The following is a 55,856-nucleotide window of genomic DNA, read 5'->3' on the forward strand; positions in this document are numbered from 1 at the left end:
CGGCCGTCGGGCAGGGGCGTGAAGCGTTCCACTTCCTCGCCGCCTTCGCCGGTGTTCGACTTGCCGCCAATGGCGTTCATCGCCAGCGCCAAGGTCTCATGCGCTTCGCGACTGATGGAGCCAAACGACATGGCGCCGGTTGAGAAGCGCTTCACGATGTCTTCGGCCGACTCTACCTCATCAAGTGCGATCGGTGTGGTGCCGATTTCGTCCGCGTTCTTGATGCGGAACTGGCCGCGCATAGTGAAGCGACCGTTTTCTTCGTTCACCTCGCGGGCGTATTCGGCCCACTTCTCCGGGACATTGCCGCGCACCGCATGCTGCATGGTCGCCACGATGTCGGGCGTCCACATGTGATCCTCGCCGCGCTGGCGGAACATGTACTCGCCGCCGACGGCCAGGTTTGTAGCGAGCACCGGATCGTTGGAGAAGGCGTCGGTATGGCGCTCCACCGTTTCACGCGCGATCTCCGGCAGGCCGACGCCACCAACCATCGAAGCGGTGCCGAAGAAGAACTCGTCGATGAAGGCCTGACCCAGGCCAACCGCGTCGAAAATCTGCGCGCCGCAATAGGACTGGTAGGTCGAGATGCCCATTTTGGACATCACCTTCAGAAGGCCCTTACCGATCGATTTGATGTAGCGCTCGACCACCTCGTACTTATCGACGACGTCGGGAAAGAGCTCTTTGGCGTGCATGTCGGCGAGCGTCTCGAAGGCTAAATAGGGGTTGATCGCTTCTGCGCCATAGCCTGCGAGGCAAGCAAAGTGATGCACTTCGCGCGCTTCGCCGGTTTCCACCACCAGACCGACCGAGGTGCGCAGGCCCTTGCGGATGAGATGGTTGTGGACGGCCGCTGTCGCCAGTAGGGCCGGCATCGGAATGCGATCGGGGCCGACCATCCGGTCGGACAGGATAATGATGTTGTAGCTGCCGCGCACCGCGGCCTCCGCGCGCTCACAGAGCATAGTCAGTGCTTCGCGCATGCCAGCCGCGCCGCGCGAAGCCTCATAGGTCATGTTGAGGGTCTTGGTTTCGAACCGGTCTTCGTACAGCGAGATGGAGCGGATCTTTTCCAAATCCTCATTGGTGAGGATCGGCTGGCGCACTTCCAACCGCTTGCGACGCGAGAGACCCTCCAAGTCGAACAGGTTCGGGCGTGGGCCGATAAAGGACACAAGGCTCATCACCAGCTCTTCGCGGATCGGATCGATCGGCGGGTTGGTGACCTGCGCGAAGTTCTGCTTGAAATAGGTGTAAAGCAGCTTGGATTTGTCAGACAGCGCCGACAGCGGCGTGTCGGTACCCATGGAGCCGAGCGCTTCCTGGCCGGTGATCGCCATCGGCGCGAGCAGGATTTTCAAGTCTTCCTGCGTGTAACCAAAGGCCTGTTGACGGTCGAGCAGCGACACGTCGGCGCGCGATGGACGCGCTTCCACGGGCTTCAGATCCTCCAGCACAACCTGCGATTTTTCCACCCAATCGGCATAGGGATTGGCGGTCGCGAGTTCATGCTTGATGTCTTCATCGGAAATGATGCGCTGGCCTTCCAGATCGACGAGCAGCATTTTGCCTGGCTGGAGCCGCCATTTCTCAACGATCTTCTCTTCGGGCACCTCAAGGGTACCGGCTTCGGACGCCATAAGGATGTCGCCATCATCGGTGACGAGATAGCGCGCCGGGCGCAGGCCGTTGCGGTCAAGCGTCGCGCCGATCATGCGGCCATCGGTAAAGGCAACCGCCGCCGGTCCGTCCCACGGCTCCATCAGCGCGGCATGGTACTCGTAGAACGCCTTGCGCTCCTCATCCATCACCTTGTTGCCGGACCAGGCCTCCGGCACCAGCATCATGACGGCGTGGTGCATCGGGTAGCCGCCCATGAAGAGGAATTCCAGCGCGTTGTCGAAGCAAGCAGTGTCCGACTGGCCCTCATAAGAGATCGGCCAGAGCTTGGAGATGTCGTTGCCGAAAAGCTCGGAGTCCACCGAGGCCTGGCGCGCCGCCATCCAATTGACGTTGCCACGCAGCGTGTTGATCTCACCATTGTGCGCCACCATCCGGTAGGGGTGGGCAAGCTTCCAGGACGGGAAGGTGTTGGTCGAGAAGCGCTGATGCACCAGAGCGAGCGACGAGGTGAAGCGCTCGTCGGTCAAATCGTTGAAATAGGCGCCCAGCTGATAGGCCAGGAACATGCCCTTGTAGACGATCGTGCGCGACGACAACGAAACGATGTAGAACTGCTCGCCGGACGCGATGCCGCCATAGATGGTGTTGGAAATCACCTTGCGCAGGATGAAAAGTCGGCGTTCAAAATCATCACCGTCCGGCGTGGTGTCGCCACGGCCGATGAAGACCTGACGGTGGACGGGCTCGGAGGCCTGGATTTCAGGCGCCTGGGATAGGGATGAGTTGTCGACAGGCACATCACGCCAGCCGAGCAGCACCTGGCCCTCTGCGGCGATGACCGATTCCACAACCTCTTCGCATCGGGCGCGCAGTTCATTATCCTGCGGCATGAAGAGGAAGCCGACGGCATAGTCTTCATTGGCTGGCAGTTCCACGCCCTGCGCGGTCATCTCTTCGCGGAAGAACGCGTCGGGCTTCTGCAACAGCATGCCGGCGCCATCGCCCATCAGCGGGTCCGCGCCAACGGCACCACGGTGGGTCAGGTTGACCAGAATTTGCAGGCCGTCGCGCACGATGCGGTGGGAGTTTTCGCCCTTCATGTTGGCAATGAAGCCAACGCCACAGGCATCTTTCTCGTGCGTTGGACGGTACAAGCCCAACTCAGACGCCTGCGCGCGCAACTCGGTTTTGGTGGCAGCGGTGGAGGTCGGTTTGGCGGCGCGCGTATCAATCAGTGTCCAGCTGTTGGACTGCGTCGCCGGGTTTGGCCCTTGATGGTTCGTCATGGGTCTCTTCCTTCCCTCTTCACGCCGTTAGACGCCGTGTGCTGCCATTCTGGCTCTCAAAAAGAGCAAAATGGCCAGAAGCGTAGGTCACAGGCCGGGTCGCACCAGTGTGCGGCTCGTTGGTCTGCGCCAACCGTGTGTTTGTTGTGCCACCACCGCTGGCCACGTTTCGGCCAAGGGCAGAAGGCTTTCATCGCTGCGATGGCGCAGGGCCATCTTCTTCAGGACCAGGGCGCCTGCCCTGGCGTAGCTCCGCCGTGACATGACCCGCCAAGCGGGCAGCGTCAAGCGCGGAGGGTCGCGGCCAACCTGGTCGCATGACCGGGGGTGCCGCGAGGTCCGATATGTCCAAAAATTAGGACAACATCGCTGACCTTTCCACGGCTGTTTGCCAGAAAGTGAACAGCCGCTCAACCCGCAAATTGGCGCATTCGCACGAAAAGGCGAGGTTTTGAGGGTGAAATTGAAAGGAAATTCCATTGGACTGAAATATTGTTTCAAAGACGCCTGTTCACGGCGGCGTGATCGAACATCACGCTCGCGCACCCCGGCGTGAGTTTCGGGTGCGTGAAACTTCCTTCCTTTGTCATTTCCTCTTTATCGGCTGGTCCGTCATCACTTGGGACGAGAAGCGAACATGTCTTCTCCCCCCAACTCTCACACCGGTGCCGCCCATGCTTCGCACCGCCCACATAAGTGTCTTGAAAGGACCTTCTCTATGAGCATTTCACGTCGCGCTGTGAACACCGCCGTCATCGCCGCTGCCGTTGCTGGTGTTGCTGCTTCTGTCACTGCTGTTGTCCCTGCCCACGCCCAGGGCCAGGAAAAATGCTATGGCATTTCGCTGGCCGGCGCCAACGACTGCGCCGCTGGCCCAGGCACCACATGCGCTGGCACTTCCACCGTTGACTACCAGGGCAATGCCTGGACCTTCGTCGACGCTGGCACCTGCGAACAGTACGGCTCGGCTTCCATGATGGACGACGACCTTTACCTGCCGGACGGCCGTATGGGTTCGCTTGAAGAACTGGACCGCGATCTGCCGGCCTAACGCTTAGGTCCCCAGATCGCCTACCGGATGGCGGCATATCGCCCGTATCCCGCCATCCGGACCAACACCCACACCCCAGGCTGACCCATGTCCCGCATTACGCTCGCCCCGCCCTCGCAACCGATGATCACTGATGCCCTTGCCGGTGTCGGGTTCAAGCATGAGCATGCCGAAGAGGTGTTCAGCGGCGATCACGACGTGGCGTGGTTCGAAGTTCACCCTGAAAACTACATGGGCGAGGGCGGCATGCCGCATCGCCTGCTGACTGATCTGCGCGAGCGCCTTGGCCTGTCGTTGCACGGCGTTGGCCTGTCCATTGGTGGTGAACGTGCGCTCGATAAAGAGCATCTGGCGCGGCTCGCTGCGCTCAACGAACGCTACGAACCGGACCTTTTCTCCGAACATCTGGCCTGGTCGAGCCATGATGAAGGCTATCTCAACGACCTTCTGCCCTTGCCCTACACCCAAGCGACGCTGGACCTTGTCTGCGATCATATCGACGAGGTGCAGGAGGCGCTGGGCCGCACCATCTTGCTTGAGAACCCCTCCACCTATGTGGTGTTTGAGGGTTCGCAGATGAGCGAGACTGATTTTCTCAAAGCGATCGCCAAGCGCACTGGCTGTGGTCTGCTGCTCGACGTCAACAATGTGTTTGTGTCGGCCACCAACCACCAAACCTCCGCTGAAGACTATCTGGCTGATTTTCCCGTCGGTCATGTCGGTGAAATCCACCTGGCGGGTCACGCGTCGGTCACTTTGAGCGATGGCGCGCAGTTGCTGATCGATGCGCATGACCGCGCCGTCTCCGATCCTGTCTGGGCGCTTTATGAACAACTGATCAAACGCATTGGGCCCCGGCCAACGCTCGTCGAGTGGGACAATGACGTGCCCGCTTTCAATGTGCTCGCCCATGAGGCAGCGCAGGCGCAGGCGATCCTTTGCAGGAACGACCCGATTCTGGGTTGCCGCCATGTTGCTTGAGATGAGTGCGCGCCAGCACCATCATGGTGATTTCGCCGCTGCGGTGCTCGATCCGGACAAGCCTGTTCCTGACGGTATTGGTCGTGCCAATGGCGCGGACCCTTTGGAAGCCTTCAACGTCTACCGCAACAATGTGGTGGCCAGTCTAGCCGACGCGCTGAAGGGTGCCTTTCCTGTCACGTCGCTATTGTTGGGCGAAGGGTTGCAGCGGGCTCTGATGGCCGATTTCGTGCGCGCCCACCCGCCAAAAACTGCTGTGCTCTCCAGCTATGGTGGCGATTTTCCGGGCTACCTCGCGCAACATCCCGCGACAAAGGCTCGGCCCTTTTTGGGCGATGTAGCGTTGCTCGAACGCCGCCGTATCGAGGCCTATCATGCCATTGATGCGCCGGTTTTTGATGGCGCAATACTTGGCGGTGTCGATCCGGAGATCCTGTCGGCCGGCACCTTGATGGTGCATCCAGCGGTGCGGCTCGTGTCCTCACGCTTTCCTATTGCCACGGTCTACGCCATCGAGAAGGCAACGCTGGATGGGGTCGCGCCGCCAGTGGATCGTTCAACGGTCGATATGCGTAAGGGCGAGGCGGTCTTAATCGCGCGTCCGGTCTACGACGTCTCCTCGCAGCCGATCGGCAAGGGCGATTTTGCTTTCATCAAGGCCTGCGCGCGCGGGGTCCCCTTTGGGGCGGCGGCCCAAGATGGGTTCCAAGCGGACCCAGCGTTCGATCTGCAAGCCAGCCTGGGGCTTTGTCTCACTGCCGGCGTGTTCACCGCCTTCCATTCGACACCCTCTTTTACTAAGACGCTGGAGTAGTTCCCGATGGCTTCCGTAGAACAGTCTGAAACCATGAGTGTACCTCCCGCTCCATCCGATTCTCCGACCCTGATTGGCAGTGTGCGTGCCGTCTGGAAAGACATTACCGACGCCATCGATTGGCTTACGGCGGCTTGGCTGCCTGGGCTTGTTGCGCGGTTTGTTTTTTTGGCGACCTTGTTCGGCTATTATTGGAACGCGGCGCTGACCAAAATCGATGGCAGCATCTTCGAGCTTTCCACCGGCGCCTATGCACAGATCATCCCTCCCATCATTGAAGCGGCAGGCTATGACAAAAGTGCTGTCGCTCTGCCTTGGACGGTGTTGGTCTATGCGGGCACCTATGCTGAGTTTGTTCTGCCGGTGCTGTTGGTGATCGGCCTGTTCGGCCGCCTTGCCGCCCTTGGCATGATCAGCTTCGTGATCGTTCAATCTTATGTCGATCTGACGTTCCATGGTGTGGATGCCGAAACAGCGGGCGCTTGGTTTGATCGTTTTCCCGACTCGATCATTTACGACCAGCGTCTGCTTTGGCTCTTCCCGCTGATCTATCTGGTGCTCAAAGGGCCAGGTCTTTTGTCGGTCGATGGACTGCTTGGCCGGATGTTCAAAAAAGCCTGATCCGGCTTGGTTCGGATTGGCCACGGTGATAGAGCCGTCGCCAACCGAACCACGGAGCAGCCATGTTTTTTGGAAGTGACAATTGGGCAGGGGTCTCGCCACTAGTGGCTGAGGCCCTTTCTGCTTGTGCGGGCGGGTTCGCCAGCGCCTATGGATCGGACGACCTGACGACCCAGACCCGCGACGCGCTCGGCACGTTCTTTGACCGCGATGTGGATGTGTTTTTCACCGCTACGGGCTCTGCCGCCAACATGCTTTCCTTAAGTGCGGTGGCTCGCCCTGGGGGCGTGGTGTTTGCCCACCGCGATTCGCACATTTTGGTCGATGAGGCTGCCGGGCCAGAATCGTTGGTCGGCATGAAGCTGCATGCCTTGCAGGGTCGCCTGGGCCGCATCAATGCCAAGGAGCTAACAGAAGCGCTTGCCACATATCCGCGCGAACATGTGCATCGCGGACGCGGCATCGCCGTCTCGATGACGCAGGGCACCGAGCTTGGTACCACCTATTGCGTGATGGATGTGGCTGCCATTGGCTCCATTGCACGCCGTAACAACCTCGTTTTGCACATGGATGGCGCGCGCTTTTCCAACGCGCTGGTGGCGCAGAATGTGACCCCGGCGGCGCTGACCCATGAATCCGGTGTCGATCTACTCTCGCTTGGCTTCACCAAGAACGGGGCCTGGGCCTCTGAGATGGTGGTGAGTTTCCGCGAAGACCTGCGTGACGATCTCACCTACCGTCAGAAAGCCATGGGGCAGGTGTTTTCGAAAAACCGCTTTGCCGCCGCGCAGGCGCTCGCCATGCTGACCGACGATCATTGGAAGGTGCTTGCCACTCACGCCAATGGGATGGCAAAAAAACTTTCAGACGGCGTGGCCGCGCTGGAAGGCTGCCGTCTTGCTGCGCCGACCGAGATCAACGAGGTTTTTGCGATCATTCCGCAGGCGATGGCCGACAAGCTGAAGGCTGCCAGTGCGATCTTTGCCGATTGGCCCAAGGACACCGCCGAGACCGATATTGCACCGGGTGAAGGCGAAGTCATGATCCGTCTGGTGGCAAGCTTTGCCACCACCGACGATCATGTCGATCAGTTCCTTGAGGCCGCGCAACGCGCCGAGGCCGCCTAAACTAGCTCAGCGTCCGTCATCACCTCAACTAGGGCCGGGCCATCCACGGCCAAGGCCTTTTCGAGCGCGGCTTCGACATCCTCACCCTTGGTGACCTTCGCGCCGTGTGCGCCGCAGAGCTTGGCGAAGGCGGCAAAAGATGGGTTGACCAGCGACGTCTCCCAAACCGGCCATTCGCCGGAACGCTGTTCCTTTGAAATTTTGCCCAGCTCATCATTGTGGAGCAGCACATGGGTGATATCCATGCCGTATTTCACTGCTGTTGTGAGTTCCATGGCGTACTGTCCAAACCCGCCATCGCCAGATATCGAGATCACCTTGCGGCCGCGAAATTCTTCGAAGTCTTGGGTGGCAGCCCAGGCGCCCATGGCGGCGGGCAACGCAAAACCAATTGACCCAAGATAACCCGACATCATGACGTGCTGACCCTTGGTCTCGAAATACCGACCAAAGGAATAGGTGTTGTTGCCAACATCAACGGCGATCAAAGCATCTTTCGGCGCAACGCGCGACAGGGCCTCGAAGATCGCCACCGAGTGCACGCCGTTTGAGCCTTCTTCGCGCAGGCGGTTGTTTTTCTCCTCGCGCCACATCTGCCAGCGGTCGGCAAGCTCGCCGATCTGGTCGTCGGCCTCGGGGTTGCTTGCTGCCTTGGCTGAAACCGCGCCACAGAAGGCGCCAATCTCGCCCCAGACCGGTAAGGTGACCGGGTGGAACTTGCCAAGCTGCATCCGTTCGAAATCCACCTGGATGGTCGGTTTGCTGCGTTCGATCCCGGTGTGGTTGGAGAAGGATGCGCCAAGAACGATCTGAAGGTCGCATTCGTTCATGAACCAGCTGGCGATCGGCGTGCCTGACCGTCCCAACACGCCGCCAGCGTTGGGGTGGTTGTCGGGGATGAGGCCTTTGCCCTTGAAGGTGGTGAGCACCGGGGCGCCGAGCGTTTCGGCAAGCGTGATTATGCCCTCGCGCGCGTCCCAAGCGCCGTGACCGATGATGATGAGTGGGCGTTTGGCTGACGCGATCATCGTCAAGGCTTCCTCGACATCCTCGTCGGCTGGTTTGACGACCGGGCCGCTCACCCTGCCTTTCGGCGAGGCAGCGGGTTTGTCGCTCGGCAGCGTTTGGACGTCATCGGGGAAGATCAGATGCGCCACGTCGCGTTCAATTAGCGCTGTCTTGATGGCCAATGACGCCAGCTCGGTGTGGTTGGACGTGGAAAGCACCGGCTGGGAGAATTTGCTGACGGCCTGGAAGGCCGATTTCAGATCGATGTCCTGAAAGGCGCCGGGCCCGAACACCTGGGTTTGCACTTGACCCGTCAGGGCGAGAACCGGAGCACGATCGACCTTCGCGTCCCACATGCCGGTCAGAAGGTTGGTCGCGCCTGGTCCGGCGATGGTGAGGCAGGCGGCAGGCTTGCCGGTGAGTTTGCCATAGGCGGACGCAGCAAAGCCGGCCGCGCCTTCGTGGCGGATGCCGATATAGGCCATGTCCCCGTCCGCCGTGCGACGGCGGATCGCGTCGGCCAGGCCAAGATTGGAGTGACCAACCATGCCGAACACGCGTTTGACGCCCCAATTGACCATGGTTTCGGCCATTGCGTCGGTGACCGTGCGCGTGTGGTCTGGTTCCGGCTCAAGCCCGACAAAGACTTCACCGTCGCGCACCTCGACCGGGTAGGTCTTTTGACCGCTATCTTCATGACCGCCAGGGGGCGCACCGGTCAGCGGGTCAAAATCCCAGCCGTGCCAGGGGCAGCGAATCCAGCATTTGTCATCGACGCCGCGCTCGATCGAGCCTTCGCCAAGCGGGCCGCCTTGGTGCGGACAATGATTGTCCATCGCGGCCCATTGCCCGTCGAAATGCGACAGGCAGAGGTAAAGGTTGCGGGCCGAAACGGTTTTCACCCGTCCCTCCGGCAGGTCGTCGACCTTGCCAACGCTGATCCAGTCCAAGTCGCTCATGCCACACCTCCATAGGCAACGCCCGATAGGGCGGCCATTTCCTTTTTCCAGGTGGTCAGATCCTCTTGATTGAACTCTGAGAGATGATTGTGACCGCACGCGCGCGCCATCACCTGCATGAGCTCGACCGAGGCTTCTAAAAAGTTGGTCAGTTGGCGCGCTGATTTTTCCACGATGAGGCGATTGACCAGATGCGGCTTTTGGGTCGCGATCCCAACCGGGCAATTGTTGGTGTGGCAGGCGCGCATGGCGATGCAGCCAATTGCCTGCATGGCCGAATTGGAAAGCGCCACCGCGTCGGCGCCGAGCGCCATGGCTTTGATGAAGTCAGCTGGCTTGCGCAGGCCACCGGTGATAACCAGCGTTACATCGCCTCGGTCCAAAAGGTCCAAGTGCCGCCGTGCCCGTGCCAAGGCCGGGATGGTCGGCACCGAAATGTTGTCGCGGAACAGGATGGGAGCTGCGCCCGTGCCGCCGCCGCGGCCATCGAGGATGATGTAGTCCACGCCGACCTCAAGCGCTGCGTCGATGTCCTTTTCGATGTGTTGGGCGGAGAGCTTGTAACCGATTGGGATGCCGCCGGTGCGGTCGCGGACCTGGTCGGCGAAAGCTTTGATTTGGGAGGGATCAGTCCACTCAGGAAAGCGCGGTGGCGAGATTGCATCTTCGCCCTCGGGGATGTCACGCACTTCGGCGATCTTGCCGGTATTCTTTGACCCGGGAAGATGGCCGCCGGTGCCGGTTTTTGCGCCCTGTCCGCCCTTGAAATGGAAGGCTTGGACTTTGGCGAGCTTGTCCCAGTCGAAACCGAAGCGAGAGGAGGCCAGTTCATAAAAGTAACGCGAATTGGCCGCCTGCTCCTCCGGCAGCATTCCGCCTTCGCCGGAGCAAATGCCCGTGCCGGCCAGCTCCGCGCCGCGCGCGAGGGCGATTTTTGCGGGCTCCGACAGAGCGCCAAACGACATGTCGGAGACGAAGAGCGGGATTTTAAGCGTTAGCGGTTTTTGCGCATTGGGGCCAATGACCACCTCCGTGCCAACAGGATCATCGTCCAGCAGCGGTGGCTTGTGCAATTGGGCGGTCAGCAGCTGGAGGTCATCCCAGCTGGGAAGCTCATCGCGCGGCACGCCCATAGCTTCGACCTTGCCATGGTGGCCGGTCTTGGAGAGACCATCACGGGCGTAGGTTTGGATGAGCCCTGTGAGCGGTTCCTCGTCGGTGCCGTGCGAGGTGTCGGCATAGAGCCCAAGATAGGCATCACGATTGAACGGTTGCGGGTTGTCCTTGGCCCAAGCGGAGATTTCATCGGCGTCCGCGCAAACCTCGTCACCTTCGATCCAGGATGAGAATTTCGGCAGCTTTTCATCATTGGCATATTCCGACACGCCGGTGTCGAGCCGGTAGTCCCAGTCATGGACCCCGCAGATGAGGTTCTGACCTCGGACGAACCCGTCGGCCATCAGCGCGCCACGGTGCAAACATCGCCCGTAGAAAACCGAGACGTCATCATCGAACCGAACCACGACAAGATCGACCTCGTCGACCAGAGCATAGGCAGGTTCGCGGTCGGCCAGTTCGCTTAAGCGTGCGACAACGGTTTTTTTCATCGTTGGTGTCCCCCGGATTGACCTACCACCTTCACGTGTGTGGCGCCGGGGTCAAGGCGAAGCTGGCAAGGCCATCTGCCGCTACGTTCCACGACCTCGGTTCGTCATGCTTTCCATGGGGAAAGCCCTTAAGTCTTCCGTATAGATACCGACCTACGTAGTAAGGGGTTGCACGGTCTAGTTGTGCGCATGACGCTCCGATTGCACACATTGCAAACAGGGAGGTGGGCATGCCCACAAAAATCATAATAGGCCTGGATGGCGCGGGTTCGGGGAGCAGAGCGCTTTCCTACGCCGAACGCCTGGCCACACTGATCGGCGACTGCGAATTGGTCGTCGTTTATGTGATCGAATGGTCGCCCTTCTCATTCCAAACGGCGGAAGAAAACGCCGAGCGCCACAAGCGCCGTGAAGAGGAACTGCAGATCGCCCATGAACGCGTGGTCGATCCAGCGGTGAAGACACTGACCGATGACGGTTTTAAAGCCAGCGGCATCGTACGCCATGGCGACGTTGCCGACACGCTCAACGCCATCGCCATGGAGCAAAAGGCCGACCAAATCGTTGTCGGGCGCTCCTCTGAAGGCGGCTTTGCAAAGCGCATTTTCGGTAGTTCAACAAGCAACCTTGTGATGCATGCAAGCATGCCCGTCACGGTCGTTGGCTAGGGATAGAGACCATGAAACCCACTTTCAAACCATGGCTCGCCGTCTGGCTTGCCACCTTGATGGCCGCGCTGACGGCCAGCCCTGCTTTCGCACAGGAAGCAGCAAGCATCGACCAACGTGTCAATGAAATTTTCGCGTCGGCAACAGGACCTTTTGTGAGCCTTATCTTTGCGCCGTTCCCAGGCACATCTTTTCCTTGGATCGTTATGTGGTTGGTGATCGCCGCAACCATTTTCACGCTCTATTTCGGCTTTGTGCAACTGCGCTTTTTCTCGCACTCCATCTCATTGGTGAAGGGCGATTATTCGGACCCCAACGACGCTGGCGAGGTCAGTCACTTCCAGGCTCTTGCAACAGCCCTTTCAGGCACTGTTGGCCTTGGCAACATTGCTGGTGTTGCGGTGGCTGTCGGCATCGGCGGACCGGGGGCAACGTTCTGGATGATCTTGGCGGGTCTTCTCGGCATGGCGTCAAAGTTTACCGAATGCACGCTCGGTGTGAAGTACCGCAACGAGTATGAAGATGGCACTGTGTCGGGCGGACCGATGTACTACATGTCCAAGGGCTTTAGCGAGCTTGGTTTGCCGGGCGGAAAAATTCTCGCCGTCCTGTTCTCGATCTTTTGTATCTTGGGCGCACTGGGTGGCGGCAACATGTTCCAAGCCAACCAAGCCCACGCTCAAATCTCCGGCATTGTCGGAGATTATCCAGGCTGGATCACAGGTTTGGTGTTTGCCACGGTTGTCTTCGCGGTGATCGTTGGCGGTATCAAATCGATCGCGCGGGTAACCGAGAAGGTCGTGCCGTTCATGGGCATCATGTATGTCGGTGCGGCGCTCATCATTCTGTTTGTCAATTACGACATGATCGGATGGGCATTCGCGCAGATCTTCGAAGGTGCGTTCACTGGTCTTGGTGTTGCTGGTGGGTTCGTCGGCGCGCTGATCCAAGGGTTCAAACGGGCGGCGTTTTCCAATGAGGCCGGTGTTGGCTCTGCGGCCATTGCCCACTCGGCGGTGCGTACCAAGGAGCCCATCACCGAAGGGTTCGTATCGCTGCTTGAGCCGTTGATTGACACTGTGATCATCTGCACGATGACCGCGTTGGTGATCATTATATCTCAACAGTTGATCACCGATCCTGAGACTGGCCTTTACGTTCTCAACGAGGCTGGAACAGCGGTAGCCACCGTGGACGGCAATTCAGGCGTGGCACTTACCTCAGCCGCTTTTGGCTCTGCGATAAGCTGGTTTCCGTTCGTGTTGGCGATAGCGGTAATCCTGTTTGCCTTTTCGACGATGATCTCCTGGTCCTATTACGGCCTGAAAGCTTGGACCTATCTGTTCGGTGAAGGCAAAACCACTGAGCTGATCTTCAAGCTCATCTTCTGCGTTTTCGTCGTCATTGGCGCAGCGGCGAGCCTTGGCCCGGTGATCGACTTCTCCGACGCAGCGATCTTCGCCATGGCGGTGGTCAATATCTTCGCGCTCTACTTCCTGATGAAGCTTGTGCGCAAAGAGCTTGCTTCTTACTCGGAGCGCTTGAAGTCCGGGGAGATCAAGAAGTTCAAGCACTAGCGATCAAGGCAGCGCCGGGGTCGTTGCTGACCTTGGCGCTGCCTGAAGACAAAACGACAAGAAGGCCCGGCATCATAGCTGGGCTTTCTTTTTGATCTGCGGCGTTTTTCGCAGCGAACGCTTTAGATCGTGGCCTCGATGAGAAATGGCCCGTTTGTGGTCGCCGCTTTGGCCAGCGCCGCTTCAAAGCCCTCTTCGGTCTCCACCTTTTCCCCCGGAACACCATGGCCAGCCGCCAGCGCGACCCAGTCGAGCAACGGATCTTCAATGTCAAACATGGCGCGGGCATTGCGACCAGGTTTCGGTGCGCCCTGCGCTTCGAGCTCGTGATGCAGGATCTGATAGCCGCGGTTGGCAACTATCACGAAGGTGATGTCCATGCGCTCGCGGGCTGCCGTCCACAAACACTGAAGTTGATACATGGCCGACCCATCGCCTGAGACGGCAAAGACCGGGCGATCGGGGCAGGCGACGGATGCGCCGATGGCATTCGGCAAACACTCGCCAATCGAACCACCGGTGTTGTTGATCCGGTCATGAGGTGCAGCCTTGTTGACCGATGGCCAGATATCAAAACCGGCGGTGACCGCCTCGTTCACCAGGATCGCGCCCTCAGGGATGGCGCGGGCGAGACCACGTCCGATACCTTCGGCCGTCAGTGTACCCTTCTGCGCGGAAGGAACGGTATGCTCGATGCGAGTAATGGTTTCGTTGCCATCAACGCCCACGGCATCGGCCAAGGCTTGCAGGGTCCACTCCACATCCCAATCGGGGAAGCATAGCCTTTGGATCGCGCATCCCGGTGGTTCAGGCGTTGAAGGTTTGCCGGGATAGGCAAAGAAATTCACGGGAGGATCAGCACCGACGAGAACAATGCCGGTCACATCCTGAAGCATCTCAGCGGTTGCATCGGCTGGATAGGGCAGAATCTCAAAGGCCACCGCCCCTGCGCCAAGCGCGATACGCGGCGCAAAGAAGGGTGCGAGCAAACGGCAGCCGGTCCGTGCCGCAATCTGTCCGACCAAGTCGGCGCTAGGGCCGAAAAGCGCAGGGCCGTTGGCCAGAAGCGCAGCACCTGGTTCGCTTAGCGCTTTGGCAGTTGCAGCGACGCGCGCCTCATCCGGCCGGTGTTTTTGTGCTGGTGGCTTGGCCTTCGTTGGCCCAGAAACGCTGTCACCCCAGGCTGCATCGGCCTGCAGGATGACGGTCGCGATCTGACCATTGCGGGCAACGCGAACCGCGTCAGCGCCAAGTTCGGCCACCATCGATCCATCTGTGGCGCGCCGCACCCAATGGGAAACAGAGCTCGCAACACCATCCAAATCGGAGGTCAGGGGCGCGTCATGCTTCAGATGATAGCCTGCATGATCGCCGACAATGTTGACGATGCCGGAGTGACCTTTGCGTGCATTGTGCAAATTGGCCCAGCTGTTGCCAAAGCCTGGCCCAAGATGGAGCAAGGTCCCGGCCACATTGCCGCTCATCCGCGCATAACCATCCGCTGCGCCGGTCACCCCACCTTCAAAAAGGCAGAGAATGCAGTGCATGTCCGGGTGGGTGTCCAAGGCCGCCACGAAGTGCATCTCCGACGTGCCGGGATTGGCGAAACAGACCGTGACATCCGAGGCCAGCAACGTTTCGACCAAAGCTTCAGCACCATTCATGACGACCCCCTTTTTGACTGGCCGCACTTTTCACCAGATGATGCCGAAGGTCCATTACGACTTGCCCAGGGGCTAGACATCTTCCCTGCAAGGCCCGCGTTCGCGACTGGATGACAAAAAAAGCCCGGCGTTTCCGCCGGGCTTTCGCGTTTGAGCCCTAGGGAGTTGGCTCATCGCTTGGATTGTTTATGCCTTTTGGGCGTCCACTTCGATGGCGGCGGTGTCGCCTTTGCCATTGGTGGTGCCGTTGGAAATCGAGATCTTGCGCGGCTTCATCGCTTCGGGCAGCTCACGCTTCAGCTCGATGTGAAGCAGACCGTTTTCCATCGAGGCGCCAGCCACCTCGACATAATCGGCAAGCTGGAAACGACGCTCGAAATTGCGGGCTGCAATGCCGCGATAGAGGATTTCGCGGGTGTCGCTGGCAACGTCCGCCCCTTTTTCACCGCGCACATGCAGCGTGTGGTTTTTGGTTTCCACATGCAGCTCATCGGGGCCGAAGCCGGCTACCGCCATGGAAATGCGGTAGGCGTTCTCGCCGGTGCGCTCAATGTTGTAGGGCGGATAAGAATTTGTCTCGTTGGAGACCTGCTGGTCGAGCATGGAAAAAAGCCGATCAAAACCAACGGTCGAACGATAAAGGGGCGAATAATCAACACGCATGAGTGTTCTCCATAAGAAGCAACAAGTTGAGGTTGGGCGCCTGCGGCAATGCCGTTGAAACAGCGTCGCGATCCCACTTGGCCATCGCATCTGCCACCTGCGCAGAAGGCCCGTTTGGCGCCTTCGATCCTATAGCTGCGTATTGTCCGACGCGATTTCAAGGGGTGTCGATTGCAAGGTTTTGCAGTCTGTTTATACCCGCCTTTTTTCCCTGAACCGAATATGAACGCGCGCTTCCAAATGGGTTCAGGGGCCGGTCGCTAGTTTCTGATCATCGCTGAGGCAAGCACCACCTGCTTCCACCCTTGGTTGCCCAGCACAGATGGTTTGAGGAGACGATGATGACCAACCGCAAAACCCTGATCAAAACCGCAATCGCCGGTGTGCTGGCTCTTGGTACGCTGACCGGTGGCGCTAACATGGCCCAGGCGAACAACTTCTCGTTCAGCTGGTCGACGCCGCAAGGCACCTTCACCCTTGGGCCGAACGGTCACCACTTTCAGCCCCGCTACCACCAACCGCGTTACCACCAACCACGCCATTATCAGCGCGAACAGCTTCGCCCTCGTCAGGCGCGCCGCATTCTGCGCCAGGCTGGGTTCCGGGACATCTCGTTCCTGCGTGAGCGCAACCGGGTCTACGTGTTCGAAGCTCGCGGCCAGCGTGGCTACCGCCGGATCGCCGTCAACAAATTCAACGGCAACATCATTTGGCGCTGGGGTCGCCGCTAAGACGGCCTTCGCTCCCCCAGCGCTAACGCAATGGACTTAGACGGTCGCCGATCCGCCCTCCTGGTGGCTTTCTAGGGCCGAGGCTGGTGTCCCCCTTGTGGGACGCCAGCCTTTTTTGTGTGTGGCAAAAACGCCGCTCGGTCTTCACGCGCTCGTTGGTTGCATGGGTTTGAAGAGTGAGGCAAAGAGCGTCGATGGCTGTTGTCCTGCCCAAAATGAGCGACGATGTCGAACGCCCCGAATCCGTTGTCGGAGAAGATGGGGCGTTTCTTTATTGGGTCGACGGTATGCCGATGCAGCGCCTGCAGCGGGTGTTTTATCTCTCGGTGGGTCTGCGTCGAAACGCGCGGGTGCGCGTGGCGCATTTTCGCCCGCTCGGCACGTCCATCGGCACACTGGTGCTGATGCATGGACGCGCCGAATACATTGAGAAATATGCCCACGTTATCGCCCATTATGTGAAGCTCGGCTTCACGGTGGTGACCTTCGATTGGCGCGGGCAGGGGCTTTCCAGCCGGGTCCTGCGGGATGAACCGCGCAAGGGGCATATTCACGATTTCGATGCCTATGTGCGCGATCTGCAGATTGTTATCGAAAAAGGCGTGTTGCCTGACTGTCCACTGCCGCTGATGGGCCTTGCCCATTCGATGGGCGGTTTGATTGCGCTGCATATGCTGGTGCGCAAGCCGCTCTGGTTCGATCGCATGGTGCTGTCGGTGCCGCTGCTGCGTTACAATGTGTCGACCGCTTCGCATGAAACGATCGCGCGCGGCTCAAAATGGGCAACGCGGCTTGGCTTGGGTCAGGCCTTCCCACCAACCGTTGGCGAAACCTTGGCGGGGACCGGCCCGTTCAAAGACAATGCGGTGACGTCGGATCCCAAGCGCTATCGGGAGACGACAGGCATCCTCGCCGACCATCCCGATCTGGGTTTGGGTGGACCGACCTTCGGTTGGCTGCACCGCGTGGCGCGCGGCATGGCGCGGGTGTGGGACCAGGATTTTCTGGACCGGATCAAGACGCCTTGCATGTTCGTTCAGGCCGGCCATGACACGATTGTATCACCGGATGCAATCGAGCGTCTGGCTGCTGCGATCCCCACCGCGACACTGCTTCGCCTGCCACGTTCCAAGCATGAACCGATGTTCGAGCGCGATTCCATCCGCGATTTGTTTCTTGCCGCGACCGAGGCGTTCTATTCAATTCCCGAACTGCGCGACCGCAATCTGAAGCGCTCGCTGGAAAATTTCGACGTCACGCTGCTGTAAAAGCCGTTAGCGCGCTGCGGATGCCAGGATGTTTGTCGCTTCATCCAGCAGCGACCGATCACCAACGGCGAGCACTTGGCCGGACGAGGCTGTGTTGACGTCAGTCAGCGGTGCGCCGCGCCAGTCGGTCACCGCGCCGCCTGCCGCTTCAATAATCGGCACCAGCGGTAGGATGTCATAAGGGCTTAGGCCGCTTTCAACGACAATGTCGGCAGTGCCGCAGGCGATCAGGGCATAGCCGTACCAATCGGTGCCGTAGCGCACATTGCGCGCCTTAGCCTCCAGCCGGTCATAGGCGATGCGTTCTTCGGCATTGAACAGGGCTGGCGTTGTGGTCATCAGCGCTGCTGATGCCAAGCTGTCGGCCTTGCGGGTCGCCATGGGCCGGCTGTCCCCGGCCTTGCTCCAGGTTGCACTGCCGTTGCCCACAGCGCTGAACGCTTCGTCAATAAAGGGTTGGTGGGCGATGCCTGCGACGGGCGAGCCCTCATGCATGAGGCCGACAAGCATGCCCCAGAGCGGAACGCCGGCGACAAAGGCGCGGGTGCCATCAATGGGGTCGATGACCCAAATAAACGGCGCATCGAGACGCACCGAGCCGTATTCCTCGCCGAATATCCCATCCTCGGGAAAGTGTTCTTCGATCAAGCGCCGCAAGGCCGCTTCGCAGCCGCGATCGGCCTCGGTGACCGGGTCGTATCCCCCCTGGTCAGCCTGCTTGTTATCGATGGTGAGCACCGAACGAAAGAAGGGCAGCGTTTCGCGCCGGGCAATCGCCTGCATTTGTGAAAACAAGGCGCTGCGGGCCGCGATGGCGTTTTGCCGCGGATCAATCATGAGGCCAGACCATTGTGATTGGTGATGGTTTGCGCATGCCATGGATTGCGGTGGCGGGCAAATTGAGACGCGCATTTTTGTGGCAGGCTCGTTGATTTACCAGTCCGGTAATTTGGGCATGCGATTGCGATTGGTCAGTTGGGCCTGTGGAAGAAATGCATAGGTATTCGACCTGTTTGGCTAAACATATGTCGATCGTGCGCAACTTTTGTTCGCAGGTGTTGTCCTGACGCGACAATTTTGAGCATTCGGTCAAAAAGCGACGGAATGTTCTTGACTTGCTGCGGTGCACACATCATTTTTGCAGTGCGTCATGGCCCTCCCGGCGTGACGTAATGCCCTCCTTGGGCGTTTCCTCCCTAGACTTGAGCCGTTTGACCTTCGGGTCGAACGGCTTTTTTTTGCGCAGGTGAAGGGTTATTCGGCGGCGGCGCGGTCGATCGGTGCAAACCGCACTACATCCAGCATAAACAGCGCGTCCATCATCTCGCTCAGGGCATCCATCACGGCGTTGAAGCCGGCATTGGGCACAAGCGTGCGCTCATTCATGTAGAGCCCGCGATTGATCTCCAGCTGGACGGCGTGAATGCCTTTATCAGGGCGGCCATAATGCTCGGTGATAAACCCACCGGCATAGGGCTTGTTGCGGGCAACCGTGAAGCCGAGGTCGCGCAGCGTTTCGACAATCGTTTCAGAGATTTCCGGCGCGCAGCTTGCGCCAAAGCGATCTCCGACCACGAAGTCGGTGCTCAAGGTGCCGCTCGCCGTGCGGATGATCGACGGCATGGAATGACAATCGATCAGGGCCGACGCACCGAACCGCACATGGGTCTGAGCCAGCGCGCGGCGAACTGCTGAATGGTAGGGTTTGTAGAGCTTTTCCACCCGCTCCATGGCGTCGGCAATGGGCAGTTTGCGTCGATAAATTGGCTGCCGGTCGCCGACGACGCGCGGCACGGTGCCCAGACCGCCTGCGACGCGTAAGGAGGCGGTGTTGGCAAAGGCTGGAACCGCATCGGAAAACATGCGCGGATCGAGCTCATAAGGCTCGCGATTCACATCGCAATAGCAGCGCGGGAACCGGGCCGCGATCATCGGCGCGCCTTTTTGCACCGCAGGCGTGATCAAACGGTCGACATAAGTGTCTTCGGATCGCCGGAGATCGAGGGTGGAAAGCTGCGAAGCTTCCAGAAAAGCGCGCGGATAGCTGGTGCCGGAATGCGGTGAACCGAAGACGAACGGCACCGTCTGGGTGATCGGCACGAGCAGATCATAAGGCGGTGCGCTGTCGAACGATTCAACGGTGTCCATAAAGGCCCTTTGCTTGAACTTACGGTGGCGAGGTTCGGTCTGCTTGCGGCAGATTTCTTGCCAAACGCATCGAAATTCAGGATCGCAGGTTCGCCCGGCGAAGTCCACTGGGTGCGGTGGTTGCGAATCGGAGCGATTTATCAACCAATTGCATGTTTTGGTGGGGACATTATCGCCCCAATGACGTCCCTTTGCCTTCCCAAGCTCCAGGGAGCGCCGTATGTAGGCGCCAGCGGGCTGATTTCGAATCAAGGGCCCTGGCCTTACAAAGGCCTGCCTCTTTTGGACCTTTGCCGATGAGCGATGAGATTGCAGATATGACGCGGATACTTTTGGCCGAAGACGACAATGACATGCGCCGCTTTTTGGCCAAGGCGCTGGAAAATGCCGGTTATGACGTCGTCTCCTTCGACAATGGGCAGAGCGCCTTCGACCGGCTCAACCAAGAGCCGTTCACGCTGCTCCTGACCGACATTGTGATGCCGGAAATGGACGGCATCGAGCTAGCCCGAAAAGCGACAGCGCTCGACCCGGAAATCAAAGTGATGTTCATCACCGGCTTTGCCGCAGTGGCGCTTAATCCGGATGCCAACACGCCCAAAGACGCCAAAGTTCTGTCCAAACCGTTCCATCTGAAAGACTTGGTGGACGAGGTGGAAAAGCTTCTTGCCGCTTAACCGACCCGCGCCGTCAAAGGCGCTTGCATCGGCCAAACTTACCCGATAAGACCTCGCCACCGTTGAGGGCGCGTAGCTCAGCGGGAGAGCACTTCGTTGACATCGAAGGGGTCGGCAGTTCGATCCTGCCCGCGCCCACCATTCCTGACCCGCTCCGTGCCGGCGTGCTTGGCTACACGTCCTTTGGCTTTGTGCTCGGCTTCGCCTCACACAACCGCGGGTGCCGCTTGACTTTCGCCAGCTGCCTTGGCATGGACTGGCCAAGCTTTTGTGAGGCGCGCAGAGATGCGCGCCCTTTTGTTTGTGGCACCGCCCGATCGTGTGCCGATCTGATGTGAAGGTCCGTTGTTATGAAGATCAAGAACTCGCTGAAATCGCTGATGAAGCGTCACCGCGACAACCGCATGGTGCGTCGCCGCGGCCGCGTCTACATCATCAACAAAACCCAGGGTCGCTTCAAAGCGCGCCAGGGCTAAACGCACGCCTCTTTCGCCATGGGCTTTTGCTCACGGCTTGGTGATTTTGACGAACCGCATGACCTGATGCACACTTCAGGCCATGCGGTTTTTCTATGCCCGAAGCCTGCCTGATTCGCTTGTGGCTCCAGCACTGTGGCTCGCCGCACTGCTTACCTTAGGTCTGCTTGCCCTTCCGGCGCAGGCGTCGGAAAATACAGCCGCCGCATCGACCGGTGGCGAAGAGACGATCCTCACCGATCCCGGATCGCTGGATGGCGAAGACGAACCGATCCAAAGCGTCGGCTCACTGCTTGATGCCTTGGCGCTGAGTGAAGATGGCGAAGCGGCCGACGAACTCTCGCAGCAAATCCAAAATCTCTGGAACCAGTCTGGAAGCGAAACGGTTGATCTTTTGATGCGCCGGGCGAGCGTTGCAATTCGCGTGCGCAACTACACGATGGCGCTTGATCTGCTCGACACCATCATCGCGCTTGAACCGGACTATGCCGAAGGCTGGAACCGCCGCGCGACGGTGCATTTCCTCCGCCAGGATTACGCCCTGTCTATCGCCGATGTTGAACAGGTTTTGCGCTTGGAGCCGCGCCATTACGGCGCACTCAGCGGTATTGGGTTCATTTTGGAGGAGCTCGGTCAGGACCGGCAGGCGCAGCTTTTCCTTTCAGAAGCTTTGCGCGTGCATCCCCATATGAGCCGCACGCGCGAAGTGCTGGGCGCCATTGAGCGACGATTGCGCGGCGCACCCATTTGATCTGGACACTTGTCGTGATATCCGCCGGCGCGGTCGCCCTCTACACGCTGACGCATGTCGGTGCGGCGCGGGTGAATGCGCGCTATCCGCATACGGGCACGCATGTCGATGTGGAGGGCGTCACGCTGCATTGCGTGGCGCGCGGCACGCCATCGGAAACCCGTCCAAGCCTGGTATTCGTTCATGGCGCCAGTTCCAACCACCGCGAGTTTCTAATCGCGGTCGGCGACCATCTTGATCGGCATTTTGGCCAGGATCAGCACGTCATCTTTGTGGACCGCCCCGGGCAAGGCGGTAGCGCGCGGCGACCAGGGGATCATTCACCACGCGCGCAGGCCGACCGCATTCTGGCTGCCGCGCAGAAACTGGGCGCTCCATCGATCATCGCCATCGGCCACAGTTGGGGCGGCGCGGTCGTCGCGCAAATGGCTGTTCATGGCGAAAGCGTGGAGGGTGCGGTGTTCGCCGCGCCGGCAACGCACCCATGGCCGGGTGACCGTTTTCAGGGGGTCGACTGGTATTATGCCTTGGCCGATGCGCCGGTTATCGGTTGGCTCTTCACGCGGTTGATCACGCTTCCCGTCGCTTGGGGCCAGATCGATGATGGGGTGGAGAATGTGTTCGCCCCCGAACCGCCCAAGCCGGGTTACGCTAAGGCGCTCGGTGCCCGCTTGGTCTTGCGGCCGTCCGCCTTCAAAGCCAATGCGGAAGATGTCTATCGACTGCTCCAGTTCGTGATCGAGCACACCCCGAGCTACCGTGAGATCACCATCCCGGTGCGGGTCATTACCGGCGACGAGGATGCCGTTGTCTGGCCGCACTTGCATGCCGATGGTTTGGAACGGGACATTGAGAGCGCCGAGAAGATCGTCATTAAGGGTGGCGGGCACATGCCACACCAGACGCATCCCGAGCTTTTGCTTGAAACGATTGCTGAGGTGATGGAGGCCGCTAGTCAGGCGTCCAAGACTGCAGAATTTGAGCGAAGCGAGTCGGCTTAGCTTTATCCGTGGCTCTGGTCTTCGCGCACAAAGGCGATGCGCAACATGTTGGTTGCCCCGGGGGTCCCAAATGGCACGCCTGCTGTGATGATGATGCGATTGCCGGGGCTTGCAAAGCCCTGGTTCATGGCCACCGCGCAAGCCCGTTCCACCATATCATCAATGTCGGTGGCATCATCGGTCGCGACCGGATGAATACCCCAGATGAGCGCCAAACGGCGCGCGGTACGCACGCGCGGGGTGATGGCGATGATCGGCGTCTGCGGGCGTTCGCGCGCCGCGCGCAGGCCTGTCGCGCCGGAGGAGGTGTAGCAAACCAATGCCGACAGATGCAGCGTTTCGGCAATCTGACGGGCGGCTGCTGAAATCGCGTCGGCTCCGGTGGCTTCAGGTTCGGTGCGCTGGGCGTTGATGATGGAGCGGTAGAGCGGATCATTCTCGGTTTCGATGGCAATCGTGTTCATCATCGAGACCGCTTCATGGGGATAGTCACCGGCTGCTGATTCTGCCGACAGCATGATGGCATCAGCGCCCTCATAGACGGCGGTGGCCACGTCGGAGACTTCAGCGCGTGTTGGCACAGGCGAGTTGATCATCGATTCCAGCATCTGCGTTGCCACAACCACCGGCTTTCCGGCGCGGCGTGCAGCGCGGGTGATGCGCTTTTGCGTTCCGGGCAAGGAGGCAAGTGGCATCTCCACGCCCAGGTCGCCACGGGCGACCATGATCGCGTCGGACAGCTCGATGATCTCCTCAATCTTTTCCACCGCCTGGGGTTTTTCGATTTTCGAGAGAATGCCGGACCGACCGCGAGCGATCTTGCGCACTTCGGCCACGTCCTCGGGGCGCTGGATAAAGGAAAGCGCAATCCAGTCAGCTTCGGCTTCCAGCGCGGCGGCCAGGTCGCGACGATCTTTCTCTGTCAGCGCGCCGCCGGAAATGGTGGTGTCAGGCAGACTGACGCCCTTGCGGCTGGAAAGTTTGCCGCCGACGATCACCTTGGTATCGATGTAGCTCTTCTTGTCGGTGCCGGTGCACTCAAGGCGCAGCTTGCCATCGTCCAGGATAAGCGTGTGGCCGACATCCATGCCGTCGAAAATTTCCGGATGCGGCAGGCGCACGCGCTCCACGGTGCCTGGCTCGTCTTTGGTATCGAGCCGAAATGAGGCTCCGTTTTCCAGCATCACCGCATCATCGGCGAACATTCCAACGCGCAGTTTCGGGCCTTGAATATCGACCAAAATGCCGATGGTGCTGCCGACATCGGCCTCCACTTCACGGATTTTGGCCATCATCGCCCGCATCTTTTCCGGGTCGCCATGGCTCATATTGATGCGGAAGACATCGGCACCGGCAAGGTGCAGCTCTTTGATTTGCTCGACTTCGGAACTGGCCGGCCCGAGGGTGGCGAGGATCTTGACGCTGCGGTTGCGCTTGTGCATGGGCGGCCTGTCGCTACTGGAGGGAGTCTTCGGTCAACTGCACGGTCCAACTGGCCTGCCCGGCGGTGTCCACTTCAAAGAAGCCGGTCGTCTCAAGCCCGCGTTGTGCGCAATCTTCGAATCCCCGAATGGTGAAGATACGTGCGTGTGTACACATATAGTGGCGGCCTTTCCACTCCCCGCCCCGGTCATAGTCAATCGCGTAGACGTAATAGTAGCGCGACACGAGGGTGCCGGAGCGGAGCGTTTCGCACGTGTCGGTCGGCAAGTTCCACCAACCTTCGGAAATCCAGCCTTGGCGGGAATCGTAGCCAAGCGCGACGCCGATCGTGCTGGACGTCTCGTTGCAGACGCGAAAACCGGTCGGGCCGACACCAAGTCCGCTTGGCGCGGCGCTTGCCTCTTCCATGGCGTCGGTGCCTTCAACCAGACGACCCTCGATACCCTCGCTGCCAGCCGTTTCGACCGCCTGGGTGCGGTTGTAGAGCACGTAGCCGCCGACCACCAAAGCCGCGACGGCAAAGGCGGTGACAACAAAGGCAAAGGTCAGGCCCGGCTTGCGGGCGCGTCCTGCGGTGGGATTGAGAAGCCTCATATCGGTCTTATTATCGTTCTCTCATTCAGGTGCAAGCGTCTGCTGGCGCTAAGCGCGGCGCGATTGTTTTCACCCGGCAACGGCACGGCTGAAGCGCAAATCAAGGCGCTGTCCTTGGCCTGCGCCCAAGTCGAAATTGCGGCAGCGCGGCCATTTCTTGATCGCCGGTCCGTTGGCCGGCAGGTGGGCCTGCCTTTGCGCCATTTGATAGAAAGTCGCGGGCCCTGACACTTGCAAGCGGCGCATCATCGGCGCTACCTGATGCAGGCGGTCGTGCCGCATAGGCAGACCCGCCCAGCCATTTCGCTCGCGGAAAGCACAAGCCATGGATCAGCCGGTCGATCGACAGGCACAGATAACGCGTGACGCGCTGCCCTATGAGGTGCGCCTGCGCGACAACGATCATGGGCTTATCATTCTGTGCGATCACGCTGAAAACACCCTGCCGCCAGAGTATGGCACGCTTGGCGTTGACCCCAGCCAGTTGGAGCGACACATCGGCTACGATATCGGCGCCAAGGCGCTGTGTGAAAAGCTTGCCGATGCGCTTGATGCGACGCTGGTAATGACGCGGTTTTCACGTCTTCTGATCGATCCCAATCGCGGCATCGATGATCCGACGCTCATCATGCGGCTCTCAGATGGTGCGGTGGTGCCTGGCAATGCCCATCATGATGAAGCTGAGCGCGCCCATCGCATCGCGACCTACTACAAGCCCTATGATGATGCGGTTTCGGACACGATCGGCCATGTCCACCGGGTGACATCGCGTGCGCCGGTGCTGTTCTCGGTGCATTCCTTCACGCCGATTTGGCGCGGCCATCCACGGCCCTGGCACGCCGGAGTTTTGTGGCACAAGGATCCGCGTCTGGCGGTGCCGTTGATCGAGGCCCTAGGCGCCGAGGGTGATTTGATCGTTGGCGACAATGAGCCCTATCGCGGGGAACTTCCCGGCGACACCATGCATCGCCACGGCACCTGCAAGGGCCTGCCGCACGCTCTGTTGGAAGTGCGACAAGACCTCATCCATGACGATGCGGGCGTTGACGCTTGGGCCGATCGCCTGATTCCGATGCTGACCAAACTTGTGGAACTGCCGACCCTGCGCCACATCCTGCCTGTCGACCAACGCTAGAAAAGGACCCACCGATGGACGAGAACACCCAGCGCGATCTTGAAGCGGCGGCGTTCCGCCGTCTGGTGGCGCACTTTCAAAAGCGCACCGATGTTCAGAACATCGATCTGATGGCGCAGGCCGGGTTCTGCCGCAACTGCCTGTCGAATTGGCTTGTGGATGCCGCCGAAGAGGCCGGCGTCGATCTCGATAAGGCCGGCGCGCGGCAGATGGTCTACGGCATGCCCTACGAAGACTGGAAGGCCAAGCATCAGCCTGCGGCGACGCCGGAGCAATTGGCCGCTTTCCAAAAGGCGCAGGCCGAGCACACCGACTGAGCTCAAAACACAGCTTGTCCCCAGCCTTTTGGCGGCCATCCACGGCATTGCTCCTTGGCGCGGTTGACCGGTCGCCAGGCCTTTGGTTGATCAGACATCCCAGACGTGGAGAGATTTGATGGCGGATAGCAGCGTTGCAGCTGGCCAATTACGCAGCCTGATCGAGCGGATCGAGCGGCTTGAAGAAGAGAAGAAGGCCATCGCCGACGACATCAAGGACGTTTACGGCGAAGCGAAAGCCAATGGCTTCGACACCAAGGTGTTGCGTCAAGTGGTTCGCATCCGCAAGCAGGATCAGGCCGAGCGCCAAGAGCAAGAAGCGCTGCTGGATCTTTACCTGGCAGCCTTGGGCGGACCAGCCTCATCCTCGCCGACTGACGTGGACGGCTAGACTATTCTGACAAGTGACGTGCGTTAGCTGCCGGACCGGCCGAAGCCGTCGGTGCGCAGCTGGAACGTGTTCGACGGAACGAAGCCGTTCGATCGCACGAGCGATGGTGACAGGCTGACGGTGCCGGTCGGCGCGACGAGCGCGGCATGCTGGGCGCCACGGATCGATTGTTTGGCAAGCGCGGGCGTCAGATCATCGGCAATCGGATAAAGCCGACCGGTGATGCCGGTGCCGGCTGGCATGTCGGTTGAGCCGGTCAAGATGTCGATGGCCGATTGGGCTGGTGTACGCGCTGCATCCTCGGCGGCAAAGGCAGCGGCAATCAATGCGTTGTCCTGAGCGGATGATGGTGTCGGCGTTGGCGCAGCGGCCACCAGTGTCGGTGAGGGCGCTGGTACAGGCGGGATAAAGCGCGGCGCGACCGGTTCAGCGGCTTGCGCGGCGGCGGCCAACTGGCCGGTTTCGCTAAGCACATTGCCTGGCGTCAGCGGTGATTGCGTTGGCTGGGCAAAGGCGAGCAGTGACTCGTTCGGATCGGGTGTTGCTGCGGCTGTGGCCGGTTGTGCCGCCGTTGTTGGTCGTGCGGGCACGGCGCCCAGCGCCTGCGCAACCTGTCCTGTCAGACTTGCCTGTGCTGCGCGCTGCTCGGCAAAGCGGGCCTCAATGATGGCGGCGATCTGGCCGGGTGCAGGCACGGATTGGGCGATTTGTTGCGCACGGTTGATGGCAGGCAATGCCGCTGGCGTTTGCGTTGCCGGTTGAGCCGCAGATGTTGCAGCCGCCAAGGCCGGCTCAGCAGTGACCGGTGGCGCCAGGGGCGTTGTTGCCGGGGCGGACTGGGCAAGGGCAAACGCGTTGTCGAGCGCAACGGCGCCAGGCGCGGCGGGCGCTGGCCGTGTGCCGAGCGCGGCGAGCTGAATATCGTCGATGGTCGGCGCCGGTGTCGGCGACGGCACGGTTAGCCCTGCGACCGTCGAGGGTGCGGCCCAGGTGCCATCGGGGCTGGCATAGGGCGGAAGCACCGGTGATGGCGCGGCGTAGCGATCGCGCGGTGCGCTAGCCACTTCGGTTTCGGCCGCGGCTGGTTGCTCGGGCAGGCTTGCGACGACTGTCCGCGACGGGGCGGAGGGAACTTCGGCTTCCGGTTCGGGCGTGTTGCCGCCAAAGAGCGCTTGCAGGAAACCGCCGCCGCTTTCGCCGGGCAGTACGATATCGCCATCGCCGTCATTTTGATCTGACGATGCACTGGCGCTGGCAAAAACTGTGCGACCGCCGCCACGTTGCAGGTCGCGTTGCGCCTGTTCGAAGCCCGGCATTGGCTGCCCATCGGCGGGAATGTGGATGGTGCGCCCGTTGGGGAACACGCGCGACAATTGGGAGCGCGTCATGCGCGGCCACATGCGCACCGAGCCTGTGTCCAGATGGACGAATGGCGTTGCTGAGCGCGGATAGAAGCCAACGCCGCCTTGCTGCAGGCGAAGACCTGCTGCGCGGATTTCAGCGGCCGAGACACCGGGGATGAAGAAGTCCATCGCCCGGCCTTGGGTATGTTGCGAGTTGCGGGCAACACCAGAAGATCGACGGCGCAGCATGTTGTTGGTGGCCGGTGAGCGATAGGCCGATACAACATGAATAGGTTCGCTCGCACCGACTTCGCGGTAAACCGTCCAGACGATATCGAAAAGGTCCGGATCGATGCGCGTGACCTCATCGCGGCGCCAATCGCGCAGGAAACGATTGAGCTGATTGAGCCCAGCCTGCACGAAGCGGCCGTTACGCTTGTAGGTAACGGTCAGGCGTTCATGCGTATGGGTGTTGTAAAGCGAAAGGGTGCGATCCTGCGCCGAGGCAAATCCAGTTCCGGTGGCAAAGAAGGTGAGCGCCGTCAGAAGAACAAGAAGGGCAAAAGGTTTGGCGAACGAGGTTTGGGAAAGGAAGGGAAAGGAGGACTCACCCGACAGACGTTTCGCGCCTGCTCGCGCTTCGACCTTTGAGGCCGCCTCAACTCGCGCCGTCCCGTGTCCCAAATTGCCCTCGCTTGCGTTGCAAGTCCCTGCAGGTTTGGCGAGATGCTTGGTGTTAGCACCGAGCCTTTTGCCTGCCTGCCACCCGAAGGCGGCGCTTGCGTATGCCCAACCGACTGTACCCAACATCGGTAAAACTTGGTCAAATCATGGCGCCGCGCCTTGAGCAAGCGCAAGTGGATTAGGCTTCCATGATTAGGGTTAAGCCTTGGTTACGAAAGCGAAACCGCTTTCCCTGATTTCAGACCAGATCGGTCAGCTGCCGGTGAAACCGAGGGCGGCCAAAACCCGGCCATGATGGCCATAGATGTCGCGCGCCATGATCAAGCGACCGTCCTCGTTCACCCGGGCCGTAAAATAGGTCAGGTGAACGGGTATGTGGTTGTCCAAGATCAGATTGCGTTCGCGTGATCCTTGCAGCGAGCGAGCGCGGGCAAGGTCCCAATCGGGCTCATTGGTCAACAGAGCTTCGGCAAACGCCCAGGGATCAAGCACACGCACGCAGCCATGGCTGAAGGCGCGCTGATCGCGCCCGAACAGACCACGCGAGGGTGTGTCGTGGAAATAGATCGCGTGTTGATTAGGGAACATGAATTTGATTTCGCCGAGCGCATTGCGGGCGCCCGGGCGCTGGCGGATGCGCGGCATGCCCTGCTCGGCGGCGGCCTGCCAGTTGACGGCGAACGGATCGATGGTCTGGCCGTTATAGAGGATCTCATAATTGCCCCGGTTGGCGTAGCCAGGATCTTGCAGCAGGCGCGGCAGGATTTCATTGCGCGCAATCGAGGAGGGCACGTTCCAATAGGGGTTTACCGCCATGTACTCCATCTCATCGGAGAAGATGGCTGTGCGGTGGCGGTTCTGGCCGACGACGGTGCGGGTGGTGAAGATGCTCTCTCCTTCGCGCATCACCCAGAGGCGGTATTCTGGCACGTTGGCGATGACGTGGAAGTCGCCAAGTTCGCGCGGCATCCAGCGCCAACGCTCCATATTGGCGATGATGTCAGGCACAAGATCGCCGGCTTTTTCGTTCAGTGCCGCAAAGGTCGCCGGACCGACAATGCCGTCGGCTGTCAGATTGTGCTCGGCCTGAAAGGTTTTGACGGCGGCGTCGAGCGCTTCGTCAAACAGATTAGGGTCAGGCTGGGTCGGGTCGGGGTCTTCATCGGTCTGGGTGCTGACGAGCTGAACTTCGGCTTCGTCAATGCTGGCCGTCATCATCGGATCAGGCAGGCCAAGCCGGTCGCGCAATTGCGGCACGCGTGGGTCCACGTCGCCAAGACGGATGGTGCCACCTTCGGCGATCGGCTCTAGGATCTCGGTTTCGGACCGCTCGCGCAGATTGGCTAACTCTTCGCGCAGGGCGTGGAACTGATCATGCTGCGGATGGTAGGCGAGCAGCGCCTCAGCCAGATCATCGGACGCAAGCAGCGCCGGCATGACAGTTGCCGGGTCAACGAAGTTGCGCTCCAGTGTGATGTCGCGGCCGATGCTGGCCGGATTGACGCGACCCGTCATGGCGTGGCGCGCATAGCGCAGCGCCCACAGGGTCATGCCGATATCGGCGCGCGCAGCGGCCATGGCGTCCGACGCCTCGGCCTCATCGTCGATGAAGGCTGTATTCTCAAAATCGACAGGGTTCAGACCGTAGATGTCCGCGGTCTGGAAAAGATTGAGCAGCGTTTCGCCGCGCGCATTGAGACCACCTGCTGTCAGGAATAGGGGCGCATGGTCGCGCTCGGCGTAAAAAGCTTCAACAGCCTGGCGTTCCTGACTGGTGGTTTCGCCGTCATTCTCCAACCCGCCGCTGATGATGGCAGCGATGGATTGGGTGGTCAGCGTTTCGATCATGCGCGCATCGCGCGCAGCAATGGCCGTCTCGTCGATGACGGGCGCCGGTGCGGCGGCTGGCGGGACCGTGCGGGTGATGACCGTGTTGGGACGATCAGGAACCGCTTGTGGGACGATCGTGAGGGGCTTGGCCAATTCTAGGCGTGGATCGATCGGGAAAGGCGCGGCCTCTGCCAATGCGTCAAAGTCTGCATTGATGATGATTGCGCGCGCGATCGCGTCTTCAACGCAAACCGGATCCACTTCGCATTCCAGGTCCAGCGCATGGCGCTCAGTGGCGTGACCAAGGCTGGTCAGGGCGGTGGTCAAAACTGCGGCCAAGAGCCAGGTGCGTTTCGTCAAAACGTTCATCTCCTCGTCGCTGCCACAGGTCCCTGCTGCCGACAGTCCTTACCCCGAAACGTGCCCCATCGACGGAGCGAATCACCTGCTGGGCAAGGACCGCGCCGATGATAGAGGCGTGACAGACTGACCCAGGGCTCGCAAGCGCAGGCAGGCCACGCCCCGGTCAATTCCGCGTGAAACTAGGCCGTCAACCTTGAGGGTTGCTCTTGTGCAACAGACTTGCCGTCCTCCGCCGCCCCATCGGGATTGGAGGCATCGATCTGGTAGTCGGTCAGTTTGCGGTAAAGCGTCGAGCGGCCGATCCCAAGTGAGCGGGCAACTTCGCTCATATGGCCGCCAAGATGGCCAATGGCAAAGCGGATTGCCTGTTCTTCCAACGCTGCAAGCGAACGCGGCGATCCGGCGCCGTCGGTCAGATCGGCCATGCCATAGCGCGAGGCCGCGTCGATCATCGCAGGCTGGACTGCGCTTTCGCCGAGCATGGAGGCGTTTGCAGAAGAGGATGTGACGGGTTGGCTGCCGGCGGATTTCGCCTTTTCAAGCGGCACCACCATGCCTTCGCGGGCGGCGATTTGCGGGAATTCGGCTGGCGTTAGCTGGTCGCCGTCGCAGAGCACCACCGCGCGGAAAACGGCGTTTTCCAATTGACGGATATTGCCGGGCCAGTCGTACCCGCTGACCAACTCCAGCGCCGGGGCGGAGATGCCGCGAATGTGGCGTTTGCCCTCTTCGGCAGCAAATCGCACCAGAAAGTGCTCGATCAAATGCGGGATGTCATCCATGCGCTCACGAAGCGGCGGCACCCAGATCGGGAACACGTTGAGGCGGTAATACAGGTCTTCACGGAACAGCCCATCGCGGGTGAGGTCGATTAACGGGCGGTTGGTTGCCGAGATCAGGCGGAAGTCGGCGCGGGTCGGTGCCTTGGCGCCGATGGGATCAATTTCACCATTTTGCAGTGCACGAAGCAGCTTAACCTGAACGTCGAGCGGCAGCTCGCCGATCTCGTCGAGAAACAGCGTGCCGCCATGGGCCTCGGCGAATTTGCCGACATGTTTGTCGTTGGCGCCGGTGAAAGCACCTTTTTCGTGGCCGAACAGAACCGATTCAACGAGTTTTTCGGGGATCGCGCCGCAATTGACGGTGACCAGCGGTTTGTTCTTGCGCGGGCTGGAGCCTTTGATCGCGCGGGCAATCATTTCCTTGCCGACGCCGGACTCGCCCTCGATCAGAATCGGGATTTGCGATTTAGCGGCGCGTTCGGCGAGCTGCACGACGCGTGCCATGGCCGGTGAACGGGTGATGATGTCGGTGACCGTCAGGCGACCCTCAGCAGAACGCTTGATCTGGCTCACGGTGTCTTCCAGCGCGCTCATTTTCAGCGCATTGGCCAGACAGACTCGCAGGCGTTCTGGTGAAACCGGCTTCACAACAAAATCGCTGGCTCCGTGTTTCATTGCCGAGACGACCGTGTCGATGGAGCCTTGCGAGGTCTGCACGATGACCGGAACGGCGTTGCCGTCGGCCTTTAGCGCGGAAAGAACGCCCATGCCGTCAAGGTCCGGCATGATGAGGTCGAGTAGAACGGCGCGTACGGACTTGCCGTCAGGCCCGCGCAGGAAGTTCAATGCTTCCTGGCCGCTTTCCATACAGATCGGGCTATGGCCAAGCCGTGTGAGGGCTGCTTCGAGCAGCCGCCGTTGTACAGGATCATCGTCTACGACCAGAACTGAGGAACGCAAGGGCACGCACTTCTCCACGCAACGCTTTGACAGGCCAAGACAATCGGCTTGTTTCGAACGGGGACAGCATGCAGCCATAGGGTAAACGGGCGATTAAGCATAAGAACCGTTTGCCCGCTTTCTTCGTAACAAGAGATTATGGCCGCACGCACATCGGGGCTTGCGTGGGTGCGGGACGGCGCGTACCGCTGCGCTTCGTCGACATCTAAGATCGGGATTGAGCTACGCATGGCTGCGCAAAATGCTGCACTAAAAAACCTTCCAGAATGGGATTTGTCCGCGCTTTACGACGGTATCGGGAGCGCCAAAGTCAACGCTGATTTGGCGAAAGCTCTGGAGGATTCCAAAGGCTTCGAGGCGCACACCAAGGGTAAATTGGCCGAGCTTTTGGCCGCTGGCGGCGACAAGCTGGCGGCGGCGATCGCCGAGTATGAGGCGATCGATGAGTTGATGGGGCGACTCTATTCGTTCGCCGGACTGGTCTATTCGGAGAACACCACTGATCCGCAGCGCGCAAAGTTTTTCGGCGATGTGCAAGAGAAGCTGACAACTGCCTCCTCGCATCTTATCTTCTTCACGCTTGAATTGACGAAGCTGGACGATGCGGCCCTCACGGCGGGCTATGGTGATGAAGCGCTTGCTCATTACAAGCCGTGGATCGACGACACGCTGCGCGAGAAGCCCTACCAACTGGACGACAAGTTGGAGCAGTTGCTGCACGAGAAGTCCGTGACCGGGCGGGCGGCATGGAACCGGCTTTTCGATGAAACGATTGCCAGCCTGCGCTTCGATGTCGATGGGCAGGAGTTGTCGCTTGAGCCGACGCTTTCGCTGCTCCAGGACAATGATGGCGCTAAGCGCAAAGCGGCGGCCAAGGCGCTGAGCACCACGCTTGGCGGCGAGCTGCGCACCTTCACGCTCATCACCAATGTTCTGGCCAAAGACAAAGAAATATCCGATCGCTGGCGCGGTTTTGCCGATGTCGCCGACAGCCGGCACCTGGCAAACCGCGTGGAAGGGGAGGTGGTTGATGCCTTGGTCTCCTCGGTGCGTTCGAGCTTCCCCCAACTGTCGCACCGTTACTATGCGTTGAAGGCCAAATGGATGGGCCAGGAGGCGCTCGATTATTGGGATCGTAACGCGCCGCTGCCCAATGCCGACAAGAAATTGATCGGCTGGAATGACGCCAAGGGCATCGTGCTCGACGCCTATGAGCGCTTCTCGCCGGAGATGGCGACCATCGGCCAACGATTTTTCGATGAGAATTGGATCGATGCGCCATCGCGCGAGGGTAAGTCTCCAGGCGCGTTTTCGCACCCGACGGTGCCGAGCGCGCATCCTTACATCCTGCTCAATTATCAAGGTCGCACCCGCGATGTGATGACGCTCGCCCACGAGCTTGGCCATGGCGTGCACCAGGTGTTGGCCGGCAAGCAGGGCGCGCTGATGGCGCCGACGCCGCTGACGCTTGCCGAGACAGCAAGCGTATTTGGCGAGATGCTGACCTTCCGCTCGGTGCTCTCGCAAACCGATGATGTGGCGCAGCGCAAGAGCCTGCTCGCCGGCAAAGTTGAAGACATGATCAACACGGTGGTGCGCCAAATCGCGTTCTACACGTTTGAACGCAAGGTTCATGAGGCCCGCAAGCAAGGCGAACTCACCTCAGAGCAGCTGTGTGATCTTTGGATTTCGGTGCAGCATGAGAGCCTGGGCGACGCGGTGCGGTTCGACGATGGCTACAGGCCCTATTGGACTTATATCGGCCACTTCATCCACTCGCCGTTTTACGTCTATGCCTATGCGTTCGGCGACTGCTTGGTAAACGCGCTCTATGCCCGCTACGAAAACGCCCATGAGGGCTTCACCGAGCACTATTTGGACTTGCTGCGCGCTGGCGGCTCAAAGCCCTACAATGAGCTGCTTGAGCCGTTCGGCTTGGATGCCCGTGGCCCTGATTTCTGGCAGGCAGGTCTCGATGTGATTTCCGGGTTCATCGATGAGCTTGAGGCATTGGATCAATAACGATGTCGTCCGGGTACCGCGCAGAGTGTCCGGGATCGACAAACACTCATCGTGCGCGATCCTGGACAGCCCTCTGGGCTTCCGGGATGACACCATTGGGTTTGTCGTCACCTCTGTGACAAGCACAGGAATGACAGTCTGACGCCTAGTGGCAATCCTTTCACGCCCTATATGCGTAACAAAGCGTCCCCCTCGCATGTGAAAGACCCCAATGGCCGAAGAGCGCAACGATTCTGAACGTAACCGCCTTACCGGACGGCTTGGCCGCTATGCACGGGTCAGCACGTCTGTCGGTGGTGTTGCCGCGACCATGGCGCGGCGTCGTTTGTTTGGTGGCGCTAAGGTCAACCCAGCCGACGCCGAAGCACTGGCCGAGGCGCTGGGTGGGCTGAAAGGCCCGCTGATGAAGGTCGCGCAGCTGATCTCCACCATTCCCGATGCGGTGCCGGCGGAATATGCCGCCGAGTTGCAAAAGCTTCAAAGCGAGGCGCCGCCGATGGGCTGGGCCTTCGTGAAGCGGCGCATGCGGGCTGAACTGGGCGCCGGTTGGCAAGACAAGTTCGATACGTTCGAGCACGCACCGACGGCAGCGGCCTCGCTGGGTCAGGTGCACAAGGCGCGTTCGTTGGACGGGCATGATCTGGCAGTAAAACTGCAATATCCCGACATGGCCTCGGCGGTGGCAGCTGATCTCCAACAACTAGATTTCATCTTCTCGCTGTTCCGGAGGATGGATGCGGCGATCGATCCTTCAGAGATGAAGCAGGAGATCGCCGAGCGGCTGCGCGAAGAATTAGATTACGAGCTCGAAGCAGCGCACGCCAAGCTCTATCGGAACTTCTTTGGCACCGAGGATGCGCTGGTCAGGGTGCCGGACGTGGTCGATGAGCTATCGACCGGGCGCCTGCTGACGCTTGGCTGGCTCGACGGCGAAAAAATTCTGGATTTCAAGGAAGAGAGCCAAGAGGTGCGCAACCGGCTTTCGACCGCGATTTTCCACGCCTGGTGGCGGCCCTTTGCCCATATCGGCGTGATCCATGGCGACCCGCATTTGGGCAATTATCAGGTGTTCAAACGCGACGGTGCCCCAGAAGGCATCAACCTTCTTGACTATGGCTGCATCCGCAAGTTTCCCGCGCGTTTTGTCGATGGCGTGCTTCAGCTCAATGAAGGGCTGATGAAGGATGACGAAGATCAGATCATCCACGCCTATGAGTTGTGGGGCTTTGAGAACCTCACCAAGGACTTGCGCGATGTGCTCAACATCTGGGCGCGGTTCATCAATGGGCCGTTGCTTGAAGATAAAGTCCGAGCGGTAGCGGACGGCGTGAACGCCACCGAATATGGCCGCGAGCAGGCCATCATGGTGCGCAAAGAGTTGCAGCGCCTTGGGCCGGTAAAAATTCCTCGCGAGTTCGTTTTCATGGATCGGGCCGCAATTGGTCTTGGCGGCGTGTTCCTGCATCTGCGCGCCGAGCTCAATTTCTATCAGCTGTTCCAGAAAGAGATCGAAAACTTCGATCCTGTGACGTTGGTGGAAAAGCAGACCAAAGCCATGAGGGAAGCCGGATTGGAGCCGATCGGTGCCGAGGATCATGGTCTCGACGGCGTTCCATCGGCCGTTGCGGCACAATAACCACCCGCTCTTGGCCCAACTGGATTGTCAGCGCTTGCCTTGCTGGTGTAAGCGCTTGGTCGATCCCTGTCCCTTCGGTTTTTAGGAGAGCGCCCATGTCCGACGCTGCCGAGCGCACCACGCCCGTTGCCAATGATTACAATGAGCACAACCGCACCTTTGAAATTTTCATCGCATTGATCAAATGGGGCACCGTGTCGACCGTGGTGATCCTGATCTTGATGGCGATTTTCTTGCTCTAAGCGGCTTCCGGCCTATCTGGCGGCGTTGCCCTGCCCAAAAGTGCGGTTGCACTGCTGTAACCACAATGCTTGGTTGCGGCTTCAATTGTTTCTAAGGCCCGCGTTCGTGGGCCCGCGTGTCAAGGACACTGTTCATGGTCAAAATAGCGGTTCCGGCAGAAACCGATCCCAATGAGGGTCGGGTTGCCATCACGCCCGATACGGTCAAGCGCTTTAAGGCGCTCGGCGCCGACATCGTGGTGCAATCTGGCGCCGGCGAGCAGTCTCGCTTGCCCGATAGCGCCTATACCGAAGAAGGCGCAGAGATCGCCAAAGATGCTAAGGCGACGGTTGCCGGCGCCGACGTGATATTGCGCGTTCGTCGCCCATCCAAAGACGAGATGAAAGCCTATCCGAAGGGCGCCATGGTCGTCGCGCAGATGGACCCTTACGGCCATGAGGACGATGTCGAGGCGATGGCCAAGGCGGGCCTCACCGGTGTTGCGATGGAGTTCATGCCACGCATCACCCGCGCCCAGGTGATGGACGTTTTGTCCTCTCAGGCGAACCTTGCCGGTTATCAAGCGGTCATCGATGCCGCTGACGTTTATGATCGCGCGATGCCGATGATGATGACAGCTGCCGGCACGGTGCCGGCCGCACGGGTGTTCGTCATGGGCGCCGGCGTTGCCGGCCTGCAGGCCATCGCGACCGCCCGCCGCCTTGGCGCCGTGGTGTCGGCGACCGATGTGCGCCCTGCCGCCAAGGAACAGGTTGAGTCGCTCGGCGCGAAGTTCGTTGCGGTCGAGAATGATGAGTTCAAGCAGGCTGAGACCGCTGGCGGCTACGCCAAAGAGATGTCGGACGATTACAAGAAGCAGCAGGCTGAGCTTGTCGCCTCGCACATCGCCAAGCAGGACATCGTCATCACCACGGCGTTGATCCCCGGCCGCCCAGCGCCGCGCTTGGTGAGCAAAGACATGATCAATGCCATGAAGCCCGGGTCGATCCTGGTCGATCTTGCGGTGGAACGAGGCGGCAATGTTGAAGGCGCCGTTGCCGGAGAGATTGCCAATGTTGGCCCAGCCAAAGTGGTCGGTTATCTGAACGTCCCAGGCCGGATCGCGGCGACGGCCTCGCTGCTCTACGCGAAGAACCTTTACGCGTTTGTTGAAACGCTGATCGACAAGGAATCCAAGGCACTGGCCGTCAATTGGGATGATGAGCTGGTTAAGGCCACCGTGCTGACCCGTGATGGTGCTGTCGTTCACCCAAACTTCGCCCCGAAATCGGATGCGCCCGAACCTGAGGCTGCAAAGCCCGACGCCAAACCGTCTGACGCCCCTGAAGAGGAGGCACGCAAATGAGTGATGCATTGACCAACGCCGTCGAAGCCGCGCAGGAGGCTGCACAGGCCGCCGCGGATGCTGCGGCGGAAGCTGCACGGATCGCCGCTGAGATGGCCGCCAGTGGCGGTGCCGATGCGGTTGCTGCTGCTGCCAGCGGCGCATCTGGCGGCGCGATCGATCCTTTTGTCTTCCGGCTTTCCATTTTCGTGCTGGCGATTTTCGTTGGCTACTACGTGGTGTGGTCGGTGACACCTGCCCTCCACACGCCGCTCATGTCGGTGACCAACGCGATCTCCTCGGTGATCGTGGTTGGCGCGCTGCTTGCGGTGGGCGTTGATCTGATGAGCGCGGAAGGGGCCGGGCTCGCCCGCGCATTCGGGTTCGTGGCGTTGATCCTTGCTTCGGTGAACATTTTCGGTGGCTTCCTCGTCACCCAGAGAATGCTCGCCATGTACAAGAAAAAAGAGCGATAGGGCGGGACTGACGATATGAGTGCTAATTTTGCAGCCCTGTTCTATCTGGTCGCGGGCGTCCTGTTCATCATGAGTTTGCGGGGCCTTTCGAGCCCTGAGTCCTCCCGCCAAGGCAATATGTACGGCATGATCGGGATGGCCATTGCGGTCGTCACGACACTGTTCCTGACCAACCTCACCATGGGGTCGATCCTGCTCATTCTTTTGGGCATCGGCATCGGAGGTGGCATTGGCGCGGTCATTGCCAAGCGCATCCCGATGACGGCGATGCCGCAGCTTGTGGCCGCTTTCCACTCATTGGTGGGTCTTGCCGCCGTGCTCGTGGCCGCCGCTGCACTTTACGCGCCGCAGGCTTTTGGTATCGGTGAAATCGGATCGCTGAAGGCTGTTGCCCTGATCGAAATGGCGCTGGGTGCGGCGATCGGTGCGATCACCTTCACCGGCTCGATCATCGCCTTTGCCAAGCTGGATGGCCGTATGTCGGGCAAGCCGATCATGCTGCCGGCGCGACACATGATCAATATCGGTTTGGCGGTCGCGCTTGTCGTGCTCTGCACGGCCTTGGTGATGACCGAGAGCCATGTGGTGTTCTGGCTGATCGTCATCGCCGCGCTGGTGCTCGGCGTCCTGATCATCATCCCGATCGGCGGCGCGGATATGCCGGTGGTCGTCTCGATGCTCAACTCCTATTCCGGTTGGGCAGCAGCAGGCATCGGTTTCACGCTCGGCAACACGGCGCTGATTATCACCGGTGCGCTGGTCGGCTCGTCCGGTGCGATCCTTTCCTACATCATGTGTAAGGGCATGAACCGCTCGTTCATTTCGGTGATCCTGGGTGGCTTTGGTGGCGAGGATGCGGCCGCTGGCGGCGGGGAAGAAGAAACGCGTCCGGTCAAACAGGGCTCGGCTGACGATGCAGCGTTCATGATGAAGAACGCTTCGAAAGTCATCATCGTGCCTGGCTACGGCATGGCTGTGGCGCAGGCGCAGCATGCTCTGCGCGAAATGGCTGACACGCTGAAAGAAGAAGGTGTGGAGGTCAAATACGCCATTCACCCGGTGGCTGGTCGTATGCCGGGGCATATGAATGTGCTGCTCGCCGAAGCGAACGTGCCTTACGACGAAGTGTTCGAGCTTGAAGACATCAACTCGGAGTTCTCGACCTCCGATGTTGCCTTCGTGATCGGCGCCAACGATGTGACCAATCCGGCGGCGAAAACCGATCCACAGTCAGCCATCTACGGCATGCCGATCTTGAACGTTGCCGATTCCGGAACCGTGCTCTTCGTCAAGCGCGGCATGGCCTCTGGTTATGCCGGCGTGCAGAACGAGCTGTTCTTCCGTGACAACACGATGATGCTGTTTTCGGACGCGAAGAAGATGGTCGAGGACATCGTCAAGGCGCTCTAGGCTGGCCGTCGTGACTGAGATTTTGACGCAATCACAAACCCGCTCCGGTTCGCCTGGGCGGGTTTGTTCGTTCCGGGCCAATCTTTTGGCGCGCGCGTTTGACTATCCTTACGCTCTGCCAACCGCGCCAATTACATTCGACGAGGGCAGGGTCGGTCGGTTCTTGACGCGAAAGGTGCTGCCCGAAGGCCGCATGGTGGCTGTAGAAGGTGTCGGTCTCTGTGTGGCCATACTGGCCGTTGGTTCAAACGCCGCCGTGTCGGTGTTGCGCCGCAAGTTCGGCAGCAAGCCCGTCAATTTGGTGCAGGGGCCGGTGCGCCTAAACGGTCACGCCAAGGTGCATTCAGCTCATATCGCGCGGTATGGATCGATGCCAGCGACGCTGATGGAGCAAACTGACCAGCACGCGACCACGCATCTGCAATTGGTGCCGGTCGATCACCTTGCGCAGCTCGATGCCAGCGAAGCGGTCGGAACCAATTATGACCGTGTTTGGCTGGACCAGGCTCTCCATGTGCCCTGGTTGAGGCGACGCCTGCCGGGCGTTTGGACCTATCGCTCGCGCCACGGTCCGGCAATGCGCGATGGCACGCCGATGGTGCTTGGTTCCCAGCGACAGGCACTGGCGCATGCAGCCGAGCGCGCCGCATGGGCGCTTGATCTGCCCGCGTTCGTTTACCTGTTGGTGCGTGATATGGGCTTTCGCTCTGCCGTTACGCAGGCGTTGAAGACTTAGCCCTCAACCGGCCGGTCAGTTGACGCGGCCAAGGCCCTGCATCGCGACGCGGCTGTTTTCGTTGATCGTCAGCGCGCGCTGGTAAGAGACGCGGGCATTTTCCAGATCGCCGGCAGCTTCATAGGCGATGCCGCGATTGATCCAGGCGTCGATGTTGCGCGAATCGCGGCCGAGAACAGCGTCGAAATCTTCGATCGCCGCGCCCCAATCTCGCAAGGACAGGTAGCTCAGGCCACGCGCCATATAGGGCTCGGTGGCGTTCGGGTTGAAGCCGATGGCGGTGGTGAAATCCTCGATCGCCAGAACATGGTTGTTTTGCGATTGGAAGATTAGCGCGCGGTTGTAGTAGGCCCGTGCATCGGATGAGTTGAGCAGGATGGCCCGCTCATAATCCGCCAGAGCCTCGGGAAAGCGTCCGGCCTCGCGATAAATGTTGCCGCGCCCAACATAGGCCGCGTCATAGGCCGGATTGACGGCAATAGCGGCGGAATAGTCGGCCAGCGCCTGCGCATCGTTGCCAAGTTCACGGTGAACCAGCGCACGGTTGGCGAGTGCCTGGTAAAAGCTCGGGTTCAGCGCAAGCGCCTGATTGAAATCGGCTAGGGCATCAGTGTGGCGGCCTTCGCGACCATAGGCCGTGCCGCGCATATTGTAAGCGCCAGGATCTTGCGGGTTGGACGAGATGACTTCGGTGAGCGAGGCGATGTTCACCGCCTGGCTGGCCGCCAAGGTGCCGGTCGCCTGGTTAAGTCCAGCGGTTTGGCAAGCGGCAAGGAAAAGCGCGGCGCTAGCAATCAGTCCAAAACGCGATGCCAAGCGAAAAGAGGTCGCGCGCACCAATTGATGACCATCGGTGCTTGGCTGGCTGTCAATCTGTCTTGAAACGCGAACCATAAGAACCCTCAGCGCAAGCCCGGTCTAACCCCGGATTGGAACGCTCTGTTTATAGCGCGCCTTGTTAGCCAATCGATGATGCGCGTCATGCGCATCGATCCAGCTCTGGTGAGGGGCTATTCTGGCAGAATAGGGGCTAGGCGCCAGTTGCCGCCAGGACCTAGCGGCGGCCCTTGCCCGGAAGCAGGCCTTCGCGCTGCGCGCGTTTACGTGCCAACTTGCGTGCACGGCGGATGGCTTCAGCCTTCTCGCGTGCTTTCTTTTCCGACGGCTTTTCATAATGGCCGCGGAGCTTCATTTCACGGAAGATGCCTTCGCGTTGCATCTTCTTTTTCAGCGCCTTGAGCGCCTGATCAACATTGTTATCCCGAACGAGTACCTGCACGTGTCATCCTGTCGTTGCCGCCATGGCCGGTTTTTCCAGTCCAGAGGGCGAAAAGGTCAATTGGCTTATCGCGCTTTGCAGTGTGGACGATGCGGTGCCTTGAGCGCTCAAAACACCGCGTTCGAACGCCGTTCGCAACACCCAGACCTGCGCCCGGGGGCGTTCCTCATCCAACCTGCAATGCGGAATGAGGTGGGCGGATACCAGATCGCACGGGGTTTGTCCACAAAGCGCAGCGTGTTTTGGCCCGCAAAGACCAGACAGTTAAGCACGTGGCGCGATCTGCGTGATGTGCCCCATTTTCCGGCCCTTTCGGGCCTCTGCCTTGCCGTAAAGATGAAGCTGGGTGTCGCTTGAGCGCACATAGTCCTCAAGGTCTACGACGTCCTCGCCGATGAGATTCGTCATCAGCGCGTCGCTGTGGCGTGCCGGTGAGCCGAGCGGCCAGCCGGCAACCGCGCGAATGTGGTTGTCGAACTGATCATTGAGGCACGCATCCATGGTCCAATGGCCGGAATTGTGCACCCGAGGGGCGATCTCATTGACCAGCAGGACGTCGCGGTCAGTGAGGAAGAACTCCACGGCCAGCACACCGACATGATCGAGTGCTTCGGCGACCTTGATCGCGGCAGCCTGGGCTTCGGCCACATGTGCCGGCCCGATATCGATGGATGCGAACTGCCCAATAGCAGAAGTGTCTAGGATGCCGTCCTTGTGGGTGTTGACCGGTAGGTCGTAGGCGACGGTCGCGCTGTCTGCGCCACGGGCGATGATGGCCGAAACCTCGGCGACAAAGGCGATGCGTGCTTCCAGCACTGCCGGGGCTCTGCCAATAGCTGTCCAGCTTGCGCCTTCATCGATAGTTGGCGTTTTGAGCCGAGCTTGGCCCTTGCCGTCATAGCCGAGGCGGCGGGTTTTCAGGATTGTGTCGCCGCCCAGCGCGGTGTGCGCGCTTTGCATCGTCTCTGGCCCGTCTACGGCTGTGTAGGGCGCGACCTGCAGGCCGATCCCTTCCAAAAACTGCTTCTCGATAAGCCGGTCTTGGCTGGTTTCCAGCGAGGCCAGCCCCGGTCGCAGGGTCACAGCGCCCGCCAGATGATCAAGGCTTGCCTTTGGGATGTTTTCAAACTCGAAGGTGACCACCTGGCAGGCTCTCGCGAAGGCCGATAGTGCGTCTGTGTCGGTGTAGGGCGCGCAAGTATGGACGGCAGCAACATCGGCGGCTGGCGCATCGGGTGCAGGATCGAAAATGTGTGCTTTCAGACCATAGCGGGCGGCCGAAATGGCCAACATACGGCCAAGCTGACCGCCACCCAAGATGCCGATTGTATCGCCCGGTTTCAGACGTCGGTTTTCGGCCAACATTAGGCTGGGTCGTCAACCGGAACGTCGGCGACGCCGTCGGTGCGCGCCTGGCGCCAGGCTTTCAAGCGTTCGGACAAATCAGGGTCCGAAAGGGCCAAAATGCTGGCTGCCATCAGTCCGGCATTGGCGGCGCCCGCCTTGCCGATGGCTAGCGTCCCAACCGGCACGCCGGCGGGCATTTGAACAATCGAGAGCAGGCTGTCCTGGCCCTGAAGCGCCGTCACGCCGACCGGCACGCCGAGAACCGGCAGTGTCGTCATGGCGGCGACCATACCGGGCAGGTGCGCTGCGCCGCCGGCGCCGGCGATAATCACCTTGTGACCGGCCTCTTCGGCACCCTTGGCAAAGGCCACCATCCGGTCGGGGGTGCGGTGCGCGGAGACAATCTTGGCGTCGTAGTCGACACCCAGATCATCAAGCCTTTCGGCGGCAAGCCGCATCGTTGGCCAGTCGGATTGGCTGCCCATGATGATGGCGATCGGTGCGGCGGATGAGGACATGAAGGATCGTCTTCTAAGCGATGATGTCGGGCAGCAACTGGTCTTCGAGCACATTGATGCGGTCTTTCAAGACCAGCTTGCGCTTTTTCAACCGTTGGATCTGCAGATGATCGGCCCGGCCGGTCTCGTAGAGCGCCTCAATGGCTGCATCCAGGTCGCGATGTTCCTGCCGGAGGCGGGCCAACTCCTGCCGTGCATCCTGATCATCATTGGAAGGAATGGGGGTCATGAACGAGCAACTCGACGCAATGAACTGTCCACACAACGGGCTTGCGAACGCGCAGCGTTATCATGCTCTGCTGCACTGCGCCACTGGCCGGCGAATCCCAACCGGTTTTTCATGCACTGCAACGAAAGTTGTTGGGAATTTACCGCCCGAACAGTCTGAATATTCAAAAAGTCAATCTGTACGACCAATATTCCCTATGGCAGCCTCGACTGGTTTGAACAAAGGAGGACTGCATGACGGTTGAATCTCATCTCGCCGAATTGGAGCGGCGGCACCTCGCGATTGATAGCAAGATTTCTGATGAAGAGCGGCGACCGGCCAAGGACGGCTTGGAAATTGCGGCGCTAAAAAAGCAGAAACTCAGTTTGAAGGATGAGATTGAGCGTTTGCGTAAAGGGACTGGCAGCGCGCGGCCCAATTAGCCAGCACGACCAGTCAATGAATCATCAAACCGTCTGGCCTTGTGCCAGGCGGTTTTTTCTTGCCCGATTGCAAGGTGCGGTTTGACCCATCGCATCTCCTTTTGCCCAGCTTGCACGCTAAAAGCGGATTGGGCACACCTGTCGACAGGACCTGATTGCAGGTGCGAACAAAGAACAAGTCCAAGAACGGATGTGTGGGAAGGGAAATGCCATGAGCGCCAACGGCCAGAATTACCATCAGACCTATCAGTCCTGGCAGGAGGATCCGCTGGCCTTCTGGGCGCATGCGGCGCAAAGCGTAGACTGGATGAAACCGTTCGAGCGCGTGTTCGATCCGGGCGCAGGCGTCTATGGCCGCTGGTTTCCGGGCGGGGTTTGCAACACCGCCTACAACTGTCTCGACCGGCATGTGGAACGCGGGCGCAAAGGCCAGGCGGCGCTAATCTATGATAGCCCGATCACCGGAGCCAAGAAGACCTATTCCTATGAAGATTTGCGCGATGAAGTGAGCGCTTTTGGCGCGGTCTTGAAGAACCTTGGCGTGGCCAAAGGCGACCGCGTCGTCGTCTACATGCCGATGATCCCCGAAGCGGCGATCGCGATGCTCGCCTGCGCCCGCATCGGGGCGGTCCACTCGGTCGTTTTCGGCGGGTTTGCCGCCAGCGAACTTGCCACCCGTATCGACGATGCCCGTCCCAAAGCAATCATCTCTGCCTCCTGCGGCATCGAGCCCAACCGGGTGATCGCCTACAAGCCGCTGCTCGATGAGGCGATTGAACTTTCCACCCACAAGCCTGATCTGACCGTCATCAAACAGCGTGAGCAGAAGCCTTGCGATCTGATTGAGGGGCGCGACCATGATTACGATGCGTTGCTGACGGACGCCAATGCGCGCGGGATCGATAGCGACCCAGAGCCGATGGAGGCGACCGACCCACTCTACATTCTCTACACCTCCGGCACGACCGGTATCCCCAAGGGCGTGGTCCGCGACCATGGCGGGCACATGGTGGCGCTCAATTGGACGATGAGCGCGATCTACGACATGCAGCCTGGGGACGTGTTCTGGGCAGCTTCCGATGTCGGCTGGGTGGTTGGCCACTCCTATATCGTTTACGCGCCGCTGCTGGCCGGTTGCACGACCATTCTTTATGAGGGCAAGCCGGTTGGCACGCCTGACCCCGGCGCCTTCTGGCGGGTGATTGAGGAGCATAAAGTGTCCTCGCTGTTCACGGCACCGACGGCGTTTCGCGCCATCAAGAAGGAAGACCCGGACGGCAATTACATTGACAAATTTGATCTGCACACGCTGAAGACGCTGTTTCTGGCTGGTGAGCGCGCCGATCCGGACACGATCGAATGGGCGCAGGAGAAACTGCGCGTGCCGGTGATCGACCATTGGTGGCAGACCGAGACCGGTTGGGCCATTGCCGGCAATCCGGTTGGTCTGGGCAAGCTGCCGATCAAGCTGGGCTCACCGACGGTGGCGATGCCCGGCTACGATGTCCAGGTGATCGATGATGCCGGTCATCCCGTGCCCGCTGATACGCTGGGCAACATCGTCGTCAAACTGCCGCTGCCTCCCGGCTGTCTGCCGACGCTGTGGAACAATGATGAACGCTTCAAGGCGTCCTATCTGGAAGAGTTCCCGGGCTACTACAAAACCGCCGATGCCGGGATGATCGACCAGGATGGTTATCTGTTCATCATGGCGCGCACCGACGACATCATCAATGTCGCCGGCCACCGGCTTTCGACCGGCGGCATGGAAGAGGTGCTTTCCGGCCACCCAGCCGTCGCCGAGGCGGCCGTGATCGGCGTGTCGGACGCGCTGAAGGGGCAGTTGCCGGCGGGATTTGTGGTCATCAAGGATGGTGTCGACATGCCCTTGGAGCAGCTTGAAAAAGAGATGGTCAAGCTTGTGCGCGAGAAAATCGGTCCGGTCGCTGCGTTCAAGACGGTGATGGTTGTGGACCGTCTGCCAAAGACCCGCTCGGGCAAGATTTTGCGCGGCACGATGCGCCAAATCGCCGATGGCGAGCCTTACAAGATGCCAGCGACGATCGACGATCCGGCCATTCTTGATGAGATTTCCGGCGCGCTGAAAACCAAAGGCTACGCCGCCTAGCTCACGAAGCACCAGGAATCCAGCGGGCAATCCAATGTGATCGCCCGCCGGTTGTCTCGCCCCTGGGTGGCGGGTTAAACGCCGCGCTCATTGAACCACATAGGAACGCTTTATGGCCGTCAGCTTCGCACTGGAACGCAAGACCGCGATCGTCACCGGCGGCGCGCAGGGCATTGGCCTGTCGATCGCCGAACGCTTTGTCGAAGAGGGCATGAAGGTCATCATTGCCGACATTGACGACAGCGCGGGGCACGATGCTGCCGACCGTCTGTCCAAGATCGGCGAGGCGCTCTACGTGCATTGCGATGTTGCCGACCGGCTGGACGTGCGCAATCTGCTTGCCAAGAGCCTTGAAGCCTATGGCGAGATTGATGTGCTGGTCGCCAATGCAGGGATCGTCCACACCGCCGATTTTCTGGACGTTGAGGAAGCCGATTTTGACCGCGTGATTGGCGTCAATCTGAAAGGTGTTTTTCTCACTTGCCAGGCAGTGGCCAAACATATGGTGGAGCGTGTCGAGGCGGGCGAGAAGCCGGGCACGATTATCACCATGTCGAGCGTCAACGCCGAACTCGCGATCCCCAATCAGGTGCCCTATGTTGCTTCAAAAGGCGGAGTGAAGCAGCTCACCAAGGTGATGGCGCTGTCGCTTGCCAAACACGGCATTCGGGTCAACGCCATCGGACCGGGCACGATCATGACCGAGATGGTGGAAAAGGTGCTGGCCGACGCTGATATCCGCGATCGGATGATGACGCGCACACCGCTTGGACGCATCGGTGAAGCCAGCGAGATCGCGTCCATTGCCGCGTTTCTCGCCAGTGACCAGGCAAGCTACGTCACCGGTCAGACGCTGTACGTGGATGGCGGTCGGCTCGGCTTGAACTACACCGTGCCGGTCGAGCCGAGCACCTAAACCCTTTCTGCTTAAGACTTGTTCTCTTCGCCTTCGTCGGTCGGGCTCGTCAGTTCCTTCAGCTTGGCAAAGACAGAGTCGGCGTCCAGGTCGTCCTGCGCCTCCTGGGCGGCTTCTTCTTCTTGCTCTTGCGTCGGTTCCGACGTGCCAAACACCTCTTCGATGCCGGCTTCTTCTTCGCTCTGGAACTCAGTCGGGGTCGTCGCTGCCAAAGCTTCTTCAGCCGACAACAGAACCGGTCCTGCGGCTTCCACAGCCGGCGGCGCATTGCGCGAGGCTTTCTGAACTTCCAGATCAAGCTCGATCTGTTTGCAGAGGCCAAGCGTCACCGGGTCCATTGGCGTCAGGTTGGCGGCGTTCCAGTGGGCGCCGGAGCGGATCGATTCGATGGTGTTTTTGGTGGTGCCGACCAAGCGCATGATCTGCGCATCCTTCAGCTCCTTGTGGTTGCGCAGCAACCACAGGATGGCATTAGGACGATCATGGCGGCGGGAAACCGGCGTGTAGCGTGGGCCGCGCTTTTTGGTGCTGGTGGCGACGACGGTTTTGGCCGGTTGAATTTTTAGCTCCAGCGCCGGGTTTTCTTCGGCTGCCGTGATCTGCTCGCGGGTCAACTGGCCGGTCTGCAGTGGGTCGAGGCCCTTGATGCCCTGCGCGGCTTCGCCATCGGCGATGGCTTTCACCTCAAGGGGATGCAGCGCGCAGAACTTGGCGATCTGTTCGAAGGTGAGCGCGGTGTTGTCGACCAGCCAGACGGCGGTCGCTTTGGGCATCAAAAGTGTTTCGGCCATGGTGGAATCCTAGCAAAAAAGCTCTTCAGGCCCGGTCGGAGGGTTTCCGATCGCGGGGCCGAGCATCACAATGAAGATGTCGGGAAAGTGCGAACCGTATAGTAAATTTACAAACCGGTTGCAATGCTTGGTTGCCGGTTGGGTGTTCAGCTTTTGCACCAGGCTTGGTGCAAATAGGCGATGAGACCGCGAATGTCGTCTGATGCCAGCGTGTAATAAATCGTTGTGCCGTCGCGGCGTGTGGACACCAATCCGTGGGCGCGCAAAAGCGCCAGGTGTTGGGATAGTGTGGTGGGTTTGCTGCCGGTGAGCTCTGCCAAAGTGCCAACCGATTTCTCGCCGTCCACCAAGTGACACACTGCCAGAAGCCGCGCCGGGGCGCTGAGCAGTTTGAGAATTTCCGTCACTTCGCCGACATTGGCGGCCATGGAGTCGGCAGTCGGGGAAGGCCGTTCAAGGGTTTGGGTCGACATGGTTGGCTCGCAAGAGGCCACGGGCTGGAGGTCCAGCCCGTGGGTCGATTGGGGTTAGGCCGTGGCGGCGGTGCTCAAGGGTGCCGTTGGCGCCTGCCGCATCAGCTTAGCAAGCAGCTTGAAGAACAGCCAGATGGCCAGCACTTGGAACAGCAGCGGGATGGCTGTGACACTCCAATAGGCGAGACCGAACTTCGCGATCAGGCCGGTGGCGACCAAGCCCTTGTTGATCAAGAAGTGACCCATCACCGAGAAGGCGACCACCGGGCAAAGCAGGGCGAGTGATCCTGGCGAGGATTCTGGTCCACTTATGAAGCGGCCGAGATAGTTCGTCTTTTTCAGCGCGCCCCACCCTGCGGCAAGCAACAGGATCTGTGCGGCAATCAAGGTGGTCAGCATCATAAAGGTGCTGCCAGCCGAGGTGTGCGCATCGAAATGCACGTGCAAACCATGGTTCTGGCGCAGGAACGCGATGCCGAGCACGGTGAGGATCGGCACGCCGATCATCAAGGTTGGCGCGCCATCGGCAGCCAAGCCATTTTCCATCATCGAGCGCACGCCGAGAGTCAGGGCGATCAAGCCCTGAACGATCGATGCCAAGATAAACAGCGTCGAAAGGCCGAGCGAGACGGCGACGGTGACAGCATTTGTCGACATGGCCGCTGGGGCTGCCAGTCCAACACCGATCATGGCGAAGGCAAAGGCGGGCAGCATCTGCGCCAGCGAGTTGTTTTTGGCGCAGTCCAGTCCGCCGCCCAGCGCGTTGCTGGCAAAGCGGGCAAACAGTTTGAAGGCATAGAAGCCGATAATGGCAAACGCGATCATGGCCAGCGGGAAGAGGTATTCCACTACGCTCCAAAGGTTCGGCACGAACACCAGGCCGAGAATAAAACCAGCATTGATCGCCATCGCGAAGGCGAGTGGCATCGCCATGATCTGGCTGCCGGCATTGCTGCCCATCAGCGTGTCATAGGCCGGCGTACGCGAAAACTGGCGCAGGCGTTGGACGTTCCAGACCAGAAGCCGGACGAGCGTCGCACCGAAAAAGGCGATGCCGGCCAAGGCGATGGAGATGGCGGCCTGCATGGCGAGACCTCCGGTGGAGAAGGCAGCCATTACGTCTTCAAACACCGGAACCGGTTGTCCCGGATGCGGCACCCAGAACATCAAAAACATGAAGAAGGTGACGACCAGACCGCCGGCGCCAAGGGCGGCAAGAAACATCAGGGGGCTGTAGGGCGCGGGCCCAGATTGCGCTGCCGCGTTGGCCTGCGGCGCTAGGGTTGCAAGTGTGCTCATGGGAAGCTCCATTTCTGAATATATTTGTATATACAAATATAATGGATAAATGTCTAGCCGCGCAGTCTTTCGTCTTTGGTCGAGGGGTGAATCGGTCCGCTAGGCGGCGGCCGCTTTTAGGGTCGCAGGATGATCTTGCCCATATGCTTTGAGCTTTCCATGCGCTGATGCGCCTTGCTCGCCTCGGCAAGCGGAAACACCGAGTCGACAGGAATGGTGACGTCCCCGGCCTCGATCAGCGGCCAGACATGGTGCAGCACATCGTCGGCCAGCTGGGCCTTAAAGGCGTCGGAGCGGGCCCGAAGGGTGGAGCCGGTGTGGGTGAGCCGTTTGAGCATGAGACGGGAGAAGTCCGCTTCCACGCTTGCGCCATTCAAGAACGCGATCTGCACGATCCGCCCTTCAACGGCGGCGGCTTTCCAATTGCGTTCTATGTAGTCGCCGCCGACCATATCGAGGATGACATTGGCGCCTTTGCCGTCGGTCGCGGCTTTGACGCCCTCCACATAGTCCTCGCGCTGATAGTTGAAGGTGTGGTCGGCGCCGAGCTTGGCCATCGCCTCACACTTCTCGTCCGTTCCAGCGGTGGCCAGGACCGTCGCGCCATGGGCCTTGGCGAGCTGGATCGCCATGGTCCCAATGCCGGATGTGCCACCATGGACCAGGAACGTCTCGCCCTCGGTCAAACCGCCTCGGTCAAAGACGTTCGACCAGACGGTGAACGCTGTCTCGGGAATCCCGGCGGCCTCTTCCAGCGACAGCCCATCGGGGATTGGTAGGGCGTGGCGTTCATCGGCCACGCAATAGTCGCCATAACCACCGCCGATCACCAGCGCGGTTACCTCATCGCCGACCTCATGGCGCTCGGCGCCGCGCGCCCGCGCGAAGATGGTGCCAGCCACTTCCAGCCCCGGGATGTCGCTTGCGCCCTTGGGTGGCGGGTAGGCGCCGACCCGTTGCAGAACATCGGGCCGATTGACGCCGGCGGCGGCCACCTTGATCAAGACCTTATGCTCGTCCAGATGCTGCGGCATGGGCCGTGTCCCCGGCACCAGAACATCCGGTCCCCCAGGTCGGTCGATGGTGATGACGTTGATGCTGCCGGGAAGATCAAAAAGGCTGTCCATGGTTGGCCCTTGTTGCGTGCTGGGGAGGGGCGATACACTTCAATGCAACGCATAACCGGGCCAAGGGCTGCATTGAAGGGGGACAAAGGGCATGGATCTCGATCTGGAACCGAAACCAAAACCAAAAATCAGTGTCGGCGATGATCTCTCCGATGCGTCCGTGGGCGAGTTGGCCGAGCGGATCGAAGCGTTGCGCGGCGAGATCACGCGCTGCGAAGAGGCAATGAAGGCCAAGGATGCTGCCCGGCTCGCCGCCGATTCCGTGTTTGGCACGCCGAAATCCTAGGGCCTCAGGCGAATTTCACCAGTGCCGCTCCAGCCAGCACCAACCCGGCGCCGGATGCCTTGATCCAGGTGATTGGGTCCTGCGCTGTGCCGAAAGCGCCTAGATGATCGAGCACCAGGGCGGTCACCAACTGCCCGGCGATGATGAGCACCGCCGCTGATCCAACGCCAAGCTTGGGCACCAGATAGACCACCGCCAAGATGTAGAGCGTAGCGATGATGCCGCCGACCCAGGCGGAGACCGGCACGGCCTTCATGGTCGCCATGTCGGGCAGCGGCGTTCGCGCGATCAAGAGTACCAAGCCAGTGGCCAGCACGCCGGTGAGGAAGACGAAAAAGGAGGCCATCACCAGCCCCTTCAGCGCAGTGCCCAGCTGACCGTTGAAGGCCAGCTGGAGCGGGATCATGGCGCCGGTGGCGAGCGCCATGGCGATGAGGATCATCTGTCCCATGTGGCCAGCCTAACCACGTAGCGCGGCGATAACTTCGCGCGCTGCGGCGCCTGCCGACATTTGCTGCTGGCCGGTGATCAGATTGCCATCACGGATGGCGAACTCTTCCATCGGTCCGGCAACTTCGAAGCTTGTATCAGCCAGCTTCCGAGTTTCGGTTTCGATCCAGAACGGTTGGATTTTCTGGCCGACGGCATTTTCTGCATATTCTTCTTCGGAGTTGGCAAAGCCGGTCCAGCGCTTGCCTTTCACAAGAAGATCGCCGTTCGATAGCTTGGCCTTCAACAGCACGCAGGTGCCGTGGCAGACGGCGGCGGTCGGTTTGCCGGCCTCATAGAAGCGCGCGAGAAAGTCCTGCGTTGCCGTGTCATCGATCATGGTCACCATCGGGCCCTGACCGCCGACCACAAACACCGCGTCGTAATCGGCTGCATTGAGGTCAGCGAGTTTGGGCGTACCTTTCAGCAGCGCCATTTTTTCTGGTGTCTGTTTGAAGGCCAGCGAGATGGTGTCCTCGGCGGAGTAGCCGCTTTCATCCTCCGGATCGGAATAGCCGTCGGCCTCCAGATCACCGCCATCAGGCGATGCGATGGTGATGCTGTAACCGGCTTCTTCGAATTCCTTGTAGGCGTGGGTGAGTTCGGCCCACCAGAAACCGATCGGCCAGCCGGTGACCGGCGAGGTGGCGGGGTTGGATGCGATCATCAAAATATGGGTCATTGAAGTTCCCTTTCGTGGAGCGCTCTTGTGCGCTGTCAGCGATAGAGATAGGCAAAGAGCTTATTCAACAAAACTGAAATAACTTCATGTCTGATTTCGATAAAGTTAAACTTAGACGGTTGGATGTCACCGTCCTGCTGGTTTTTTCTGGCTTGATGCGACTCGGCAAAGCCACCTTGGTGGCTGAGGAACTCGGCCTGACTAACTCGTCCATTAGTCACGCGCTGCGGCGGTTGCGCGATGTCTTTGGCGATGAGCTTTTTCTGCGCCGGCCCCACGGGTTGGAGCCAACGGCATTTGCGCGGTCCATCGAGCCTGCCGTTCAAGCGGCGCTGGAGGCCTTGCAGGGCGCCTTGGCTGGACCGATTTCCTTTGAGCCCAGGCGAAGCCAGGCCCATATCCGGCTGGCGGCGCAGGATTATGAGATCGCCACCATTGTGCCGGCGCTACTTGCGCTACTGCGTGCCATTGCGCCCGGGATGACCCTTTCCATTCAGGCGCTTGCCAAGCCGGACGCTTTGAAAGCGCTGGAGGCCGGTGATGTCGATCTGGCGCTCGGATTTTTTCCGGAGCTGACGGCGGCGTATCTGAGTGCTCCTTTGCTTGAGGAAACCTATCTGGTCGCCGCGCACCCAAGCCATCCCTTCCTAAAGGACGGTCAAGATCTCGACGTTTATCTGTCCGCCGATCATCTGCTGGTTTCAGGAGATGCGACCATGGCCGGTATCGTTGATCAGGTGTTGGCTGGGCAGGGGTTGAAGCGGCGCGTGGTGCTCTCCGTGCCGCTGTTCCTGCCGGCGCTGGCGATGCTGCCTGGCAATGCGATGCTTGCAACCTTGCCCGCTGCGTTGGTGAGGGCTCACGCCACGCGGTTCGGGTTGGCCTTTGCACCGCCGCCGTTGGACATTCGCGCTTTTCATGTGCAGGCCGTTCGGCATGTGCGCGAAGAGAAAAACCCCATGATTACCTGGCTGATCAATGAGCTTCAAGCGGTCGCTGAGAACAGCCATGCCTAGATTGGAGTAAACAAATTCACTCAATTTCGATGCGTTAAGGTTTTGGAAACCTTTCTCGCTTACCTTCAAGTCATCGAGTTTTCTCGACAGTTTCTGAGCGATTGGTTGCTCATTGACGCCTCCCTGTTTTCAAACTGATTATTCAGCCGTGGCATCTGCTGCGGCTTTTTTTTTGCGCTGACCCGACGGCGCGAGCGGCAATCGGTGACCAATCAGCGTTAACCGAGCCTGAAGAACGCGGCCCTTAGGGTGCGCGCGGATATAGACGGTTCGGCCAAATCGGCTATGCTCTGGGCCGGACAAAAGCAGCAACAATGATGGCGTAGCACGATGGATCGAACGAGCGGCATGGACGATGATCGGCTGACGGGCGTCGATGACCCTGTGTCTTTTGCCGACCGGCTGGTCGGGTCGAACGCGTTCCACGAGCTGTTCGAGCATGGCATGCAGCTTGTCGAGACGACGGCTGAGTATCTCGACAAGGAAGGCCGCGAAGAAGCAAAGGACCTGCCGCGCGCCGGTGCGATGGCCTACGCGACGGAGTCGATGCGGCTGACCACCCGGTTGATGCAGCTGGCCTCCTGGCTGCTCCTTCAGCGAGCCGTGCACGAAGGGGAAATGACCCTGGAGCAGGCGGCTGAAGAAAAGGCCAAGGTGCGTATTCATGGGCTGTCCAGCCCGACGCAAGGTCCGGGTTGGGACGAGCTGCCCGGAACGCTGCGCGAACTGGTGGACGCCTCGCTGGATCTGCAAACCCGCGTGCAGCGCCTTGACGGCATTTTTTATCAGCGCGGCGAAAGGGTGCAGCAGGAAGAGCCTGCCGCCAACCCAGTGGCCGAACAGATGGCGCGTCTGTCAGACGCGTTCGGCTAGGGCGCCACCCTTTTCAAGCTAAAACAAAAAAAGGCACCCAATAGGGTGCCTTTTGTCGTTTTGAACGGATTGCCCGGGCTTATTTGGAGCCGAGGAAACCGTCGAACTTGTTCTTGAACTTCGAGAGACGGCCACCACGGTCGAGCAGAGTCTGCTGACCGCCAGTCCAGGCAGGATGGGTTGTTGGATCGATATCGAGGCGCAGCGTGTCGCCTTCTTTGCCGTAGGTCGAGCGGGTTTCGTACTCGGTGCCGTCGGTCATCACCACTTTGATGGTGTGGTAGTCGGGATGGATATCCTGTTTCATCGTCTTTGTCCGTCATTGCGACGCCCGCGCGCCAAATTGGTGCAGCGTTGATCACGATTGATGTGAAAAATTCGGTCGCGACTGAAATTGTCCAGCGGTCAAAATCTGTCGCTTCAGCGCGCGTCGATACACGATGGGGCGACGGCTTGCAAGCGACTTGCGCCAGACTTGGCCGGTGGGTTGGCCTTGCCTGCGATCAATCGGCTCACTCCCCCAAGTGATGGGCTGTAAAACCTTGCCATCAAACCGATTTGATCGGTAGGGAATGACATGGCCAACTCCGCTGATGCCCCCGCTGCGCCACCGCGCCTTGATGTGCAGTCCGCTCGTCAAACATTGCGCGATCTCTGGCCGTTTATCGCACCCTACAAGGGCCGCATCGTGGCGGCGTTTTTCGCCCTTGTCGGGTCCACCGGCGCGACGCTGACAGTTCCCCTGTCGGTGCGCATGGTCATTGACCGCGGCTTCACCGGCGAAGATGGCGTGCCGCTCGGTGGGGTGTTTCTGGGTTTGATTGCCGTGGTCAGCATTCTGGCCGTGATGAGCGCCTTGCGGTTTTATCTGGTTACGTGGCTTGGCGAGCGGGTGGTGGCCGATTTGCGGTCTGCCGTCTTCAAGCGGATTATGCGGTTCGATCTGTCCTTTCACGATCGCGCCAGGGCTGGGGAACTGGTCTCGCGCCTGACGAGCGACGCGACGCAGATGAAGTCCGCTGTCGGGTCGAGCGTGTCGGTCGCGCTGCGCAACTTTTTCATGTTCGTCGGCGCCAGCATCATGATGGTTGTGACCAGCCCGGCGCTTTCCGGTGCTGTGCTGATCGCGATCCCATTCATCGTCCTGCCGTTAATCGTGTTTGGCCGCCAGGTGCGGGCGCGCTCGCGGGTGGCGCAAGACGTGCTCGCTGATGCCTCGGCGATGGCGAGCGAAGCGATCAGCTCAGTGCGCACAGTGCAGGCCCATACAGCCCAAGGCCGGTTGGCTGGCGCATTTGCCCGCGCTGTTGAAGCCTCTTTTGAAGCCGCGCGGCATTCGATCATCGCCCGCGCGCTGCTCACCTCCTTTGCGATCTTCGTGATCTTTTCAAGCGTCGTCTTAGTGCTCTGGTACGGCGCCAACGCTGTGGTGGCCGGGGACATGACCGCCGGTGAGCTCGGCCAGTTTCTGCTCTATGCGGTGTTTGCTGCCGGCGCGCTTGGTGAAGTGAGTCAGGTGGTTGGTGAGGTGGCGCAGGCCGTTGGTGCGGCGGATCGGCTCTGCGGCCTTTTGAAAGTGGACGTGAAG

General features: G+C 60.1%; 54 protein-coding genes and 1 tRNA gene (2 of these 55 cut by a window edge). 31 read left to right on the forward strand and 24 right to left on the reverse strand.

Annotated features, from left to right (window positions below; all coding sequences use genetic code 11):
* Nucleotides 1-2,912: the 5' portion of a glutamate synthase large subunit gene (gltB, locus tag JJ917_15165; GenBank protein ID MBO6700167.1), read on the reverse strand. 1,828 nt of this gene lie to the left of the window's left edge; only the first 2,912 of its 4,740 coding nucleotides appear in the window; its start codon is at nt 2,910-2,912; the stop codon falls past the left edge of the window.
* Between the two features lie 718 nt (nt 2,913-3,630).
* On the opposite strand from gltB, the gene JJ917_15170 reads away from it, so the two are divergent.
* The 5 genes from JJ917_15170 (at nt 3,631) to JJ917_15190 (ending at nt 7,506) form a co-directional block, all read left to right on the forward strand.
* Nucleotides 3,631-3,963 (forward strand): DUF2282 domain-containing protein, encoded by a 333-nt coding sequence (locus JJ917_15170; GenBank protein MBO6700168.1) that lies wholly within the window; start codon nt 3,631-3,633, stop codon nt 3,961-3,963.
* 87 nt (nt 3,964-4,050) lie between these two features.
* Nucleotides 4,051-4,944, forward strand: a complete 894-nt coding sequence (locus JJ917_15175; GenBank protein MBO6700169.1) for a DUF692 domain-containing protein — start codon at nt 4,051-4,053, stop codon at nt 4,942-4,944.
* Complete coding sequence (locus JJ917_15180; GenBank protein MBO6700170.1) at nt 4,934-5,758, forward strand: putative DNA-binding domain-containing protein; 825 nt, start codon at nt 4,934-4,936, stop codon at nt 5,756-5,758. The genes JJ917_15175 and JJ917_15180 overlap by 11 nt, the downstream gene beginning before the upstream one ends.
* A gap of 33 nt (nt 5,759-5,791) precedes the next feature.
* Nucleotides 5,792-6,379 (forward strand): DoxX family protein, encoded by a 588-nt coding sequence (locus tag JJ917_15185; GenBank protein MBO6700171.1) that lies wholly within the window; start codon nt 5,792-5,794, stop codon nt 6,377-6,379.
* A 62-nt stretch (nt 6,380-6,441) separates the two neighbouring features.
* Complete coding sequence (locus tag JJ917_15190) at nt 6,442-7,506, forward strand: low specificity L-threonine aldolase (protein MBO6700172.1); 1,065 nt, start codon at nt 6,442-6,444, stop codon at nt 7,504-7,506.
* On the opposite strand, the gene JJ917_15195 is transcribed toward JJ917_15190, so the two are convergent.
* Both JJ917_15195 and JJ917_15200 read right to left on the reverse strand, forming a co-directional pair.
* Nucleotides 7,503-9,473, reverse strand: a complete 1,971-nt coding sequence (locus JJ917_15195; GenBank protein MBO6700173.1) for a Rieske 2Fe-2S domain-containing protein — start codon at nt 9,471-9,473, stop codon at nt 7,503-7,505. The genes JJ917_15190 and JJ917_15195 overlap by 4 nt on opposite strands.
* Nucleotides 9,470-11,080, reverse strand: coding sequence for an alpha-hydroxy-acid oxidizing protein (locus tag JJ917_15200; protein ID MBO6700174.1), 1,611 nt, complete (start codon nt 11,078-11,080; stop codon nt 9,470-9,472). Before JJ917_15200 ends, JJ917_15195 begins: the two co-directional genes overlap by 4 nt.
* 230 nt (nt 11,081-11,310) lie before the next feature.
* On the opposite strand from JJ917_15200, the gene JJ917_15205 reads away from it, so the two are divergent.
* Nucleotides 11,311-11,748 carry a universal stress protein gene (locus JJ917_15205; protein ID MBO6700175.1) on the forward strand — a complete coding sequence of 146 codons (438 nt, stop codon included), beginning with the start codon at nt 11,311-11,313 and terminating at the stop codon, nt 11,746-11,748.
* A 59-nt stretch (nt 11,749-11,807) separates the two neighbouring features.
* The gene (locus JJ917_15210) at nt 11,808-13,325 is read left to right on the forward strand and encodes an alanine:cation symporter family protein (GenBank protein MBO6700176.1); all 1,518 of its coding nucleotides are present in this window, start codon (nt 11,808-11,810) and stop codon (nt 13,323-13,325) included.
* Nucleotides 13,326-13,447: 122 nt separating this feature from the next.
* On the opposite strand, the gene JJ917_15215 is transcribed toward JJ917_15210, so the two are convergent.
* Together JJ917_15215 and JJ917_15220 are read right to left on the reverse strand one after the other, a co-directional pair.
* Nucleotides 13,448-14,989 carry an acetolactate synthase large subunit gene (locus tag JJ917_15215; GenBank protein ID MBO6700177.1) on the reverse strand — a complete coding sequence of 514 codons (1,542 nt, stop codon included), beginning with the start codon at nt 14,987-14,989 and terminating at the stop codon, nt 13,448-13,450.
* A gap of 186 nt (nt 14,990-15,175) precedes the next feature.
* Nucleotides 15,176-15,742, reverse strand: coding sequence for an Hsp20 family protein (locus tag JJ917_15220; protein ID MBO6700178.1), 567 nt, complete (start codon nt 15,740-15,742; stop codon nt 15,176-15,178).
* 251 nt (nt 15,743-15,993) lie between these two features.
* On the opposite strand from JJ917_15220, the gene JJ917_15225 reads away from it, so the two are divergent.
* Nucleotides 15,994-16,383: a hypothetical protein gene (locus JJ917_15225; protein ID MBO6700179.1), complete on the forward strand. Its 390-nt coding sequence runs from the start codon at nt 15,994-15,996 to the stop codon at nt 16,381-16,383.
* Nucleotides 16,384-16,577: 194 nt separating this feature from the next.
* Entirely contained in the window at nt 16,578-17,651 is a 1,074-nt protein-coding gene (locus JJ917_15230; GenBank protein MBO6700180.1) for an alpha/beta hydrolase, read from the forward strand.
* 6 nt (nt 17,652-17,657) lie between these two features.
* Here JJ917_15230 and JJ917_15235 read toward each other — a convergent pair whose 3' ends face one another.
* Both JJ917_15235 and JJ917_15240 read right to left on the reverse strand, forming a co-directional pair.
* Nucleotides 17,658-18,488, reverse strand: coding sequence for an inositol monophosphatase family protein (locus JJ917_15235; GenBank protein ID MBO6700181.1), 831 nt, complete (start codon nt 18,486-18,488; stop codon nt 17,658-17,660).
* A 417-nt stretch (nt 18,489-18,905) separates the two neighbouring features.
* Entirely contained in the window at nt 18,906-19,799 is an 894-nt protein-coding gene (locus JJ917_15240) for an N-formylglutamate amidohydrolase (protein MBO6700182.1), read from the reverse strand.
* A 317-nt stretch (nt 19,800-20,116) separates the two neighbouring features.
* Here JJ917_15240 and JJ917_15245 point away from each other — a divergent pair, with 317 nt between their 5' ends.
* The 5 genes from JJ917_15245 to JJ917_15265 all read left to right on the forward strand — a co-directional run bounded on the left by JJ917_15245 (nt 20,117) and on the right by JJ917_15265 (nt 22,704).
* Nucleotides 20,117-20,476, forward strand: a complete 360-nt coding sequence (locus JJ917_15245) for a response regulator (GenBank protein ID MBO6700183.1) — start codon at nt 20,117-20,119, stop codon at nt 20,474-20,476.
* A 66-nt stretch (nt 20,477-20,542) separates the two neighbouring features.
* Nucleotides 20,543-20,617: transfer RNA gene (locus tag JJ917_15250), tRNA-Val, on the forward strand.
* A gap of 209 nt (nt 20,618-20,826) precedes the next feature.
* Nucleotides 20,827-20,952 carry a type B 50S ribosomal protein L36 gene (gene ykgO, locus JJ917_15255; GenBank protein MBO6700184.1) on the forward strand — a complete coding sequence of 42 codons (126 nt, stop codon included), beginning with the start codon at nt 20,827-20,829 and terminating at the stop codon, nt 20,950-20,952.
* A gap of 121 nt (nt 20,953-21,073) precedes the next feature.
* Nucleotides 21,074-21,703, forward strand: a complete 630-nt coding sequence (locus JJ917_15260) for a hypothetical protein (protein ID MBO6700185.1) — start codon at nt 21,074-21,076, stop codon at nt 21,701-21,703.
* Nucleotides 21,700-22,704, forward strand: coding sequence for an alpha/beta hydrolase (locus JJ917_15265; protein ID MBO6700186.1), 1,005 nt, complete (start codon nt 21,700-21,702; stop codon nt 22,702-22,704). The genes JJ917_15260 and JJ917_15265 overlap by 4 nt, the downstream gene beginning before the upstream one ends.
* 2 nt (nt 22,705-22,706) lie before the next feature.
* Here JJ917_15265 and pyk read toward each other — a convergent pair whose 3' ends face one another.
* A complete protein-coding gene (gene pyk, locus JJ917_15270; protein ID MBO6700187.1) occupies nt 22,707-24,146 on the reverse strand; it encodes a pyruvate kinase in 1,440 nt (479 codons plus the stop codon).
* A gap of 13 nt (nt 24,147-24,159) precedes the next feature.
* Entirely contained in the window at nt 24,160-24,555 is a 396-nt protein-coding gene (locus JJ917_15275) for a DUF1036 domain-containing protein (GenBank protein MBO6700188.1), read from the reverse strand.
* 511 nt (nt 24,556-25,066) lie between these two features.
* Between JJ917_15275 and JJ917_15280 the strand changes: the two genes are divergently transcribed.
* From JJ917_15280 to JJ917_15290, 3 genes are all read left to right on the forward strand, one after another.
* On the forward strand, nt 25,067-25,876 hold the full coding sequence (locus JJ917_15280; GenBank protein ID MBO6700189.1) for an N-formylglutamate amidohydrolase: 810 nt from the start codon (nt 25,067-25,069) through the stop codon (nt 25,874-25,876).
* 14 nt (nt 25,877-25,890) lie between these two features.
* Nucleotides 25,891-26,193: a DUF1244 domain-containing protein gene (locus tag JJ917_15285; GenBank protein MBO6700190.1), complete on the forward strand. Its 303-nt coding sequence runs from the start codon at nt 25,891-25,893 to the stop codon at nt 26,191-26,193.
* 118 nt (nt 26,194-26,311) lie between these two features.
* Entirely contained in the window at nt 26,312-26,584 is a 273-nt protein-coding gene (locus JJ917_15290) for a DUF2312 domain-containing protein (protein MBO6700191.1), read from the forward strand.
* 23 nt (nt 26,585-26,607) lie between these two features.
* On the opposite strand, the gene JJ917_15295 is transcribed toward JJ917_15290, so the two are convergent.
* From JJ917_15295 to JJ917_15305, 3 genes are all read right to left on the reverse strand, one after another.
* Nucleotides 26,608-28,737, reverse strand: a complete 2,130-nt coding sequence (locus JJ917_15295) for a DUF882 domain-containing protein (GenBank protein MBO6700192.1) — start codon at nt 28,735-28,737, stop codon at nt 26,608-26,610.
* A gap of 126 nt (nt 28,738-28,863) precedes the next feature.
* Nucleotides 28,864-30,810: a L,D-transpeptidase family protein gene (locus JJ917_15300; protein MBO6700193.1), complete on the reverse strand. Its 1,947-nt coding sequence runs from the start codon at nt 30,808-30,810 to the stop codon at nt 28,864-28,866.
* Between the two features lie 173 nt (nt 30,811-30,983).
* A complete protein-coding gene (locus JJ917_15305) occupies nt 30,984-32,546 on the reverse strand; it encodes a sigma-54-dependent Fis family transcriptional regulator (protein MBO6700194.1) in 1,563 nt (520 codons plus the stop codon).
* A 138-nt stretch (nt 32,547-32,684) separates the two neighbouring features.
* Between JJ917_15305 and JJ917_15310 the strand changes: the two genes are divergently transcribed.
* The 7 genes from JJ917_15310 to JJ917_15340 all read left to right on the forward strand — a co-directional run bounded on the left by JJ917_15310 (nt 32,685) and on the right by JJ917_15340 (nt 40,393).
* Complete coding sequence (locus JJ917_15310) at nt 32,685-34,568, forward strand: M3 family oligoendopeptidase (GenBank protein MBO6700195.1); 1,884 nt, start codon at nt 32,685-32,687, stop codon at nt 34,566-34,568.
* 211 nt (nt 34,569-34,779) lie between these two features.
* Nucleotides 34,780-36,204: an AarF/ABC1/UbiB kinase family protein gene (locus JJ917_15315; GenBank protein MBO6700196.1), complete on the forward strand. Its 1,425-nt coding sequence runs from the start codon at nt 34,780-34,782 to the stop codon at nt 36,202-36,204.
* 95 nt (nt 36,205-36,299) lie between these two features.
* Nucleotides 36,300-36,446, forward strand: a complete 147-nt coding sequence (locus JJ917_15320) for an aa3-type cytochrome c oxidase subunit IV (GenBank protein ID MBO6700197.1) — start codon at nt 36,300-36,302, stop codon at nt 36,444-36,446.
* Between the two features lie 116 nt (nt 36,447-36,562).
* Complete coding sequence (locus tag JJ917_15325; GenBank protein ID MBO6700198.1) at nt 36,563-37,792, forward strand: Re/Si-specific NAD(P)(+) transhydrogenase subunit alpha; 1,230 nt, start codon at nt 36,563-36,565, stop codon at nt 37,790-37,792.
* Nucleotides 37,789-38,247 carry an NAD(P) transhydrogenase subunit alpha gene (locus JJ917_15330; GenBank protein ID MBO6700199.1) on the forward strand — a complete coding sequence of 153 codons (459 nt, stop codon included), beginning with the start codon at nt 37,789-37,791 and terminating at the stop codon, nt 38,245-38,247. The genes JJ917_15325 and JJ917_15330 overlap by 4 nt, the downstream gene beginning before the upstream one ends.
* Nucleotides 38,248-38,262: 15 nt before the next feature.
* Nucleotides 38,263-39,657 carry an NAD(P)(+) transhydrogenase (Re/Si-specific) subunit beta gene (locus tag JJ917_15335; protein ID MBO6700200.1) on the forward strand — a complete coding sequence of 465 codons (1,395 nt, stop codon included), beginning with the start codon at nt 38,263-38,265 and terminating at the stop codon, nt 39,655-39,657.
* A gap of 10 nt (nt 39,658-39,667) precedes the next feature.
* Nucleotides 39,668-40,393 (forward strand): hypothetical protein, encoded by a 726-nt coding sequence (locus JJ917_15340; protein ID MBO6700201.1) that lies wholly within the window; start codon nt 39,668-39,670, stop codon nt 40,391-40,393.
* A gap of 15 nt (nt 40,394-40,408) precedes the next feature.
* On the opposite strand, the gene JJ917_15345 is transcribed toward JJ917_15340, so the two are convergent.
* The 5 genes from JJ917_15345 to JJ917_15365 all read right to left on the reverse strand — a co-directional run bounded on the left by JJ917_15345 (nt 40,409) and on the right by JJ917_15365 (nt 43,766).
* Nucleotides 40,409-41,287 (reverse strand): tetratricopeptide repeat protein, encoded by an 879-nt coding sequence (locus JJ917_15345; GenBank protein ID MBO6700202.1) that lies wholly within the window; start codon nt 41,285-41,287, stop codon nt 40,409-40,411.
* Nucleotides 41,288-41,447: 160 nt separating this feature from the next.
* Nucleotides 41,448-41,672 (reverse strand): 30S ribosomal protein S21, encoded by a 225-nt coding sequence (locus JJ917_15350; GenBank protein MBO6700203.1) that lies wholly within the window; start codon nt 41,670-41,672, stop codon nt 41,448-41,450.
* Between the two features lie 264 nt (nt 41,673-41,936).
* Nucleotides 41,937-43,037, reverse strand: coding sequence for a 5-(carboxyamino)imidazole ribonucleotide synthase (locus JJ917_15355; GenBank protein ID MBO6700204.1), 1,101 nt, complete (start codon nt 43,035-43,037; stop codon nt 41,937-41,939).
* On the reverse strand, nt 43,037-43,537 hold the full coding sequence (gene purE / locus JJ917_15360; protein MBO6700205.1) for a 5-(carboxyamino)imidazole ribonucleotide mutase: 501 nt from the start codon (nt 43,535-43,537) through the stop codon (nt 43,037-43,039). Before purE ends, JJ917_15355 begins: the two co-directional genes overlap by 1 nt.
* A gap of 13 nt (nt 43,538-43,550) precedes the next feature.
* Nucleotides 43,551-43,766 carry a DUF465 domain-containing protein gene (locus JJ917_15365; protein MBO6700206.1) on the reverse strand — a complete coding sequence of 72 codons (216 nt, stop codon included), beginning with the start codon at nt 43,764-43,766 and terminating at the stop codon, nt 43,551-43,553.
* 233 nt (nt 43,767-43,999) lie between these two features.
* Between JJ917_15365 and JJ917_15370 the strand changes: the two genes are divergently transcribed.
* The 3 genes from JJ917_15370 (at nt 44,000) to JJ917_15380 (ending at nt 47,232) form a co-directional block, all read left to right on the forward strand.
* On the forward strand, nt 44,000-44,188 hold the full coding sequence (locus JJ917_15370) for a DUF465 domain-containing protein (GenBank protein ID MBO6700207.1): 189 nt from the start codon (nt 44,000-44,002) through the stop codon (nt 44,186-44,188).
* A 211-nt stretch (nt 44,189-44,399) separates the two neighbouring features.
* A complete protein-coding gene (locus JJ917_15375; GenBank protein ID MBO6700208.1) occupies nt 44,400-46,316 on the forward strand; it encodes a propionyl-CoA synthetase in 1,917 nt (638 codons plus the stop codon).
* Nucleotides 46,317-46,428: 112 nt separating this feature from the next.
* Nucleotides 46,429-47,232 carry an SDR family oxidoreductase gene (locus JJ917_15380; protein ID MBO6700209.1) on the forward strand — a complete coding sequence of 268 codons (804 nt, stop codon included), beginning with the start codon at nt 46,429-46,431 and terminating at the stop codon, nt 47,230-47,232.
* An 11-nt stretch (nt 47,233-47,243) separates the two neighbouring features.
* Here JJ917_15380 and JJ917_15385 read toward each other — a convergent pair whose 3' ends face one another.
* The 4 genes from JJ917_15385 to JJ917_15400 form a co-directional block, all read right to left on the reverse strand.
* The gene (locus JJ917_15385) at nt 47,244-48,023 is read right to left on the reverse strand and encodes a DUF1013 domain-containing protein (protein MBO6700210.1); all 780 of its coding nucleotides are present in this window, start codon (nt 48,021-48,023) and stop codon (nt 47,244-47,246) included.
* 146 nt (nt 48,024-48,169) lie between these two features.
* On the reverse strand, nt 48,170-48,451 hold the full coding sequence (locus JJ917_15390) for a helix-turn-helix transcriptional regulator (GenBank protein MBO6700211.1): 282 nt from the start codon (nt 48,449-48,451) through the stop codon (nt 48,170-48,172).
* Between the two features lie 99 nt (nt 48,452-48,550).
* Nucleotides 48,551-49,795: a hypothetical protein gene (locus JJ917_15395; protein MBO6700212.1), complete on the reverse strand. Its 1,245-nt coding sequence runs from the start codon at nt 49,793-49,795 to the stop codon at nt 48,551-48,553.
* 116 nt (nt 49,796-49,911) lie between these two features.
* Nucleotides 49,912-50,922, reverse strand: a complete 1,011-nt coding sequence (locus tag JJ917_15400; protein MBO6700213.1) for an NAD(P)H-quinone oxidoreductase — start codon at nt 50,920-50,922, stop codon at nt 49,912-49,914.
* A 91-nt stretch (nt 50,923-51,013) separates the two neighbouring features.
* Here JJ917_15400 and JJ917_15405 point away from each other — a divergent pair, with 91 nt between their 5' ends.
* Complete coding sequence (locus tag JJ917_15405) at nt 51,014-51,208, forward strand: DUF1192 domain-containing protein (GenBank protein ID MBO6700214.1); 195 nt, start codon at nt 51,014-51,016, stop codon at nt 51,206-51,208.
* Nucleotides 51,209-51,212: 4 nt separating this feature from the next.
* Here JJ917_15405 and JJ917_15410 read toward each other — a convergent pair whose 3' ends face one another.
* Together JJ917_15410 and JJ917_15415 are read right to left on the reverse strand one after the other, a co-directional pair.
* Nucleotides 51,213-51,659 (reverse strand): DMT family transporter, encoded by a 447-nt coding sequence (locus JJ917_15410; GenBank protein ID MBO6700215.1) that lies wholly within the window; start codon nt 51,657-51,659, stop codon nt 51,213-51,215.
* Between the two features lie 9 nt (nt 51,660-51,668).
* Complete coding sequence (locus tag JJ917_15415; GenBank protein MBO6700216.1) at nt 51,669-52,379, reverse strand: type 1 glutamine amidotransferase domain-containing protein; 711 nt, start codon at nt 52,377-52,379, stop codon at nt 51,669-51,671.
* A gap of 86 nt (nt 52,380-52,465) precedes the next feature.
* Between JJ917_15415 and JJ917_15420 the strand changes: the two genes are divergently transcribed.
* Nucleotides 52,466-53,395 (forward strand): LysR family transcriptional regulator, encoded by a 930-nt coding sequence (locus JJ917_15420; GenBank protein MBO6700217.1) that lies wholly within the window; start codon nt 52,466-52,468, stop codon nt 53,393-53,395.
* A 348-nt stretch (nt 53,396-53,743) separates the two neighbouring features.
* Nucleotides 53,744-54,268, forward strand: coding sequence for a DUF1465 family protein (locus tag JJ917_15425; protein MBO6700218.1), 525 nt, complete (start codon nt 53,744-53,746; stop codon nt 54,266-54,268).
* A gap of 79 nt (nt 54,269-54,347) precedes the next feature.
* Here the strand turns inward: JJ917_15425 and rpmE are convergent, their stop codons facing one another.
* Nucleotides 54,348-54,575, reverse strand: coding sequence for a 50S ribosomal protein L31 (gene rpmE / locus JJ917_15430; protein MBO6700219.1), 228 nt, complete (start codon nt 54,573-54,575; stop codon nt 54,348-54,350).
* A gap of 270 nt (nt 54,576-54,845) precedes the next feature.
* Between rpmE and JJ917_15435 the strand changes: the two genes are divergently transcribed.
* Nucleotides 54,846-55,856, forward strand: partial view of an ATP-binding cassette domain-containing protein gene (locus JJ917_15435; GenBank protein ID MBO6700220.1) — the 5' portion only. Its footprint extends 831 nt past the window's final position; 1,011 of the gene's 1,842 nt are visible here — the first part of the coding sequence; it begins with the start codon at nt 54,846-54,848; its stop codon lies beyond the right edge, outside the window.

The sequence above is a fragment of the Hyphomicrobiales bacterium genome, assembly GCA_017642935.1.
Taxonomy (GTDB): Bacteria; Pseudomonadota; Alphaproteobacteria; order Rhizobiales; family MH13; genus MH13.

What these genes read in the sequence shown, in the direction of transcription:
- JJ917_15170 (MBO6700168.1), top strand. Translation starts at nt 3,631, where the DNA reads ATGAGCATTTCACGTCGCGCTGTGAACACCGCCGTCATCGCCGCTGCC.
- JJ917_15175 (MBO6700169.1), top strand. Translation starts at nt 4,051, where the DNA reads ATGTCCCGCATTACGCTCGCCCCGCCCTCGCAACCGATGATCACTGAT.
- JJ917_15180 (MBO6700170.1), top strand. Translation starts at nt 4,934, where the DNA reads ATGTTGCTTGAGATGAGTGCGCGCCAGCACCATCATGGTGATTTCGCC.
- JJ917_15185 (MBO6700171.1), top strand. Translation starts at nt 5,792, where the DNA reads ATGAGTGTACCTCCCGCTCCATCCGATTCTCCGACCCTGATTGGCAGT.
- JJ917_15190 (MBO6700172.1), top strand. Translation starts at nt 6,442, where the DNA reads ATGTTTTTTGGAAGTGACAATTGGGCAGGGGTCTCGCCACTAGTGGCT.
- JJ917_15195 (MBO6700173.1), bottom strand. Translation starts at nt 9,473, where the DNA reads ATGAGCGACTTGGACTGGATCAGCGTTGGCAAGGTCGACGACCTGCCG.
- JJ917_15200 (MBO6700174.1), bottom strand. Translation starts at nt 11,080, where the DNA reads ATGAAAAAAACCGTTGTCGCACGCTTAAGCGAACTGGCCGACCGCGAA.
- JJ917_15205 (MBO6700175.1), top strand. Translation starts at nt 11,311, where the DNA reads ATGCCCACAAAAATCATAATAGGCCTGGATGGCGCGGGTTCGGGGAGC.
- JJ917_15210 (MBO6700176.1), top strand. Translation starts at nt 11,808, where the DNA reads ATGGCCGCGCTGACGGCCAGCCCTGCTTTCGCACAGGAAGCAGCAAGC.
- JJ917_15215 (MBO6700177.1), bottom strand. Translation starts at nt 14,989, where the DNA reads ATGAATGGTGCTGAAGCTTTGGTCGAAACGTTGCTGGCCTCGGATGTC.
- JJ917_15220 (MBO6700178.1), bottom strand. Translation starts at nt 15,742, where the DNA reads ATGCGATGGCCAAGTGGGATCGCGACGCTGTTTCAACGGCATTGCCGC.
- JJ917_15225 (MBO6700179.1), top strand. Translation starts at nt 15,994, where the DNA reads ATGACCAACCGCAAAACCCTGATCAAAACCGCAATCGCCGGTGTGCTG.
- JJ917_15230 (MBO6700180.1), top strand. Translation starts at nt 16,578, where the DNA reads ATGGCTGTTGTCCTGCCCAAAATGAGCGACGATGTCGAACGCCCCGAA.
- JJ917_15235 (MBO6700181.1), bottom strand. Translation starts at nt 18,488, where the DNA reads ATGATTGATCCGCGGCAAAACGCCATCGCGGCCCGCAGCGCCTTGTTT.
- JJ917_15240 (MBO6700182.1), bottom strand. Translation starts at nt 19,799, where the DNA reads ATGGACACCGTTGAATCGTTCGACAGCGCACCGCCTTATGATCTGCTC.
- JJ917_15245 (MBO6700183.1), top strand. Translation starts at nt 20,117, where the DNA reads ATGACGCGGATACTTTTGGCCGAAGACGACAATGACATGCGCCGCTTT.
- ykgO (MBO6700184.1), top strand. Translation starts at nt 20,827, where the DNA reads ATGAAGATCAAGAACTCGCTGAAATCGCTGATGAAGCGTCACCGCGAC.
- pyk (MBO6700187.1), bottom strand. Translation starts at nt 24,146, where the DNA reads ATGCACAAGCGCAACCGCAGCGTCAAGATCCTCGCCACCCTCGGGCCG.
- JJ917_15275 (MBO6700188.1), bottom strand. Translation starts at nt 24,555, where the DNA reads ATGGAAGAGGCAAGCGCCGCGCCAAGCGGACTTGGTGTCGGCCCGACC.
- JJ917_15280 (MBO6700189.1), top strand. Translation starts at nt 25,067, where the DNA reads ATGGATCAGCCGGTCGATCGACAGGCACAGATAACGCGTGACGCGCTG.
- JJ917_15285 (MBO6700190.1), top strand. Translation starts at nt 25,891, where the DNA reads ATGGACGAGAACACCCAGCGCGATCTTGAAGCGGCGGCGTTCCGCCGT.
- JJ917_15290 (MBO6700191.1), top strand. Translation starts at nt 26,312, where the DNA reads ATGGCGGATAGCAGCGTTGCAGCTGGCCAATTACGCAGCCTGATCGAG.
- JJ917_15295 (MBO6700192.1), bottom strand. Translation starts at nt 28,737, where the DNA reads ATGTTGGGTACAGTCGGTTGGGCATACGCAAGCGCCGCCTTCGGGTGG.
- JJ917_15300 (MBO6700193.1), bottom strand. Translation starts at nt 30,810, where the DNA reads ATGAACGTTTTGACGAAACGCACCTGGCTCTTGGCCGCAGTTTTGACC.
- JJ917_15310 (MBO6700195.1), top strand. Translation starts at nt 32,685, where the DNA reads ATGGCCGCACGCACATCGGGGCTTGCGTGGGTGCGGGACGGCGCGTAC.
- JJ917_15315 (MBO6700196.1), top strand. Translation starts at nt 34,780, where the DNA reads ATGGCCGAAGAGCGCAACGATTCTGAACGTAACCGCCTTACCGGACGG.
- JJ917_15320 (MBO6700197.1), top strand. Translation starts at nt 36,300, where the DNA reads ATGTCCGACGCTGCCGAGCGCACCACGCCCGTTGCCAATGATTACAAT.
- JJ917_15330 (MBO6700199.1), top strand. Translation starts at nt 37,789, where the DNA reads ATGAGTGATGCATTGACCAACGCCGTCGAAGCCGCGCAGGAGGCTGCA.
- JJ917_15335 (MBO6700200.1), top strand. Translation starts at nt 38,263, where the DNA reads ATGAGTGCTAATTTTGCAGCCCTGTTCTATCTGGTCGCGGGCGTCCTG.
- JJ917_15345 (MBO6700202.1), bottom strand. Translation starts at nt 41,287, where the DNA reads ATGGTTCGCGTTTCAAGACAGATTGACAGCCAGCCAAGCACCGATGGT.
- JJ917_15355 (MBO6700204.1), bottom strand. Translation starts at nt 43,037, where the DNA reads ATGTTGGCCGAAAACCGACGTCTGAAACCGGGCGATACAATCGGCATC.
- purE (MBO6700205.1), bottom strand. Translation starts at nt 43,537, where the DNA reads ATGTCCTCATCCGCCGCACCGATCGCCATCATCATGGGCAGCCAATCC.
- JJ917_15365 (MBO6700206.1), bottom strand. Translation starts at nt 43,766, where the DNA reads ATGACCCCCATTCCTTCCAATGATGATCAGGATGCACGGCAGGAGTTG.
- JJ917_15370 (MBO6700207.1), top strand. Translation starts at nt 44,000, where the DNA reads ATGACGGTTGAATCTCATCTCGCCGAATTGGAGCGGCGGCACCTCGCG.
- JJ917_15375 (MBO6700208.1), top strand. Translation starts at nt 44,400, where the DNA reads ATGAGCGCCAACGGCCAGAATTACCATCAGACCTATCAGTCCTGGCAG.
- JJ917_15380 (MBO6700209.1), top strand. Translation starts at nt 46,429, where the DNA reads ATGGCCGTCAGCTTCGCACTGGAACGCAAGACCGCGATCGTCACCGGC.
- JJ917_15385 (MBO6700210.1), bottom strand. Translation starts at nt 48,023, where the DNA reads ATGGCCGAAACACTTTTGATGCCCAAAGCGACCGCCGTCTGGCTGGTC.
- JJ917_15390 (MBO6700211.1), bottom strand. Translation starts at nt 48,451, where the DNA reads ATGGCCGCCAATGTCGGCGAAGTGACGGAAATTCTCAAACTGCTCAGC.
- JJ917_15395 (MBO6700212.1), bottom strand. Translation starts at nt 49,795, where the DNA reads ATGAGCACACTTGCAACCCTAGCGCCGCAGGCCAACGCGGCAGCGCAA.
- JJ917_15400 (MBO6700213.1), bottom strand. Translation starts at nt 50,922, where the DNA reads ATGGACAGCCTTTTTGATCTTCCCGGCAGCATCAACGTCATCACCATC.
- JJ917_15405 (MBO6700214.1), top strand. Translation starts at nt 51,014, where the DNA reads ATGGATCTCGATCTGGAACCGAAACCAAAACCAAAAATCAGTGTCGGC.
- JJ917_15410 (MBO6700215.1), bottom strand. Translation starts at nt 51,659, where the DNA reads ATGGGACAGATGATCCTCATCGCCATGGCGCTCGCCACCGGCGCCATG.
- JJ917_15415 (MBO6700216.1), bottom strand. Translation starts at nt 52,379, where the DNA reads ATGACCCATATTTTGATGATCGCATCCAACCCCGCCACCTCGCCGGTC.
- JJ917_15420 (MBO6700217.1), top strand. Translation starts at nt 52,466, where the DNA reads ATGTCTGATTTCGATAAAGTTAAACTTAGACGGTTGGATGTCACCGTC.
- JJ917_15425 (MBO6700218.1), top strand. Translation starts at nt 53,744, where the DNA reads ATGGACGATGATCGGCTGACGGGCGTCGATGACCCTGTGTCTTTTGCC.
- rpmE (MBO6700219.1), bottom strand. Translation starts at nt 54,575, where the DNA reads ATGAAACAGGATATCCATCCCGACTACCACACCATCAAAGTGGTGATG.